Annotated in this window: 50 protein-coding genes and 1 pseudogene (2 of these 51 running past the window's edge); 21 read left to right on the forward strand and 30 right to left on the reverse strand. The window is 33.6% G+C overall.

The genetic code is table 11. From position 1 onward, the window contains the following. The 3 genes from QO190_RS01675 to QO190_RS01685 form a co-directional block, all read right to left on the reverse strand. Positions 1–1983, reverse strand: partial view of a S9 family peptidase gene (locus QO190_RS01675; protein WP_371461004.1) — the 5' portion only. It extends 69 nt beyond the left edge of the window; the window shows 1983 of its 2052 coding nt (coding positions 1–1983); its start codon is at positions 1981–1983; its stop codon lies beyond the left edge, outside the window. A 140-nt stretch (positions 1984–2123) separates the two neighbouring features. Further along, positions 2124–2867, reverse strand: a complete 744-nt coding sequence (locus QO190_RS01680) for a uroporphyrinogen-III synthase (RefSeq protein WP_371461005.1) — start codon at positions 2865–2867, stop codon at positions 2124–2126. Between the two features lie 21 nt (positions 2868–2888). After that, positions 2889–3533: a DUF4271 domain-containing protein gene (locus tag QO190_RS01685; protein ID WP_371461007.1), complete on the reverse strand. Its 645-nt coding sequence runs from the start codon at positions 3531–3533 to the stop codon at positions 2889–2891. Between the two features lie 113 nt (positions 3534–3646). On the opposite strand from QO190_RS01685, the gene QO190_RS01690 reads away from it, so the two are divergent. The 4 genes from QO190_RS01690 (at position 3647) to QO190_RS01705 (ending at position 7058) form a co-directional block, all read left to right on the forward strand. After that, entirely contained in the window at positions 3647–4363 is a 717-nt protein-coding gene (locus QO190_RS01690) for a polyprenol monophosphomannose synthase (RefSeq protein WP_104793148.1), read from the forward strand. Next, positions 4360–4731, forward strand: a complete 372-nt coding sequence (locus QO190_RS01695; protein ID WP_371461009.1) for a DUF4296 domain-containing protein — start codon at positions 4360–4362, stop codon at positions 4729–4731. The genes QO190_RS01690 and QO190_RS01695 overlap by 4 nt, the downstream gene beginning before the upstream one ends. Positions 4732–4757: 26 nt before the next feature. Next, the gene (gene tgt / locus QO190_RS01700; protein WP_371461010.1) at positions 4758–5891 is read left to right on the forward strand and encodes a tRNA guanosine(34) transglycosylase Tgt; all 1134 of its coding nucleotides are present in this window, start codon (positions 4758–4760) and stop codon (positions 5889–5891) included. A gap of 69 nt (positions 5892–5960) precedes the next feature. Then, a complete protein-coding gene (locus QO190_RS01705; RefSeq protein ID WP_371461012.1) occupies positions 5961–7058 on the forward strand; it encodes an LptF/LptG family permease in 1098 nt (365 codons plus the stop codon). Here QO190_RS01705 and QO190_RS01710 read toward each other — a convergent pair. Next, positions 7052–7762 carry a biotin--[acetyl-CoA-carboxylase] ligase gene (locus tag QO190_RS01710; protein WP_371461014.1) on the reverse strand — a complete coding sequence of 237 codons (711 nt, stop codon included), beginning with the start codon at positions 7760–7762 and terminating at the stop codon, positions 7052–7054. The genes QO190_RS01705 and QO190_RS01710 overlap by 7 nt on opposite strands. Before the next feature lie 79 nt (positions 7763–7841). On the opposite strand from QO190_RS01710, the gene rsfS reads away from it, so the two are divergent. From rsfS to QO190_RS01735, 5 genes are all read left to right on the forward strand, one after another. Further along, positions 7842–8204: a ribosome silencing factor gene (rsfS, locus tag QO190_RS01715; RefSeq protein WP_069800040.1), complete on the forward strand. Its 363-nt coding sequence runs from the start codon at positions 7842–7844 to the stop codon at positions 8202–8204. A 67-nt stretch (positions 8205–8271) separates the two neighbouring features. Beyond that, on the forward strand, positions 8272–10251 hold the full coding sequence (gene ftsH, locus QO190_RS01720; RefSeq protein ID WP_371461067.1) for an ATP-dependent zinc metalloprotease FtsH: 1980 nt from the start codon (positions 8272–8274) through the stop codon (positions 10249–10251). 134 nt (positions 10252–10385) lie between these two features. Further along, positions 10386–10967, forward strand: a complete 582-nt coding sequence (locus QO190_RS01725; RefSeq protein WP_371461016.1) for an LUD domain-containing protein — start codon at positions 10386–10388, stop codon at positions 10965–10967. A gap of 26 nt (positions 10968–10993) precedes the next feature. Next, complete coding sequence (locus QO190_RS01730) at positions 10994–11866, forward strand: phosphatidate cytidylyltransferase (protein WP_371461018.1); 873 nt, start codon at positions 10994–10996, stop codon at positions 11864–11866. Between the two features lie 25 nt (positions 11867–11891). After that, positions 11892–12545: a phosphatidylserine decarboxylase family protein gene (locus QO190_RS01735; RefSeq protein ID WP_371461019.1), complete on the forward strand. Its 654-nt coding sequence runs from the start codon at positions 11892–11894 to the stop codon at positions 12543–12545. Positions 12546–12715: 170 nt separating this feature from the next. Here QO190_RS01735 and QO190_RS01740 read toward each other — a convergent pair whose 3' ends face one another. Then, complete coding sequence (locus QO190_RS01740; RefSeq protein WP_371461020.1) at positions 12716–14548, reverse strand: ABC transporter ATP-binding protein; 1833 nt, start codon at positions 14546–14548, stop codon at positions 12716–12718. A gap of 136 nt (positions 14549–14684) precedes the next feature. Further along, on the reverse strand, positions 14685–15074 hold the full coding sequence (locus QO190_RS01745; RefSeq protein ID WP_371461021.1) for a DUF4293 domain-containing protein: 390 nt from the start codon (positions 15072–15074) through the stop codon (positions 14685–14687). Between the two features lie 145 nt (positions 15075–15219). On the opposite strand from QO190_RS01745, the gene rho reads away from it, so the two are divergent. Together rho and QO190_RS01755 are read left to right on the forward strand one after the other, a co-directional pair. Continuing rightward, entirely contained in the window at positions 15220–17022 is a 1803-nt protein-coding gene (gene rho, locus QO190_RS01750; RefSeq protein ID WP_371461022.1) for a transcription termination factor Rho, read from the forward strand. A 179-nt stretch (positions 17023–17201) separates the two neighbouring features. After that, a complete protein-coding gene (locus QO190_RS01755) occupies positions 17202–17801 on the forward strand; it encodes a superoxide dismutase (RefSeq protein WP_069800055.1) in 600 nt (199 codons plus the stop codon). Positions 17802–17870: 69 nt separating this feature from the next. On the opposite strand, the gene QO190_RS01760 is transcribed toward QO190_RS01755, so the two are convergent. Together QO190_RS01760 and QO190_RS01765 are read right to left on the reverse strand one after the other, a co-directional pair. Next, positions 17871–18290 (reverse strand): DUF6146 family protein, encoded by a 420-nt coding sequence (locus tag QO190_RS01760; protein WP_371461023.1) that lies wholly within the window; start codon positions 18288–18290, stop codon positions 17871–17873. A 96-nt stretch (positions 18291–18386) separates the two neighbouring features. After that, entirely contained in the window at positions 18387–19592 is a 1206-nt protein-coding gene (locus QO190_RS01765) for an endonuclease (RefSeq protein WP_371461024.1), read from the reverse strand. 252 nt (positions 19593–19844) lie between these two features. Here QO190_RS01765 and QO190_RS01770 point away from each other — a divergent pair, with 252 nt between their 5' ends. Both QO190_RS01770 and QO190_RS01775 read left to right on the forward strand, forming a co-directional pair. Then, on the forward strand, positions 19845–22682 hold the full coding sequence (locus QO190_RS01770) for a carboxypeptidase regulatory-like domain-containing protein (RefSeq protein ID WP_371461025.1): 2838 nt from the start codon (positions 19845–19847) through the stop codon (positions 22680–22682). 18 nt (positions 22683–22700) lie between these two features. Further along, the gene (locus tag QO190_RS01775; RefSeq protein WP_371461026.1) at positions 22701–24752 is read left to right on the forward strand and encodes a DUF5689 domain-containing protein; all 2052 of its coding nucleotides are present in this window, start codon (positions 22701–22703) and stop codon (positions 24750–24752) included. Positions 24753–24987: 235 nt separating this feature from the next. Here QO190_RS01775 and QO190_RS01780 read toward each other — a convergent pair whose 3' ends face one another. The 5 genes from QO190_RS01780 to QO190_RS01800 form a co-directional block, all read right to left on the reverse strand. Further along, positions 24988–25458, reverse strand: a complete 471-nt coding sequence (locus tag QO190_RS01780) for a DUF6702 family protein (protein ID WP_069800189.1) — start codon at positions 25456–25458, stop codon at positions 24988–24990. Between the two features lie 79 nt (positions 25459–25537). Further along, complete coding sequence (locus QO190_RS01785; protein ID WP_371461028.1) at positions 25538–26257, reverse strand: TIGR00730 family Rossman fold protein; 720 nt, start codon at positions 26255–26257, stop codon at positions 25538–25540. A 141-nt stretch (positions 26258–26398) separates the two neighbouring features. After that, the gene (locus QO190_RS01790; protein WP_371461030.1) at positions 26399–27118 is read right to left on the reverse strand and encodes an NDP-sugar synthase; all 720 of its coding nucleotides are present in this window, start codon (positions 27116–27118) and stop codon (positions 26399–26401) included. 30 nt (positions 27119–27148) lie between these two features. After that, positions 27149–27562 carry an ATP-binding protein gene (locus tag QO190_RS01795; protein ID WP_371461032.1) on the reverse strand — a complete coding sequence of 138 codons (414 nt, stop codon included), beginning with the start codon at positions 27560–27562 and terminating at the stop codon, positions 27149–27151. Next, positions 27552–28574 carry an aminoglycoside phosphotransferase family protein gene (locus tag QO190_RS01800; RefSeq protein ID WP_371461033.1) on the reverse strand — a complete coding sequence of 341 codons (1023 nt, stop codon included), beginning with the start codon at positions 28572–28574 and terminating at the stop codon, positions 27552–27554. The genes QO190_RS01795 and QO190_RS01800 overlap by 11 nt, the downstream gene beginning before the upstream one ends. Positions 28575–28629: 55 nt before the next feature. Between QO190_RS01800 and xrtF the strand changes: the two genes are divergently transcribed. Together xrtF and QO190_RS01810 are read left to right on the forward strand one after the other, a co-directional pair. Next, on the forward strand, positions 28630–29157 hold the full coding sequence (gene xrtF / locus QO190_RS01805) for an exosortase family protein XrtF (RefSeq protein ID WP_371461034.1): 528 nt from the start codon (positions 28630–28632) through the stop codon (positions 29155–29157). Next, entirely contained in the window at positions 29141–29575 is a 435-nt protein-coding gene (locus QO190_RS01810; protein ID WP_371461035.1) for an exosortase F system-associated protein, read from the forward strand. Before xrtF ends, QO190_RS01810 begins: the two co-directional genes overlap by 17 nt. Here the strand turns inward: QO190_RS01810 and QO190_RS01815 are convergent. The 9 genes and pseudogenes from QO190_RS01815 to QO190_RS01855 form a co-directional block, all read right to left on the reverse strand. Beyond that, the gene (locus QO190_RS01815; RefSeq protein WP_371461037.1) at positions 29572–30579 is read right to left on the reverse strand and encodes a cation diffusion facilitator family transporter; all 1008 of its coding nucleotides are present in this window, start codon (positions 30577–30579) and stop codon (positions 29572–29574) included. The genes QO190_RS01810 and QO190_RS01815 overlap by 4 nt on opposite strands. 62 nt (positions 30580–30641) lie before the next feature. Continuing rightward, complete coding sequence (locus QO190_RS01820; RefSeq protein WP_104793170.1) at positions 30642–31649, reverse strand: aspartate-semialdehyde dehydrogenase; 1008 nt, start codon at positions 31647–31649, stop codon at positions 30642–30644. Between the two features lie 194 nt (positions 31650–31843). Continuing rightward, positions 31844–32281, reverse strand: a complete 438-nt coding sequence (locus tag QO190_RS01825) for a hypothetical protein (protein ID WP_371461039.1) — start codon at positions 32279–32281, stop codon at positions 31844–31846. Positions 32282–32359: 78 nt separating this feature from the next. Then, positions 32360–35092, reverse strand: coding sequence for a TonB-dependent receptor (locus QO190_RS01830; protein ID WP_371461040.1), 2733 nt, complete (start codon positions 35090–35092; stop codon positions 32360–32362). A gap of 175 nt (positions 35093–35267) precedes the next feature. Continuing rightward, complete coding sequence (gene nadC, locus QO190_RS01835; RefSeq protein WP_371461041.1) at positions 35268–36140, reverse strand: carboxylating nicotinate-nucleotide diphosphorylase; 873 nt, start codon at positions 36138–36140, stop codon at positions 35268–35270. Between the two features lie 36 nt (positions 36141–36176). Then, positions 36177–37751, reverse strand: coding sequence for an L-aspartate oxidase (nadB, locus tag QO190_RS01840; protein ID WP_371461043.1), 1575 nt, complete (start codon positions 37749–37751; stop codon positions 36177–36179). Positions 37752–37867: 116 nt separating this feature from the next. After that, a complete protein-coding gene (gene rnhA / locus QO190_RS01845; protein ID WP_371461045.1) occupies positions 37868–38344 on the reverse strand; it encodes a ribonuclease HI in 477 nt (158 codons plus the stop codon). A gap of 87 nt (positions 38345–38431) precedes the next feature. Then, positions 38432–39997 (reverse strand): replicative DNA helicase, encoded by a 1566-nt coding sequence (gene dnaB / locus QO190_RS01850; protein ID WP_213190068.1) that lies wholly within the window; start codon positions 39995–39997, stop codon positions 38432–38434. Positions 39998–40161: 164 nt separating this feature from the next. Next, positions 40162–41396 (reverse strand): annotated as a pseudogene (locus QO190_RS01855) (MFS transporter). 59 nt (positions 41397–41455) lie between these two features. On the opposite strand from QO190_RS01855, the gene QO190_RS01860 reads away from it, so the two are divergent. Further along, on the forward strand, positions 41456–41791 hold the full coding sequence (locus QO190_RS01860) for a multidrug efflux SMR transporter (protein ID WP_371461046.1): 336 nt from the start codon (positions 41456–41458) through the stop codon (positions 41789–41791). On the opposite strand, the gene QO190_RS01865 is transcribed toward QO190_RS01860, so the two are convergent. After that, on the reverse strand, positions 41792–43294 hold the full coding sequence (locus tag QO190_RS01865; RefSeq protein ID WP_371461048.1) for a GH3 auxin-responsive promoter family protein: 1503 nt from the start codon (positions 43292–43294) through the stop codon (positions 41792–41794). Between the two features lie 136 nt (positions 43295–43430). Here QO190_RS01865 and mfd point away from each other — a divergent pair, with 136 nt between their 5' ends. Both mfd and pth read left to right on the forward strand, forming a co-directional pair. After that, positions 43431–46790 (forward strand): transcription-repair coupling factor, encoded by a 3360-nt coding sequence (gene mfd, locus QO190_RS01870; RefSeq protein ID WP_371461049.1) that lies wholly within the window; start codon positions 43431–43433, stop codon positions 46788–46790. Between the two features lie 53 nt (positions 46791–46843). Then, positions 46844–47407: an aminoacyl-tRNA hydrolase gene (gene pth / locus QO190_RS01875; protein WP_371461050.1), complete on the forward strand. Its 564-nt coding sequence runs from the start codon at positions 46844–46846 to the stop codon at positions 47405–47407. Here the strand turns inward: pth and QO190_RS01880 are convergent. The 7 genes from QO190_RS01880 to QO190_RS01910 all read right to left on the reverse strand — a co-directional run bounded on the left by QO190_RS01880 (position 47394) and on the right by QO190_RS01910 (position 53364). Continuing rightward, a complete protein-coding gene (locus QO190_RS01880) occupies positions 47394–47804 on the reverse strand; it encodes a hypothetical protein (RefSeq protein ID WP_371481238.1) in 411 nt (136 codons plus the stop codon). The genes pth and QO190_RS01880 overlap by 14 nt on opposite strands. Beyond that, complete coding sequence (locus QO190_RS01885) at positions 47801–48925, reverse strand: hypothetical protein (RefSeq protein ID WP_371461052.1); 1125 nt, start codon at positions 48923–48925, stop codon at positions 47801–47803. The genes QO190_RS01880 and QO190_RS01885 overlap by 4 nt, the downstream gene beginning before the upstream one ends. Next, positions 48909–49625, reverse strand: a complete 717-nt coding sequence (locus tag QO190_RS01890) for a phosphatase PAP2 family protein (protein ID WP_371461053.1) — start codon at positions 49623–49625, stop codon at positions 48909–48911. Before QO190_RS01890 ends, QO190_RS01885 begins: the two co-directional genes overlap by 17 nt. 280 nt (positions 49626–49905) lie before the next feature. Then, a complete protein-coding gene (locus QO190_RS01895) occupies positions 49906–50541 on the reverse strand; it encodes a carbonic anhydrase (RefSeq protein WP_213190059.1) in 636 nt (211 codons plus the stop codon). A gap of 101 nt (positions 50542–50642) precedes the next feature. Continuing rightward, positions 50643–52232: a SulP family inorganic anion transporter gene (locus QO190_RS01900; protein WP_371461054.1), complete on the reverse strand. Its 1590-nt coding sequence runs from the start codon at positions 52230–52232 to the stop codon at positions 50643–50645. A gap of 147 nt (positions 52233–52379) precedes the next feature. Continuing rightward, a complete protein-coding gene (locus tag QO190_RS01905; protein WP_371461055.1) occupies positions 52380–52673 on the reverse strand; it encodes a hypothetical protein in 294 nt (97 codons plus the stop codon). A gap of 13 nt (positions 52674–52686) precedes the next feature. After that, on the reverse strand, positions 52687–53364 hold the full coding sequence (locus QO190_RS01910) for a carbonic anhydrase (protein WP_371461057.1): 678 nt from the start codon (positions 53362–53364) through the stop codon (positions 52687–52689). A 332-nt stretch (positions 53365–53696) separates the two neighbouring features. Here QO190_RS01910 and rimP point away from each other — a divergent pair, with 332 nt between their 5' ends. The 3 genes in view from rimP to infB are tightly spaced (at most 60 nt apart) and all read left to right on the forward strand, a layout consistent with a single transcriptional unit that may run on beyond the window. Beyond that, positions 53697–54164, forward strand: coding sequence for a ribosome assembly cofactor RimP (rimP, locus tag QO190_RS01915; protein ID WP_371461068.1), 468 nt, complete (start codon positions 53697–53699; stop codon positions 54162–54164). A 57-nt stretch (positions 54165–54221) separates the two neighbouring features. Next, positions 54222–55457 carry a transcription termination factor NusA gene (gene nusA / locus QO190_RS01920; protein ID WP_069800161.1) on the forward strand — a complete coding sequence of 412 codons (1236 nt, stop codon included), beginning with the start codon at positions 54222–54224 and terminating at the stop codon, positions 55455–55457. A gap of 60 nt (positions 55458–55517) precedes the next feature. Next, a protein-coding gene (gene infB, locus QO190_RS01925; protein ID WP_371461059.1) for a translation initiation factor IF-2 crosses the window boundary here: on the forward strand, positions 55518–57671 show its 5' portion. Its footprint extends 717 nt past the window's final position; 2154 of the gene's 2871 nt are visible here — the first part of the coding sequence; the start codon lies at positions 55518–55520; the stop codon falls past the right edge of the window.

Consider the following 57671-nt stretch of genomic DNA (forward strand, 5'->3'; position numbering starts at 1 on the left):
AAATCTTCCAGAAGCGCCACCATGACCAGATTTCATATCGGTCTTGAAAATGAGGATATTATTGTCAGTTTTTAAATCACGCAACTTTGCAACCCATTTTGCAGGTTCCCAATATTGCACTTGGCTGTCGTGAAAACCAGTGGTGATTAATGTATTTGGGTAATTTTTTGCTTCTATATTATCGTAAGGAGAATAAGAAAGCATGTAATCGTAATATTTTTTCTTTTTCGGATTTCCCCATTCATCAAATTCTCCAGTTGTCAAAGGAATTGTTTCATCTAACATGGTAGTGACCACATCTACAAAAGGAACTTGCGCCACAATTCCGTTGAAAATTTCAGGTTCGTAATTCATAATCGCTCCCATTAAAAGTCCACCAGCAGAACCGCCCATCGCATAAAGATGTTTCGGAGAAGTATAATTTTCAGAAATGAGGAATTTAGCAGTGTCAATAAAATCGAAGAAAGTATTTTTCTTTTTCAGCATTTTTCCATTATCATACCATTCTCTTCCTAAATATTCGCCGCCACGAACGTGAGCAATCGCATAAATGAAGCCTCGGTCTAAAATTGATAATCTTACATTAGAAAAGCTAGCATCAATCGTGTGTCCGTAACTTCCGTAACCATATAAAAGAAGAGGAGTTTCGGCAGATTTTGGAGTGTCTTTATGATAGACTAAAGAAATCGGGATTTTTGCTTTTCCGTCTCGAGAATTTGCCCAAATTCTCTCCGAAATATATTTTTTAGAATCAAAAGTTCCGCCTAAAACTTCCTGTTGTTTCAAAAGTTTGGTTTCGCCCGTTTTCATATTATATTCGTAGGTAGAACTTGGCGTTGTGAGCGAAGTGTAACCATAACGCAAAACTTCTGTGTCAAAATCTAAATTCAGTCCTACATAAGCGGTGTAAGTTGGTTCGTCAAAAGGCAAATAATGAAAATTTCCCGTTGCGTTATCGATAATTTTCAGTTGAAGTAAACCTTCGGTTCTTTCTTCAATCACGAAATAATCTTTGAAAATTTCCAAACCTTCCAGTAAAGTTTCCTTTTTATGCGGAATTACTTCTTTCCAATGTTCTTTAGAAGGTTGATCTACCGAAGTTTTCATAATTTTGAAATTGGTAGCATCGCCTTCATTGGTGATGATATAAAAATCATTTTGATAATGTTCTACTGCGTATTCTAAATCGTCTTCACGTTTTTGAATGACTTTCCATTCTGCGAAAACGTTGTCAGAAGGAATAAACCAATGTTCATCTGAAATGGTAGAAGAACTTGCAATAAAAATATATTCTAAAGATTTTGATTTGTAAACGGTTACATCGAAAGTTTCATCTTCTTCGTGGAAAACCAAAATATCTTCTTCCTGAGAAGTACCAATTTTATGTCTGTAAATCTGGAAAGCGCGTAACGTTTCGTCTTTTCTGATGTAGAAAAAATGTTCATTATCTGCTGCCCAAACTGTTTTACCAGTTGTATTTTCAATTTTATCATTTAGAAATTCTCCCGTTTCTAAATTTTTGAGCAAAATGGTATAGATTCTTCTTCCAATAATGTCTTCAGAAAATGCAGCCAACTGATTATTCACCGAAACAGAGAAACTTCCTACATCGTAAAAATCTTTACCAGCTGCCATTTCGTTTACATCTAGCATGAGTTCTGCTTCGTTTTCCAAGCTTTTAAAATGTCTGTAGAACAGTGGATATTCTTTTCCTTTTTGAAATTTTACCACATACCAATATTCATTGAAAAAATAAGGCAAGCTCTCGTCATCTTCTTTGTAACGAGCTTTCATTTCTTGGAAAAGCTGTTCTTGCAATTCTTCGGTGTCTTTCATCACGAAGTCGCAATAAGCGTTTTCTTCTTCTAAATATTGTAAAACTTCGGGATTTTCTCTTTCATTGAGCCAAAAAAACGGGTCGTTTCTTTGGTGACCATGAATTTCTAGTGATTTATCTATTTTTTTTGCTTTGGGAGCGTTCATCGTTAAGTTCAATTTGAGTGGAGCAATAAGTAATTTTATTTCTCTAAATTTTAAATTTTTGCAAATATAGGTTTTCTAAAAAAGAAAAAAATCACCAAAAATATTTTGATGATTTTGATAATATCTATAATGTAGAATTTTTATTTATTATTGGCTCTGATGTATTTTTCTATAGCCATCGTCATAGATGGGTTTTCTTTAGTAGGAGCCATTACATCTATTTTTAAACCAGCTTCTTCTGCTGCGTTTTGTGTAGTGCTGCCGAAAACTGCAATTTTTCTATCTCCTTGTTCAAAATTTGGGAAATTATGGAAAAGAGATTTGATTCCTTGGTGAGAGAAAAACACTAACATGTCATATTCTTCAATTTTCACATCAGATAAATCACTTGCTACCGTTCTGTACATTACTGCTTTTGTCCAGTCAATTCCTGATTGGTCTAAGATTTTAGTTGTTTCTTCTGTCACTACATCAGAACATGGAAGAAGGTATTTCTCGTCATGGTGTTTTTTGAAAAGTGGCAATAAATCTGCCATTGATTTTTCACCAAAAGAAATTTTTCTTTTTCTGTAAATAATGTGTTTCTGAAGATAATTCGCAATAGCTTCTGATTGGCAAATGTATCTCATATTATCAGGAACAGAGAATCGCATTTCTTCTGCTAATCTGAAATAGTGATCTATTGCATTTTTACTGGTAAAAATAACACCTGTATAGTGAGAAAGGTCAATTTTTTGAGTTCTTAATTCCTTAGCATCTACACCTTCAACATGGATGAAAGGTCTGAAATCAATTTTAATTTTTTCACTTTTAGCCATCTCTAAATATGGTGAAGAATCACCTTGTGGAGCAGGCTGAGAAACCAAAATAGATTTTATTTTCATTCTTAAACTTTATAAAACGATTTATAAAAACCAAAATTTCCAAAGGACCAATATTGGTAGAATTTGGAGTGTGCAAATATACAAAAATTTATAATACCATTGTCTAGGCAAAATTTGCTGAGGATGAAACAGATAGATTAATATTTTGATAGTAAAGGCTATGAAAATCAAGCTGCTGTAGTAAACAAAGGCATTAGAAGTTTTGAAATTCAGGTAATAATGGAGGAAACTTATGACCAAAATCACTAACGAATACACCATAAAATATTTCTGCGCTACAAAAGAATATCTGCCGAATCGTTCTAATTGATTAATGCTTCCGTAGAATAAATAGACGAAAATATTTTTAATAAGGTGAAACAGAAGCAGTGAAACCAGAACAAAACCAAATTTGTTAAAAGTAATACCTGCTACAACTAAATTTTGGGTAATGAATTTTGGGACAATCGGAATGAATTGAGAAAATAACACCGAAAAACTTACCGAAAAAAGTATAGTAGTGAAAACCCAACTTAAAGTGTTATTGTTTGATTCTTCATAAGGTTGTGAAATAAATTCTATCAAGGTTACATCTCTGTGCAGGGTTTTAAATATGATAATATAAGACAGAATAATGCCTATAATACAGTAAATAACCCAGTCATGATGTTCTACAACTCTTATCAATTTATTAGATTTTTTGCAAAAGTAAGAATTTTAAGGAATACATTTTGATATAAGGCTATATTAAATAATTATTTAAAACCTTAAAAACATTATCTTTGCATTTTCTTATCTCTATGAAAAAATTAGTCATTATCCCAACCTACAACGAAAAAGAAAATATAGAAAACATTATTAAAGCTGTTTTTGCTTTAGAACAAGATTTTCATGTTTTGATTGTAGATGATTCATCACCAGATGGAACCGCAGAAATCGTAAAAAAAATGCAGCATGAATTTCCGCATTTGCTACATCTTACCATAAGAAAAGTAAAAGACGGATTAGGCAAAGCTTATATTCATGGTTTTAAATGGGCGCTAGAAAATGGTTATGACTACATCTTCGAGATGGATGCAGATTTTTCGCACAATCCTAATGATTTGCCAAAATTATTTGATGCCGCACAAAAAGGTGATATGAGTATCGGTTCTAGATATTGTAAAGGTGTAAATGTGGTGAACTGGCCTATGTCTAGAGTTTTATTGTCGTATTTCGCTTCTAAATATGTGAGATTCGTTTTAGGAATTCCTATTTTTGATACCACTGCTGGTTTTGTATGTTTTTCAAGAAAAGTTTTAGAAAATATCGGTCTAGACCAAGTGAAAATGACAGGGTATGGTTTCCAAGTAGAGATGAAATACAGAGCCTACAGAAAAGGTTTTAAAATAAACGAAGTTCCTATTATTTTCACAGATAGAACAGAAGGAGAAAGTAAAATGAGTGGCGGAATTATAAAAGAAGCCATTTTTGGAGTAATTAATTTGAAATTAAAATCTATCTTCGGTAAAATATGAGAAGACTCCTAGTTTTTTTTATACTATTTTCACTGTTTTCCTGCGAAAAAATTGTTGATAAGCCCAAAAATCTTATCGAAAAACAAGAAATGGCAGAAATAATAGCAGATTTTGCTATTTATGACCAAACGTATACGGTAAAACCAGATGCTAATATGGAATTGGTAAGCAGATTTGTTTTGAAAAAACATAAAATAGATGCTAAAACTTACCGAGACAGCTATAAATATTATATTTCTAATCCAGAGGAAATGGATGACATCTTTGCCGAAGCGAAAGAAATTATCTTAGACAAAGACCCAAAATTAGAAGATTACATAGAAAAAAAGAGAAAGGAGAATCCTAATCTCCCAGAATTTTTAAGATAAAGTACCAAACTTACTTTTATACAATAATGCAGAAATTTTTTGAAGTTGAAAAAAACACTTCCGGTAAAGCAAGAGCCGGAAAAATAACTACAGACCACGGCGAAATTCTTACTCCTATTTTTATGCCAGTAGGAACCGTAGCTTCTGTAAAAACAGTTCATCAGCATGAACTGAGAGAAGACATAAAAGCACAAATTATATTAGGCAATACCTATCATCTTTACTTAAGACCAGGCATGGAAATCATGCAAGAAGCAGGTGGTTTGCATCAATTTATGAATTGGGAAAAACCCATTCTTACAGATTCTGGTGGTTATCAGGTTTTTTCACTTTCTTCGAGCAGAAAAATGACAGAAGAAGGCGTGAAATTCAAGTCGCATATTGATGGAAGTTATCATTTCATTTCTCCAGAAAAATCTATGGAAATCCAGCGTCAGATTGGAGCAGATATTTTCATGGCTTTTGATGAATGTACACCTTATCCTTGCGAATACAATCAGGCAAAACTTTCAATGGAACTTACGCATCGTTGGTTAAAAAGATGTATTGATTGGACCAATGAAAATCAAGAAATTTACGGTCATAAACAGCATCTTTTCCCAATTGTTCAAGGTTCTACATATTCTGACTTGAGAAAAATTTCAGCAGAAGTAATTTCAGCAGCTGGAGCAGATGGAAATGCGATTGGTGGACTTTCGGTTGGTGAACCAGAAGAGGAAATGTACAGAATTACTGATGAAGTAACTGATATTTTGCCAAAAGATAAACCAAGATATTTAATGGGAGTAGGTACACCTTGGAACATTATCGAAAGCATTGGTCTGGGAATTGATATGATGGATTGTGTAATGCCTACCAGAAATGCTAGAAACGCGATGCTTTTCACTTGGCAAGGCGTAATGAATATGAAAAATAAAAAATGGGAAAAAGATTTTTCTCCATTAGATGAATTCGGGACCAGTTATGTAGATAGAGATTATTCTAAAGCATATGTTCGTCATTTATTTGTAGCCAAAGAATATTTAGCCAAACAAATTGCTTCTATTCATAATTTAGCATTTTATTTAGATTTGGTAAAAGTTGCTAGAGAGCATATTATTGCTGGAGACTTCTATGAGTGGAAAGAGCAAATCATTCCACAGTTGAAACAAAGACTTTAAAAATAATTAACTTTCAAGTGTTTTTAAAAACGATTTAGCATTTTTGCAAATCATCGATTTTACAGATTAATGAAAATTTTAGATAGATACATCCTTAAAAAATACTTAGGAACTCTTGCTTTCATGCTGGTGTTGCTTTCTGTGATCATTGTGGTAATAGATGTACAAGCAAAATCTCCCAGAATTGAGAGTAATGGTTTTACAGTAGGCTATTTTTTGATAAATTTCTACCCATTTTTGATGGTGTATTATCTGATTACATTCTTTTCAATCTTAGTTTTCATTTCGGTAATTTATTTTACTTCTAGAATTGCAAACAATACAGAAATTGTAGCCTACATAAGTAGTGGTGCGAGTTTTCACCGTTTTGCGAAACCGTATCTTATTGCTGCGCTCATTATTGCCACGGCAATTCTTGCAGTAAACCATTTTATTTTGCCTTGGTCTAATATCAAGAAAAATAAATTAGAAATCTACACCATGAACACCACGAATCGTGAAAAATTTACGGCAAATGCACAGATTTCTACTCAATTAAATCCTCAGGAATATATTTTTATCAATAGTTATAACCGCCAAATGAACCGAGGTTCTGGTTACCTGTATCAGAAATTTGATAAAAATAAAAAACTGCTTTATCAAATTAATGCTATGGAAATTTACTGGGACGAGAAAAAGAAAAACTTCGTTATCAGTAATTATTTAGAAAAAAGAATTGATAAAAACGACCACGAAATCTTGACGAATGGTGATTCCAAAACACAAGATTTTAAACATTCTCCCGAAGAATTATTCCCAAATGAATTATTGGGTCAAAATAAAACCACCCCAGATTTAATTAATTTCATCGAAAGAGAGAAGGAAAAAGGAAATAGCAATATCAATGCTTATCTCAATGAACTACATCAGCGAACTGCGATGCCAGTTTCTATTATTATTCTAACCTTTTTAGCGCTTTCGCTTTCTTCGCAGAAAAAAAGAGGAGGTCTGGGAATGAATTTAGCCATCGGAATTTCATTGGCATTCGTTTTTGTATTCTCATTTGAAGTGCTCAAAATTGTAGCATCTGGTAATAATTCTATTCCGCCACTTTTGGCGATGTGGTTGCCGAATATTGTTTTCGGAGCATTGGCATTTTACCTTTACATGAAGAGAGCGAATCAATAGAGCAATTCTATTTCTTTGTGGAAGAATTTTTGTAAACCTTCATTTTCTAAGTCAATCCAAATATAACCATTTTCGTCTACGTTTTGAATTATGCCATTTTGTCGCACCTCATTTTTTTCAAAAACAGAAACTTCATTTTTGCGATAAAGATGTAGATGATACAATTCTAAAACATCATTGGGAATTTCTTTTTGAACCAAATGCTCAAATAAATATTGATGAAGGCTTTCTGTAAAGGCTTTCAGCTCAAAAGACAGTCCGGTTTGGCTTAAAATAGAACCTGCTTTTGGCAGATTTTTAAAATTTTCTTGAAGAATATTAATGCCAATTCCTACCACATAATAATTTTTATTCTTCTCGAAAAGCATTCCGCATATTTTTTTGTTTTTGATAATCAAATCATTAGGCCATTTGATTTTAACCTCTGTTTTTGTCAAATTGGCAATAAAATCTCTCACAAGAATTGCGGTATAGAAATTGAAGCAAGTATCAGAAACATTTATGTTTTTGGTTTTTAGAGCAAATGAATAGGCGAGGTTTTCCTCGGGTAAATTTTCCCAAGAATTTCCGTACTGTCCTCTTCCTTTGGTTTGGTTAAAGGTATAAACCGCTAAAAAATCTTCAGAAAGATAATGCTGATTGAGAAAATCTATAAGCTCATCTTGCGTAGAAGCACAATTATTGAAGTAAATTAGACTGTTCATTTAACAAAACTTTAAGTAACCTTAATCACCAAAAACTGAATAAAAAACAATAAATTTGCAATTAAACATATATTTTTGAATGAGTAAAAATACAGAAAAAGAAGCATTAATCGCTAAAATTGTTGATGCAATACAAGACACAAAAGGTGAAGACATTAAAATACTAGACCTTACTAAAATAGAAAATTCTGTGGCAGATTATTTCGTGATTTGTAGTGGTAATTCTAATACACAAGTATCTTCTATCGCTGGAAATGTAGAAAAAAAAGTACGTAACGAACTCCAAGACAGACCTTGGCATGTAGAAGGAAGCGAAAACGCAATGTGGGTTTTAGTAGATTATATTTCAGTAGTCGTTCACGTTTTCCAAAAACATATCAGAGAATATTACGATATAGAAGAACTTTGGGGAGATGCCAAAGTAATCACCGTAGAAAATTAATATTAACCTAAAAATAATATCCTGATGAAATTTTATGAATTTCTATCAGGATTTTAATGATTATAAGATGAAAGAAAAAAGTAGTTTCAACTGGTTTTATCTGGTGGTTTTTGCAGTATTAGCCATCACCATTTATCCGTTGCTCAATCTTGATCCACCTCAGTCTATAAATGAGAACGGATTTTTCGCTTTGTTGAAAGAAAACAAAGTAGAAAAAGTAGTGGTATATACAGATACACCAAGAGCAGATGTGTTTCTTACCAAAGAAGCAAGAGCTGCAATGGTGAAAAATGCAAAAAAAGACACTCAGAATCTTTTGCCAGCAATGCAAGAGCAAAAACCAGATTTTGATTTCAATTACGGAAATTTACAATACTTCCAAGAGAAATTTGACAATTTGAAAAAAGAAAATCCTCAAGTTAAAACTCAATATGATTTTAAAACCGCAGGTTCTCCTTTTCAAGATATTTTAATCCAAGCTTTAATTTGGTTTGGAATCATGGCCGTTATTTATTACTTCCTTTTCAGAAAAATGGGAAGCGGAGGCGGACCTGGTGGACAAATTTTTAGCATCGGGAAATCTAGAGCTAAACTTTTTGACGAAAATGAAAAAGTTCAAGTTACGTTTAAAGATGTTGCCGGTCTAGAAGGCGCTAAAGAAGAAGTGCAAGAAGTAGTAGATTTCTTGAAAAATTCTGAAAAATACACAAAATTAGGAGGTAAAATCCCGAAAGGTGTTCTTTTAGTAGGTCCTCCAGGAACAGGTAAAACCTTATTGGCAAAAGCTGTAGCTGGTGAAGCAAAAGTTCCTTTCTTTTCACTTTCTGGTTCAGATTTCGTAGAAATGTTTGTGGGAGTTGGTGCTTCTAGAGTAAGAGATTTGTTTGCTCAAGCCAAAGCAAAATCTCCAGCTATTATTTTCATTGACGAGATTGATGCGATTGGTAGAGCTAGAGGAAGAGGCGGATTACAAGGTGGAAATGACGAGAGAGAAAATACGCTGAACCAATTGCTTACAGAAATGGATGGTTTCGGAACAGATACCAACGTTATTGTAATGGCGGCAACCAACAGAGCTGATATTTTAGATAAAGCCTTGATGAGAGCAGGACGTTTCGACCGTTCTATCTATGTAGATTTACCAGAAATGCACGAAAGAAGAGAGATTTTTGATGTGCATTTGGCTAAAATTAAATTAGCTCCAGATATTGATAGAGATTTCTTGGCAAAACAAACTCCAGGATTTTCGGGTGCAGATATTGCGAATGTTTGTAACGAAGCAGCGCTTATTGCAGCAAGAAACAATCATGAATTTGTTACAAAGCAAGATTTCTTAGATGCTGTAGACAGAATTATCGGTGGTTTAGAAAAGAAAAATAAAGCGATTAAGCCATCAGAAAAGAAAAGAGTGGCTTTCCACGAAGCGGGACATGCTACAATTTCTTGGTTGGTAGAACACGCAGCGCCTTTGTTAAAAGTAACAATTGTTCCAAGAGGAAGAAGTTTAGGTGCAGCTTGGTATTTACCAGAAGAACGCTCATTAACTACTACAGAACAAATGTTAGACGAGATGTGTGCTACTTTGGGAGGTAGAGCTGCAGAAGAAGTAGCGTTTGGAAATATTTCTACTGGTGCGCTTTCGGATTTAGAAAGAGTTACAAAACAAGCTCAAGCAATGGTAACGATTTATGGTTTGAGCGAAAACATCGGTAATATTTCTTACTATGACAGTTCTGGTCAGTCAGAATACAGTTTCGGGAAACCTTATTCAGAAGAAACGGCTAAGAAAATAGATGTAGAGATTAAAGATATCATCGAAAATCAGTATAAAAGAGCGGTAACTATTCTTCATGAGAATAGAGATAAGTTAGATGCTCTTGCTCAAAAGCTTTTAGAAAAAGAAGTCATCTTCAGAGAAGACTTAGAAGAGATTTTTGGCAAAAGAGCTTGGGATCCTGAATTAACAGAGCGTCCAGTTACTGAAGCGGTAGTAGAAAATACTCAAGAAAACACTTCTAGTGAAGAGCCGCAAGAGTCTCAAAATTAAGAATTTACATTCATTAATATAGAAGTTCCTAATATTTTTATTAGGAACTTTTTTATTTATACCTTTGATATATAGCTAGTTTCTAAATTATTTTATATTTTTGTTGTTGGCAAAGTTTAAAAATCTGAAGAAAATTGAGTTTATTTAAGAAAATTGTAAGTAAAATTCTTAATCAAGACGAGCAGCAAGATGATCCCAATGTTACAAAATTGGCAGATCAACTAAGAAATGCTGATCTTGATTATAAATTTGCGCAATTATTTACGGCTTCAGGTGGTTTTTTTAACTATTGTGGAGACGAAGCAGAAGCATTACAAGTTCTTAATCAGATTGTTAAAATTGAGGGGATTAAGAATGTTTTTTGTTGTGATGATGACTTGCAGAACTTTTTAAACGTTACCAAAACCAATTTCACCAAAAATCTAGATATTAATAATGATGCCGCTTTTATTACTTGCGAATTTTTAATCGCTTATGACGGAAGAGTTATGCTTTCTTACAATAATATTTTGCATTATCACTCTTCAAGATTACCAGGTAAAATCATCATTATGGCGACTGTTTCACAGATTGTAAGAGATTTAAATGAAGCCATGATGAAAATTAAGAGAAGAGGGAACGTAAGAAATCTTACTTCCATCAGTGGAAGCCAATCTAAGTTAGATGCTCCTACTCAAGATCAAACTAAACTTTTCTTAATTTTACTCGAAGACTAATTCTTTCTATTTTTAAATTTCACAAATTGGATAAAAATCTCATTCAGCGAGTTGGCTCTGGTCTAATCTACGGATTACTTACTTTTCTGTGCACTACAGAATACGGAGCAATACTCATCAATAAAATTTCGCCAGATTTAGTAAAACCTCATCAACTTTTTTATGGATTAATCACATTTTTCTTAGTTGTAGGAACTTATGAAGGCGTGAGAATTATGAAATTCCAAGGAAACTTATATCAATGGTTGGTTTTGCCTTTAGTTGCATTGGTTTATTATAAATTTACGACAAGATTCTTCGGTTTTGGATTTTATTACACCTTTGATTTATCCGAAATTTTAGCACTTTCATTAATCCTAATTGCTGCGATTACCTTATTTAAATTTCCTCAAGAATTATATCAAGACGAAGGGAAGCTCATTTTCATCGTTATTTATACGGTTTTACCATTTGGTTTTGCATTAGGTTTACCAAAATATTTCTTAAACGATAATGCTTTCACTTGGGAAGTTTTTCTTCTTTTTGTTTTGATATGGAGCAGTGATTCATTTGCTTATTTCACGGGAAGAATGTTCGGAAAACATAAAATGGCTCCGAAAATTTCACCGAAAAAAACTTGGGAAGGTTTTGCGGGAGGCGTTTTCTTTACCTTAATTTTAGGATATTTCATCGAGCAAAAATTCCCAGATTTACGTGGAAATTGGATTGTAGTGGGATTATTGGTCTCTATTTTTGCTCCACTTGGTGATTTGGTAGAAAGCCAACTGAAAAGAACATTCGGCGTAAAAGACAGCGGGAATATCATTCCAGGACATGGAGGCGTGCTTGATAGATTAGACAGTTTTATAATCGCAGCGCCTGTTGTATATTTGTACTTTATTCTAGAAAACATATTCTAAAAACATAACTTATTAACTCATAAAAATGAAACTACATAAAGAAAGTAAAGGAACCATTTTAGTTGCTACCATTGCAGTAGCTGTATTCGGTTTTTTAGCAGTATATTTTCTAGAAATTTGGTCATTAATTATCCTTATTCCGTTATTAATTTTATATGGATTGGTTTTTTGGTTCTTCAGAGTTCCCAATAGAGATATTGTAGACCATAAAGAAAACGTAATTGCGCCAGTAGACGGAAAAGTGGTGATGATAAAAGAAGTTTTCGAAGATGAGTTTTTAAAGGAAAAAGCCATTCAGGTTTCTATTTTTATGTCTCCGCTGAATGTTCACATTTGTAGATATCCAGTTTCTGGGAAAGTAATTTATAAAAAATATCACCCAGGAAAATATCTAGTAGCTTGGCACGAAAAATCTTCTACCGAAAACGAAAGAACTACTGTAGCTGTAGAAAGTTTAACCAATCATAAAGTGGTTTTTCGCCAGATTGCTGGTTATGTAGCACGTAGAATTGTTTTCTATTGTAATGAAGGTGATACATCTAAGGCTGGTCACGAATTTGGATTCATTAAATTCGGTTCTAGAATGGATGTTTTCTTACCGTTAGATACAGAAATTACTTGCAAAATTGGGGATAAAACCAAAGGCGGAGTAGATGTAATTGCGAAGATGAAAGAGTAAATTTCACGCAAAGAGCGCTAAGTTTTGAAACGCAAAACACGCCAATATTTTTAAAATAAAAAAGGTAAAGATTCTAAAATCTTTACCTTTTTTCATATTGAATATCAGAATTTTTTTAAAAAACTTTGCGCTCTTTGTGAAATTCTTTGCGCCTTTGCGTGGTAAAAACCCTACCCAAAATTCTGTAATTCTACTAGCTTTTTATAAACATTATTATTGGTAATCAATTCGTCATGAGTGCCTTGTTCTACGATGTTTCCGCGTTCCATTACTACAATGTGATCTGCTTTTTGAATCGTCGAAAGTCTGTGTGCAATTACGATAGAAGTTCGGTTTTCCATCATGTGATCTAGCGCGTCTTGAACCAAACGTTCAGATTCTGTATCGAGTGCAGAAGTTGCTTCGTCTAGAATCATAATTGGCGGATTTTTAAGCACTGCTCTTGCAATGGAAATCCTTTGTTTTTGTCCACCAGAAAGCTTGTTCCCGTCATCGCCAATATTGGTTTGGTATTTTTCTGGTAAGTTTTCTATGAATTGATGAGCATTGGCAATTTTTGCAGCTTGAATCACCTCTTCTTCCGATGCTTCGGTTTTTCCCATCCAAATGTTGTTGTAAACACTGTCATTAAACAATACCGATTCTTGAGTAACCATTCCCAGAAGTTTACGGTATTCGGTTAAATTTAAGTCTTTAATATTGGTGCCGTCGATTAAAATTTCACCATCTGTTACATCATAAAATCTAGCTAAAAGATTCGCAATCGTGGTTTTTCCGCTTCCTGATTGTCCTACCAAAGCCACTGTTTTTCCTCTCGGAATAGTTAAATTGAAATTTTTAAGAATTTGATTGTCTTTGTCGTAATAGAAAGAAATATTTTTGAATTCTATTTGATGATTGAGGTTTTTGATAGAAATAGGATTGGCAATTTCTTCTACCTTTAAATCGTAATCTAAAACTTCCAGAACTCTTTGCACTGCGGGAATTCCTCCTTGCATGTTAGAAATAGCGGCAGATAATCTTTTGGCAGGTTCTAGAATTTGGAAAAAGATAGCGATGAATCCTATGAAAGTTACCGCATCCATGGTTTGTTTTTCTAGAATTTGAATTCCTGCAAACCAAGTGATTAACAAAATGGTTACCGAACCTAGAAATTCTGAACTTGGAGATGCCAATTCTCTTCTTCGGCTCATGGCAATTGCATGATTTTTCCAGTTTTGTGTGGTTTTTTCAAAACGAGCGTTTAAAATGATATCAGCGTTGAAAATTTTAATGATTTTTGATGATTTCAAGGTTTCATCTACGATAGAAAAAAGATTCCCGAGTTCTTCTTGTGCTTTTTTAGACTTTCTTTTCAGACTTTTTCCTACCCAAGAAATGATTCCGCCCATTACAGGGAAAACCAATAGAGAGAACAAGGTTAGACTTGGTGATAACGCAAATAGCGTAATTAGAGAAGCTGTAATCATAAAAGGCGCATTAATTACGTCTACCAAACTTCCCATAATAGAATTTTCGATACTCCCGATGTCGTTTGAAATTCTACTCATCATGTCACCTTTTCTCTGTTCTGTGAAGAAAGAAACCGGTAATTTTAGAAATTTTTGATAAACTTTGCTTCTTAAATCTTTGGTAATACCTACTCTGTAGTTCACCAGCATGAATGAACCAAAATATCTAGAAATATTTCTAAACAAGAATGAAGTTGCGGTGATAATACACAGTGCTGCCAAAACTTTTATGGCGCCATATTCTGTGATGCTTTCTTGGATGTTGTAAAAAGCAGAAGTTTTGATGTAAGAAAAATATTCTGAAAACTTTCCGCTGTAAACAGGTTTGGTAATTTTTTCTTGGTCTACATTGAAAATCATTTGTAGCACAGGAAGCATGACCAAAACGGAAAAAATCTGAAAAACGGAATATAAAAGATTGAAAAATATACTTAAAAAAAGATATTTCTGATGAGGTTTTGCAAAAGCAAGTATTCTTTTTAGTGGACTCATTTATATTTAAAATAAAGTGCAAAATTACACTTTTTTAATTTGAAAATTTGAAAATGAAAGAATTTGAGGGTTGAAATAAAAAAAAACAGCTTCGTTTCCGAAACTGTTTTCACTCAAAATAAATCGTTGGTAAGATTTATCGAATTCTGTCTACAGATTTTACGAGTTTCTCATCTTTCTTGATATTGATGTTTGCCATAAACAAACCAAACAAAGAAATCAGAGGGAATGCTAACTCAATACCTTTCTCAGGAAAATCTATTCCTCCAGATAAATTTAGTAGCCAATACATCAATAAACCAGTCAACAAAGCGTTTATGAAAATGTTGATATTATTCAACAGAATCTGTCTCATTCTCTTTTTGTAACTGAAAATAGATAATAAAGCCAATAAAAATGATACTAAACTTAGGGTAGCAATAACATAAACACTGCCAAAAAGCGCTACATCTAACCCTGTAAAATGCAGTGCAACTTGCGCCAATACTACAATCAGTAAAAATATAGTTTGTATTCTCTGTATCATTTCAGTGCAAAAATAATTTATTTTTTTGTATTTGTCAAAAAAAGTGTAGATTTGCAAGTAACAAGTTCAGCAAAAAAGAAGAATCGCCTGATTCAACTTTCTTACTTACAATTACTTATATTATTACAACTTTTTCACATATTTTATGTTTAATATTGAAACGTTAAGGTCTAAGTCCTTATCGGAACTGACCAAAATCTCAAAAGATTTAGGCGTTAAAATTCCTAGAAATAGTACTGAAGAAACCATCGTCTTTGCTGTTTTAGATTTCCAAGCTTCTAATCCGAAAGTAACAAAGGAATATTTTAACGCTACCGAAAATACTATGGAAGAAAAACAAGAATCTCCAAAACCTAAAGCGAAAGCTCCTGCAAAAAAGAAAGTAGCGACTAAAACCGTAGAAAAACCTGCAGAACTCTTCGAAGAAACTACTCCGGAAGCGAAACCTGAAGAAGTAACAGAACCGAAAGTAGAAGTAGCAGAAAAACCTGCGGAAGCAAATACTTCTTCTAAAAAGCAAAGAAAAAGAATTGCTCCTAAAACAGAAGAAAAAGCTACAGAGCCAGAAGTTGCTGCAGAAACTACAGAAACTGCAGTAGTAGCAAAAACCGAAGAAGCGGAGCCAGAAATTCCACAAGCTGCTTCTCATCAAAATCAGCAGAAGCAACAGAATCAGCAAAAGCAAAAACAGCACCAACAGAATCAGCAAAATCAACAAAAAAATAAAAACCGTAATCAAAACGGAAACGGTGCTCAAAATAACCAAAATCAAAATCAATCTCACGGAAACCAAGAAAACACCGAAGAAAATCCACCTAAAAAAGATTTTAACTTTGACAATATTGTAACAGTAGAAGGTGTTTTAGAAATTTTACCAGACAACTACGGTTTCCTTCGTTCAGCAGACTTTTCTTACATTTCTTCACCAGATGATGTATTTGTTTCTACACAACAAATCAGAAATTATGGACTTAAAACGGGTGACTCGGTAAAAGGAATTGTAAGATTGCCTAAAGAAGGCGAAAAATATTTTTCTTTACAGAGAGCTTTAGAAGTAAATGGTAGAGATTTAGACTTTATAAAAGATAGAGTAGCGTTTGAATATTTAACGCCGCTTTTTCCACAAGAAAAATTTAATTTAGCAGGGAAAAATGCTACGATTTCTACTAGAATTGTAGACCTTTTTGCTCCGATTGGTAAAGGACAACGTGCCATGATTGTTGCTCAGCCAAAAACGGGTAAAACCATGCTATTGAAAGAGATTGCGAATTCTATTTCGGCGAACCATCCAGAAGCGTACATGATGATTCTTTTGATTGACGAAAGACCAGAAGAAGTTACAGATATGGAGCGCAGTGTAAATGCAGAAGTAATAGCTTCTACATTTGATGAATCTGCAGAAAAACACGTGAAAGTAGCGAATTTGGTTTTGGCAAAAGCGCAAAGAATGGTAGAATGCGGTCATGATGTGGTGATTTTATTAGATTCTATCACCAGATTGGCAAGAGCTTACAATACTGTAACGCCAGCTTCAGGAAAAGTGCTTTCTGGTGGGGTAGATGCAAATGCTATGCATAAACCAAAGAGATTTTTCGGGGCTGCTAGAAAAATAGAAAACGGCGGTTCACTTACCATTATTGCGACTGCACTTATTGATACAGGTTCTAAGATGGACGAAGTAATCTTCGAAGAATTTAAAGGAACGGGTAACATGGAACTCCAGTTGGATAGAAAAATTTCTAACAAGCGTATTTTCCCAGCTGTAGATTTAGTTGCTTCTTCTACCAGAAGAGACGACTTGTTGCATGATGATGTTACGCAACAAAGAATGTGGATTCTTAGAAAATATTTAGCAGATATGAATCCTCTAGAAGCAATGGAATTTGTACAAAAACAAATGCAAACCACTAGAAATAACGAAGAGTTCTTAATGTCTATGAATAAATAAAAAACTTTCAATATAAGATTTAGTTAAAAAAGTAAGAACACGCATTTTGCGTGTTCTTTTTTTGTGAGGAAGGTAATATTTGGTTTCATCTATGTTAAGTATAAAATTTTTAAAAAAAATTATAAATGAAAGTATGATGAGAATTTTTATCTTTGGAGAAATTTAAAAACATAAACATTATGTCATTCGAATTACCAAAATTAAATTATGCTTATGATGCTCTTGAACCAGTAATTGATGCAAGAACTATGGAAATTCACCATACAAAACATCATCAAGCTTACGTAGATAACCTAAACAATGCTATAAAAGGTACAGAGCACGAAGGAAAAACAATAGAAGAAATCTGTAAAACAGCTTCAGATGTTCCTGCAATTAGAAATAATGGTGGTGGTCACTTTAATCACACTCTTTTCTGGGAAATTCTTACTCCAGGAGGAAGCAAAGAGCCTGTAGGAAATGTAAAAGCTGCAATTGAAGCTTATGGTGGTTTTGAAAAATTCAAAGAAGATTTTTCTACTGCTGCTAAAACGAGATTCGGTTCTGGTTGGGCTTGGTTATGTAAAAAAGAAGATGGTAGCTTAGAAGTTTGTTCTTCGGCTAATCAAGATAATACTTTAATGCCAGGAGTGGGTTGCGGAAATCCTGCAATTCTAGGTTTAGACGTTTGGGAACATGCTTATTACTTGCATTACCAAAACAGAAGACCAGATTATGTTTCAGCATTTTTTGAAGTAATCAACTGGGATAAAGTAGAAGAAAATTATAATAAATTATAATCACTTTTAATTTCAATAAAAAAGGTTCAGAGTAATTCTGAACCTTTTTTGTTTTCTACATTTTAGAAATTATCTTACTTCTGTCATGCTTAAACCTTGTAGTTTTAGACCGTATTTCCATTGTACATAAGCGAAAACCTGGTAAAGTTTATACTCGAATTTTAAGCCATATTTTTCATTTGGGTCATAGTAAATAGAAGATTCTATGATGTTTCTATATCTTCCAGAATAGTAATAACTGTTCCATTCGTTTACAAGGAAAGTGTTTCTAGATTTCAAATATTCTTCGGAGTAAAAGCTCATTGGTTTTGCAATGGCGTTTAAGAAATAATCATATTGAGTATCAATTACGTCTAAATCCCATTCTCCATCATCATTTTTCTCTGGCTTCATTGCAGTCTGGTTATTGGCGTCTTTAGCAATATTTTGTGGGCTACTACAACTGATAATTAAAAATATTGTAGCAATAATTAGAATTAATTTTTTCATGATGAGGTGGTTTTATTTTAAAGTAAAGTTAATGATAAAAAACAAAAAAACCGCTCCAAAAGAATTGAAGCGGTCTAATTTTTATTTATTTACAGCTTATTGAGCTGGTGTAAATTCTTTTTGTAAAACTACTAAAGAAGGGAAGTGGTCACTGTAACCTCCTGTAAAAGTATCTCCAGCCCAAGAACGGTAAGGATAACCTTTGTATTGTCCATCTGGAGTAATCAAATAAGACGGAGCGTATACTTCAGCTTTATAAACACTGTAATTTTTTTGAAGTGTATCAGATAAAGCGTTTTTAGATACGATAATTTGGTCAAATAAGTTCGGAGCGTCTCTGTAACCTAATGATGCTACACCGCTTTTGAACATTTTATACATTAAATTATAGTAAGGTCTTTCTTCTGATAATTCTTTTTTGTCACCTACAGCTCCTAAATGTTTTGTTAAACTCACATTTACAGGGTCATCATTAAAGTCGCCCATTGCAAAAAGAAGTCTATCTGGTTCTTCGGCTCTTATTTTATCCATTTCTGCTTTTAAAACTGCAGCAGCGGCATTTCTTCTTGGTGCAGATGCAGCTTCGCCACCACTTCTACTTGGCCAGTGATTCATGAAAACCGCTACTTTTTCTCCATCTAATAAACCTTTTACCACCATCACATCTCTGGTGTAGCTTCTTTTTCCTTCGTCATTATAATTTACCACTTCTTTTTTGTAAGAATCTGTTACAGTAAATCTTTTCTTTTGGTAAATTATGGCAACATCTATTCCTCTCGCGTCATAAGAATTGTAATGTACAATTCCCCATTCTACTTTGTTAAGCGCAGGTTGTTTAATTAAGTCCTGAACAACTTGTCTGTTTTCTACTTCTATTAAACCTACAATTGCGGGTAAAGTTTTGGTGTATTGGTATCCTAGTTCAGAGATTACTTTTGACTCATTCGCAAGTTTAGTTTGGTAAACTTTAGAATTATAGTTTTTAGCACTTTTTGGAGTAAAATCATCTGCTAAGTTCTGGTATCTGATTACTTTTTTTCCGATAAGTAATTCGTCACTCCATTGTCCTTTATATTCTTCTGTTACAGGTAAAAATTTAAGAGAATCAATAGGTACGCTTCTATGGAAAGCAGGATTATTAATTGGTAAGGTTCCATCAATGTAATCAGCAGATGGAATGGTGTCCCAAAGGTTTTCTACATTTAGGAAAGCAATAGTAGCTCTTTTAACCTGAACTTGTGGTTTTTGAGCAAATCCTATAAAGAAAATCGCTATTGCAATAAGGCTAAAATATTTTCTCATTTTATAAAATTAAAAAGTGGGTTACAAATTTAAATCATTTAGTTCGAATAACGCATATAATTATTTGCAAATATATATCCAAAAAAATGCCAGATTAGCATGATATTAAACATTATTAAAAAAAATATGACAATTATTAGGTTTGATTTTTGTGAAAAAAAGATTAAAAAAAGTTAAAGTAAAGGAAATTTCACATAAATTTGTAGGTTCAATAGTTCACTATTGTAAAGAAGGAAAAAAATAAAATAAGTTATGATTAAGAAATTATCAATTATCTCAATATTTGGGATACTTTCTTTCTCAGCACTACAAGCGCAAACTACAGTTTATGCCTATCTAAAAGATGCACAAGGCAAACCAGTAGAGAATGCTGAAGTTGATTTGAGAGATTCAGACAATGATGTTACGGCTGATAAAATTGGCTACTTCCAATTGGTGGATATGAAACCGGGACATTATTCCATTACAATTTCGAAGCCGGGCTTTGAACACAAAATTATTGAATTTGATGTTTATGCAAATGAGAAGAAAAAAGATTTAGGTTCTATTTCTCTTGCTCCTTCGCTAGATATGGCAGATTTAGGAGTTATTACCATTGATGATTCTGACACTCAAGATTCTGACAATGGTAGTACTCAACCTACAGTAGGTTTGTTAAGCTCAGGTAGAGATGCTTTTGCTAATGTAGCGGCATTTGAACTAGGAGCATATTGGTTTAGACCAAGAGGTGTAGATAACCGTTTTGAAGATATTTTATTCAACGGTGTTTCTATGTCTAAAAATGATGACGGTAGAGTAGATTTCAGTAACTGGGGAGGGCTTAATGATATGACAAGATATCCCCAAGAAAATGTAGAAAATCTTACTCCTTCAGAATTCACGTTTGGTAACTTAGGTGGTGTAACATATTACAATACTAGAGCTTCTTCTTATAGAAAAGGAACTTCATTAGCATATTCTTTTACTAATAGAAGTTATTTCCACAGAGCGATGGCTACTTATAACAGTGGACTTAATAAAAAAGGATGGGCTTATTCTTTCTCTGCAAGTAGAAGATGGGCAGAAGAAGGAGTGATAGAAGGAACTTATCAAGATGCATACGCTTATTTCTTATCAGTAGAAAAAAGATTAGGAGAAAGACATGCTCTTAACTTTACAGCATTTGGTTCACCAACTTACAGAGGTTCTAACAGTCCAAATACACAAGAAGTATATGATTTAGCTGGTAAAAACTACAACTCTTATTGGGGATGGCAAGATGGAGAGAAAAGAAATTCTAGAATTAGAAACGTTTTCGAACCAGTTTTCCAAATGGCGCACTATTGGAAAATCGGAAAATCATCTAATTTAAATTCTACTTTCTCTTATCAACAAGGCGAAGATGCTAGAAGTAGATTAGATTGGTTCCACGGTGCGGATCCAAATCCAACTTATTATAGAAAATTGCCAAGCTACATTTTTGCTCCAACAACTTATGATACTAGTGATGGTGGATATAATATAACAGCAGCAGAATTTAATGCATATTTACCACTTTATGCTAAAGGAATCTATGATTGGAGACAAAATAAAGCAGGACAACAAATTGACTGGGACTTTTTATATGAAGCAAACAGAAACAACCTTGAAAGAGGAGCTGTTTACACCATGGTAGAAGATGTAAATAGAGATAAAACCATTAATTTTGTTTCTCACTTTGACACCAGATTAAAAGACAATTGGAAATTAAATGTTAACTTTAACTACCAAAATCTAAGATCAGATAACTTTAGAAGAATTAAAGATTTGTTAGGTGCAGCGTATGCTAATAATCTAGATGCATTCGGTGGTGATAAGCCGTTTAATGTAGATGGAGCAAGCACTAGGGTTTACGAAGGCGATAGAACACAATATTCTTATCTTCTTAATAGAGATGTAGCAGCATTAAATATTTCTACAGAATTAGATTTAAAAAGATGGAATGTGGTATTATCTGGTTTCTCTTCATATTCAGAGTCATTTAGAGAAGGATATTTTAGAAATCATTTTTATCTAAATAATTCTAAAGGAAAAAGTGATGTTTACGATTCTCAAGACTATGGGGTAAAAGGTAAACTTACTTATAAAATTAATGGTAGAAATTTCTTAGTGGCAAACGGAGCTTATTTCACATTAGCACCTACATTGAACGAGATTTTCATTAACCCAAGAGTAAACGATTTTGTAACTCCAAACTTGCAAAACCAAGAAATCACTTCTTCTGATTTCAGTTACATTACAAGAGGTCAAGTTCTTAAATTAAGATTAACGGGTTACTATACCTCAATCAAAAATTCTACAGAAATTTCTAGATATTTTGCAGAAGGTATTCAGTTAGGTACAGATGCAACTGCACAAGATGCTTTCGTGGCAGAAATTTTATCAGGAATTGATAAAAAATATATGGGAGCAGAATTTGCTGCAGATGTAAAAATTACCCCTACTTTAACATCAGTTTTAGTAGTAAGCTACGGTGATTATACTATTAGCAATAATCCTACTGCGTATGTTTCAATTGATTCAGATTTATATCCTAATGGTTATGACGAAATTGGAACAGCAAAACTTAAAGGTTATAAAATTGCTGGAACTCCGCAAAAAGCAGCTTCATTAAGCTTCAGATATAACTCACCTAAATATTGGTGGTTTGGTATGTCTGCAAATTATTTAATGGATCAATATTTAGATTTCTCTGCATTAAACAGAACTCCAAACTTCTACACAGATCCTACTACTGGTGATAATTACATTCACCCAGTTACAGGACAAGTAGTAACTCAGAGTGATGTAGATGCATTAAACAAACAAAAGAAATTTGATGACCAATTCATGCTTAATGCAAATATTGGTAAGTCTTTCTTATTTGGTAAATATAGAGTAGGAGCTAGTTTAAGTGTAAACAATATCCTAAACAATAGAGATTATGTAACAGGTGGTTTTGAACAAGGTAGAAAATCTAACTTCACAGAATCATATGTAGATAATGTAATTTCGCCAGTTTCATTATTTGGTCCGAAATTATGGTATGACAGAGGAACTACTTTCTTTGCTAATGTTTATTTAAGATTTTAATTTCATTAATATTAAAACATGAAAAAATATTTTTCAATTATAAGAATTTTCATTTTGTCACTTACGGTTTTTTTAACCAGTTGTGTACAAGATGATGAGTATTCGACACCAGATTTACAAGGTAAGTGTCAGACTTTAACGCCTACGAAAACTATAGCAGAGGTAAAAACAGCTTATGCGAATAACACTGCTACCATTACAGATGATATCATTATAGAAGGATATGTTTCTTCTTCTGATGAATCTGGAAACGTTTATAAAACGATTTATTTACAAGACGCGCCAGAAAACCCTACTCAAGGTTTAGTAGTAAGTGTAGATGCTGTAAGTACTTATACTTCTTTCCCACAAGGTTCTAAAGTATACATCAAACTAAAAGGCTTAGCTTTTGGTAGATATGGTAACGTTTTACAAGTTGGCTATAATAATATTGATCCCATTACCAATACTCCTACTTTTGGAAGAATTCCAGAAAAATTAGTAGCAAATCATTTGGTAAGATCTTGTGCTTCTAAAGTGAAGATAGTTCCTAAAGTAATAACTTTAGCAAGTTTAACGAATACTTCTACTGTTGATCCTCTAATTGGTGCTTTAGTACAAATAAATAATGCAGAATTTCCAATCAATTTACTTTGTAATATTTATGCACCAAATGGAACTACTGTAAATAGACAAATTGTAGACCCTACCATGACTACTCCAATAAATTCTAGAGTAGTAAGAAACAGTGGTTATGCTTCTTTTGCTGCAGACCAATTACCTTCTGGAAATGGTACTTTTATAGGTATTTTAAGTAAATTTAATTCTGATTATCAATTTTTTATTAATAGAGTTTCAGATCTTAACATGAAAGGGGCAAGATTAGACGGTACTACTCCTTCTTGTACTTTCAACACTACAGGTAAAACAATGAAAACTGTTGCAGAAGTAAAAGCTTATTTCACAGGTGCTTTAGCTCAAATTCCTGATAATGCATACCTTAAAGCTCAAGTAACGGCTAACGATAAAACAGGAAACTTATTTAAATACATTTATGTAGAAGATAAGACGGGTGGTATTAGAGTAAACATAGATATGGCTTCTCTTTATGCAGACCCTAGATTCTTTGTAGGAAAACAAGTGTTAATTAATCTTAAGGATTTATATGTAGGATCTGTAAAGGGTGAAGTACAATTAGGAGGCTTATTTAGTGGAAATGTAGGTAGAGTTCTTGCGAATGATGTTTATAAACATTTCTTCCCAACTACAGATTTTACAGAAGTGGTGGCTACAGAAAAAACAATCGCGGGTCTTACTGATGGAGATGTAGGAAGATGGATTAAAATTAAAGACCTTCAATTCATTAATGATGATTTAGGAGAAACTTATGCAGGAGCATCTAATACTACTAGAACATTAGAAGATTGTTCAGGAGCTAAAATTTCTCTTACTACAAGTAGCTTTGCAAATTTTGCAAGCAGACAAATTGATAGCGGAAAAGGAGACCTTTATGGTGTTTTAACTAAGGCTAATGGTAAGTACGAAGTTTGGATTACTAATCCACTTGGAGCAGACTTTGATGGAAATAGATGTGATGGCTCTCCAGCACCAGTATTTGAAAGCATTTTTAATGAAGATTTCTCTGGAGCATTAACCAATAACTGGACTGCTGTAAATGTATTGGGAACTGCTGTTTGGAATATCCAACAGTTTGGTAATCCAAAACCATGTGTTGTAATGAGCGGAAATGGCAATGAAGACTGGTTAATTTCTAAACCAATTACGCTTGCAGGATATAAAAATTACTACTTAAGTTTTGAAACTGATGGTAGAGCTAGTGTTCAATCAGATCAGTTAGAAGTTTATGTAACAGATAACTATACAGGTAGTTTAGATCCTAAAAATTGGACTAAACTTAACCCAACTTTAGACTCAGATATGAGTAAGTTTGCACCATTTGTAAACTCAGGTAAATTAGATATTTCTAATTTTGCAGGTAAAAATGTAGTAGTAGCATTTAAATATACTTCTACGGATACAGCTTCTGCAACTTGGGAGCTTGATAATGTAAAAGTAAGAGGTAGAAAATAAATCTAACTTCGCATATATATTCATAAAACAGCTTCAGAAATGAAGCTGTTTTTTTGGTAAATATTGATGATGAAATCTCAAATAATTTGTTCTATTCTGTGAAAAAGAAAGGTGTTTTTAGCCTAAAGATTTTGCTCCAAAAGCTAATAACTATGATAAAATATTTCGTACAATTATAGTCGTAAAAAAAGCCTTACAAAATCTGTAAGGCTTACTTTTATCTTTAAAATTTTTGTTAGAAAGAAACTTCGTTTACTTCTTTACCTCGCATAAAGGTCATGTTTTTTTGTGAACCTTTATAAGCAATATTTACCAAGTTGAGTTGTTTAGGATAAGCTTCTAATAAAAGATTATTTTTAATTTTTAAGCTAGAAATATCAGAAACGCCATTCGCTTCGAAATATACCCAAACACTTTCTCCATTTACTTGACTTCCTGTAAACGTAAGCGCTTTGTTTTGACCGTTTACATATACATCAAAATGGTCATTTACATATCTTTTCACTTCTGCTTCAAAAGCAGTAGTATTAGGATTAATTTTTAAAACTTCTGCAATGTGTCCAGAGTTTAATTTTGTAGTGAATTTAAGCGTTTTACTGCCTTCTACATAATCTACCTTGGTCATAGAAGAATAAAAATCTGAGAGTGTAAAACTCATCAGCATTGTGATTAAACCTATTGCAATTATTCCTATAAATTTTTTCATTTTTTTCTTATTTAATACTTTTTTCAAAGTTGTATTTTTTTCAAATGTATATAAAAAATGTCAAATCTTGTGCCAAATTCTAGAAATTTACACTGACAGAGTATTTATCGTAGAAAGCTTTAATATGAGCTACTGCTTCATCTGCTGTATCTACCACTCGGAAAAGACTTAAATCTTCTTCTTTGATTAAATGATTTTTAAGTAAAGTTCCGGTAAACCAATCCAGAAGTCCGCTCCAAAATTCTGTTCCCACCAAAACAATTGGGAATCTGCCAATTTTATGCGTCTGAATTAATGTTAACGCTTCCGAAAGTTCATCGAGCGTTCCAAAACCTCCCGGTAAAACGATGAAGCCTTGAGAATACTTCACAAACATCACTTTTCTTACGAAAAAGTAATCGAAATTAATCGAGTAAGGTTTATCTATAAAAGCATTAAAATTCTGTTCAAATGGCAATTCTATGTTTAATCCAATGGATTTTCCGTTGCCTTCTCTCGCTCCTTTGTTTCCCGCTTCCATAATTCCAGGGCCACCTCCAGTAATGACTCCGAAGCCGATTTCTGTAATTTTTCTGGCAATATCTACCGCCATTTTATAATAAGGATCTTCTGGTTTTAACCTTGCAGAACCGAAAATAGAAACACAAGGTCCTATTTTGGCTAATTTTTCGTAGCCATCTACAAATTCAGACATCACTTTGAAAACCATCCAAGAATCTTTGGTTACGGTTTCGTCCCAAGTTTTTTGTCTTAAACTTTCTTGTAATCTTTTATCTTCTGATGCGTTATCGTCTAGCATTTTTTTAAAAATTTAGTTTTATTTTACCATTAAGTTCTTATTAAGGAATTAAGAAAATTAAGTTGAGAGTGAAAATCCTCTTAATGCACTTAATTTCTTAACGATTTTCAAAATTTATTTGAAAACTTAATGGTTTAAAAATTATGTAAAATATTTTTCTGCTTCTATCACAGATTCTGGTCTTCCTACATCTATTAATCTGGCTTCGTGCTGAAATCCTAAGATGTTATTTTCAAACATTAAATCCAAATATTCTTCCATGATAGAAAATTTTCCTCTTCTTTTTATTTTGTCAAAGATAGAAGAATTAATACAATGTATTCCGCTGAAAGCCAATTCTTTAAAATTATTATTGAATTCTGCCATTTTGGTTTCTCCAGAATTCTTGTTCATCCAACCTTTTAAAACCATTTCTGAATTGAAGAAAAGTTTTCGGGAAGAATTTCTGTCTGAAACCGCTAAAGTAGCTAATGGAAGATGCGTTTCGTGGAATTTTACCAATTCATGAATGTTCAAATCAGTAAGAATATCAGCATTCATAATCAGGAAGTTTTCTTCGTTTTCCAGATATTTTTGAGCAAAAAGCAAGCCACCTCCTGTTTCTAAAAGTTCATCTTTTTCATCAGAAATATCAATTTTGGCTCCAAAATGATTGTTTTTTTCTAAGAATTCTACAATTTGTTCCCCGAAATGATGCACATTAATCACAAATTCTTTAACTCCAAAACTTTCCAGATATTTTATATTTCTTTCCAGCAAAGGAACATCATTCACCAGTGCCAAAGCTTTAGGATGGCTATCTGTAAAAGGTTTTAACCGAGTTCCTTTTCCTGCTGCGAAAATGAGAGCTTTCTTAATCATGTAGAATGAATATTGCAGATTTTACAATTGTTAATTAAGTTGAGGTTGTTCGTTATGCGTTACTGCAACATTTACCAATTCTGGATATTTTTCCTGCAAAAATTCGCCGAGTTTTATGGCGCAATACACGCTTCTGTGTTGGCCGCCTGTACAACCAAAAGCTATTTGCAAATGGTCAAAACCACGAGCGATGTAATCATTGATGGTAATGCTTACTAATTTTTTGATGAGGTCTATAAATTGAGGCATTTCAGTTTTGGTTTCTAGAAATTCTTGAACGCCTTTGTCATTACCAGTTTGAGGTTTATATTCTTCAATTCTTCCTGGATTGAGAATTCCTCTACAATCGAATACAAAACCGCCGCCATTTCCGCTGTTGTCTACTGGTATTCCACCTTTTTTATAAGAAAAACTGTAAATGTCTATGGTTAGTTTATTGTCCATCAATTAATTTTTGAATTTTATTTTTAGTTTCTGTTGTGTTCAGTTGTAGAATTAAATTTTTTAGTTCTGGATATTCATTCATTTCGAGTTCCGTTTTGGTGAATTCTACTAAATTTTGAATTCCCTGTTCTAAACTAGCGATAAAATGCGGTTTTCTCTGAATAATTCCTCTAAAACCATAGGCTCCTAAAACCTGAATAAAACGAATCATTTTACAATATTTCAAAGATTTTTCTAATTCATTTCTTTGTTCTAAAGGATGAAAAGAGAAGTAATATTCCAGCATTTCATTTTTGAAATTTTCAGAAAAATTGGCTTTAGCTTGGAAGAGAAAAGAAACCACATCATAAAGAGCAGGTCCTTCCATTGCCGCTTGATAATCGATGAAAAAAACTTCGTCTTTATCATTGACCAAAATATTTCTTGCCTGAAAATCTCTTATCATCAATGATTTTGAAGCCGAATTTTCTATTTTTTCTACAATTTTTTTGAACTCTTTCAGTAAAGTAGATTTGTGATAAGGCAACTCTAGAATGTCTATCAAATAATTTTTGAAGTAGTATAAATCATGCGTAATGGGCAGTTCGTCATACTTTTCGTACTCGAAAGTCTTAGAAAAATCTATTGAATTTTGGGTCTTTTCTTGAAGTTCAAATAAATGTTTTAATGTTTGTTTGACCAAAGATTTTACTCTTTCAGATTCGCCTTCTTGAGTGATGATTTCAGAAAGTGTTTTTTCGCCTAAAAATTCCTGAATGTATAGTTTTCTTTCTTCGTTGATTTTTAAAATCTGAGGCGTGTTCAACTTTAAATCTGAAAAAACTTGTGTGAAATAGAAAAACGCTTCGTTTTCTAGAAGATTTTCGTTGTAAGTAATCACATAAGTTTCATTCGAGGATTTTCCTATGAAATTCATTCGCGCAGAACCACTTTGAGGCAATGCCAAAAATGCGGTTGCCTTTTCGCCTAAAAATTCTTCGAAAAAAAGTTGTGCTATTTCTTGATTTTTCATTACCAAGCAAATATAATAATTTGAAAAGGGATTTTTTGTGTATTTTTGTTATAATATGAAAGATTTCAAAGAAATACTGTGGGTTTTGCTTAGATTTTTGGGGATTTGGCTATTGCTATTTCTCCTGTATCAATGGTATTTGAACCAATTTTCTGGAAATATTGACGGCTTCACCAAAATTATTTCTGACCAAAGCGCTTTCTTACTGAATTTAACAGGTTATGAAACGATAACCAAAGATTTTCCAACTCATGAAACTATTCTCTTCTATATTAATGGAAAGTCTGCAACTAGAATGATAGAAGGTTGTAATGCTGTTTCGGTGATGATCATGTTCTTGGCGTTTGTCTTTGCTTTTTATAAAGGCGTAAAAACGTTTTATTTCGCTTTTTCAGGAATTGTTTTGCTCTATATTTTAAATCTTTTTAGAATTTATGTGCTGAATGTGATTGTGGTAGATTTTCCTGCTTTAACTAAACCTGCGCATGATTATTTCTTTCCTGCGATTATTTATGGAGGAGTAGTGGTTTTATGGTTAATTTGGATTAATAAATTTGTCATTACCGATGAGAAAAATTCTTAATTGGCTGTTTGTTTTCGTAGGGATTTTAGGATTAATTTCTGTGCGTTTTTTAGAAGATAAAATTTTCTACGACCCATTTTTAGCTTTTTTCAAAGGAGATTATAAAGTATCGACAATTCCAGATTTTGATTCGGTGAAATTAATTACAAGTCATTTGTTAAGATTTTTGTTGAATTTATTTTTCTCGGCAGTTGTAGTTCATTTTATGTTTTTAAATAAAAAATGGACTTTGCAAGCTGTTGCTTTAATGACGATAGCGTTTTTACTTTTCTTCCCGATTTATCTTTGGTGTTTGTATTCAAAAATGGAAGTAGGTTATCTTTTCACGTTTTCAGTGAGAAGATTTGTCATTCAACCAGTAATTTTACTGTTGATTATTCCTATTTTTTATTACAGAAAAAAACTTGAAAAAAATTAAGGATTGTTTTCTAGACAATGTTTCGAAACTTGGGAAACGCTTTCAGGAGTCCATTCTATTTTCTTTTTAAAAGTATGAATTCTGTGCGCACATTCTAGTTGACAAATTTCGCAAGAATGTGGTTTACAATCATCCATGTGAAAATTAAATTCAACATGTCTTTCTGTTTCTGATGCTAAAGTTTTGATGATGTTTTCCATTTCTTGATGAGATTCTCTAAGCGTATCATACCATGGAAGCGTAATGTGAGCGTCGATATGTAAACCACTCCCGTATTGTTGGATTTTCATGTTATGAATGTCAATCCATTCTTTTTTTCGGTTTTTGGCGAGAACTTCTACTACAGCTTTCAATAAATTTGGGTCTGCTTCGTCCATAATTCCACTGAGTGATTTTCTTACAATTTTGTACCCTACAATGATAATATAAGAACCAAAAACCAAAGCTACGGCAGCATCTATCCAATAAATTTTAGTAAAGTACACTAGAACTAAACTGATCACTACGCCCAAAGTTGTCCAAGTGTCTGATTGAAGATGTTTTCCTGAAGAAATAAGAACCACTGAATTTTCTCTTTCTCCTTTTTTGATGGAGAAGTATCCCATCAAATAATTGATAATGGCAGTTGCTAAGACAATGAGAATTCCATAATCTAATTTTTTTAAAGTATTGCCATGAAGCAAACTGTCCACAGCTTCTACAATAATCATAATTCCTGCAAAAATAATCAGCGAACCTTCCACACCAGAAGTCACAAACTCTACTTTTCCGTGACCATAAGGATGGTTTTCGTCTTTTGGTTGAGCTGCCAAATACAAAGAATATAACCCCATGAAAGCCGAAATAATATTTACAATACTTTCCATTGCATCTGAAAAAACAGCATCAGAATTGGTAAGATGCCATGCAATCAGTTTTCCTATGAATAAAATGACACCTATTATGGCTACATTTCTCTGGAAAGTAAATTTTTGTTTGTTTTTATTGATGGTAGCGACTTCCATGTATTTAATTTTAAAAGTTTGAAGGTTCTAACAAAAAATCCCGCTTTTCGCGGGATGTTATTTTATGCTAATTGGTTTGCAATGAGATATTCTGCGATTTGTACCGCGTTCGTTGCGGCGCCTTTTCTCAGATTGTCTGCTACAATCCAGCAGTTCAGAGTGTTTGGCTGAGAAAGGTCTCTTCTGATTCTTCCTACGAAAACTTCGTCTTTTCCTTCAGAGTAGAAACACATAGGATAAACTTTATTTTCTACATCATCTTGAAGAACAACTCCTGGAGTATTGGCTAGAATATTTTTAACTTCTTCTAAGTCAAAATCATTTTCAAATTCTATGTTTACGCTTTCTGAGTGACCTCCTTGTACAGGAATTCTCACCGCAGTTGCTGTAATTTTAATAGAATCATCACCCATGATTTTTTTAGGTTCCTTGATGAGTTTAAGCTCTTCTTTGGTGTAATCATCTGCATCAAAAACGTCACACTGTGGTAAAGCATTTTTGAAAATTTGGTAAGGATAAACAGCGTTTACTTCTACAGAACCAGGATTTACAGCATTTGCAATTTCTGCGTTCAATTGATCTACAGCTGCTTTTCCTGTTCCTGAAACCGATTGGTAAGTAGAAACGATTACTCTTTTTACTTTGTATTTTAAATGAAGAGGATTAAGAACCATCACCATTTGAATGGTAGAGCAATTAGGGTTTGCGATGATTTTATCTTCTTTGGTTAAAACGTGAGCGTTAATTTCTGGAACTACTAATTTTTTAGTAGGGTCCATTCTCCAAGCAGAAGAGTTGTCTATCACAGTGCAACCTACTTCAGCAAATTTAGGAGCGTATTCTAGTGAAGTAGAACCTCCTGCAGAGAAAATAGCAATTTCAGGTTTCATAGAAATCGCAGTTTCCATAGAAACGATGTCATACTGTTTACTCTTGAAAGTGATTTTCTTTCCTACAGATTTTTCTGATGCTACAGGAATTAATTCTGTAATAGGAAGATTTCTTTCTTCCAAAACTTTCAACATAACTTGGCCTACCATTCCGGTTGCGCCTACTACTGCGATTTTCATAATTGAAATTGTTTTAAATTTTTTAAAAAGTTAAAGGTGTAAAATGTTGTTTAAATCTAATATTTAATAAAATTCGTTATAAATAATCCTTTTGAAAATTGTTTAATGGAAAATTTATCTAAATTTTTTACAAAGATAGTAAAAATTATCTTTTGCGATAAAATGATTTAAATCAATTTTACACCTTTCCTTTTTTATGCTCCGAAAACTTTAGCCCAAGGGAAAGCGTAGCCAAATAATAGCAATGCCAGAACTCCCATGAAAACTACTTTTAGTGCTAAGGTTTCGTTCTTTTTTAAATATTTGTTGATAATGGTTAATAAAATAGCAGCCACTAACATAGAAAAAGGATGCTCTACGAAAGTTACTCTATTGTAAGAATCGCTCATTAATGTTCCGCTATCTAATGCTGCTTTTAATCCTGGAGAAAAAACAAGCATAGCAATCCCGATTAAGAATTGTAGGTGAAACAAAATCATGGTAAAAAGGGTAGATTTTTTTAATAGCTTGCTGATTTTACCAGAATAACCAAACATAGCCATCAATAATGCTACGATGAAAACTAATGCTGCTACTAAAATTAAATAACCGAAACCTTTGTGAGCTTCTCTAATAATGTTAAATGTATCCATATTTTTTATTTGTTACAAATATAAAAAATCCCGGCAAATATAGCCGGGATTCGTGATTTATAAAATCTAAAATTGTTTTTAGAAGTTGAATGAGAATGTTGCAGCCCAAGTTCTACCAAATCCAAAGAAAACTTGGTTTTGTTGAGAAACACCGTTCCATTCTCCTGCTTGTACATAGCTTGTGTAAGAAGGAGCAGAAGAACCATAAGCTGCGTAATCAGCTGCAGAAAGGTTGCTCTGGTAGTTAGTGTTAGATTCTGCAATGTAAACTTTATCAAAAACGTTATAAACGTTTGCTCTTAGAGTAAAGTATTGCTTAGCATTAAGGTTTACCTTGTAAGATGCACCTAAATCAAAAAGTCCAAAACTAGGAAGTTTAAGAGCTCCTAAGTTTCCGGCAGCTTGACTTTGGAAGTTGATAGGGTTTACGTTAGCGTATAGATTGTTAACATATCTGTATGTTCCATCTAATTTGAAGTTTTTAGCAGGTTCAAGAACGAAACCTGCAGCATAAGTATTCTGAGCAGATCCTCCTACTTTTACTTTGTCTAAGTAAAGTGTGGTTCCAGCAAAGCTAGTTCCAGCGATTTCTTCATTTGTTTCAGTAAAGTAAGTACCAGTTGCGTTTCCTTCATAATACCAATCCCCTACAGAAACCATACCTGTGAAAGATAAATATTGGTTTACTTTTACGCTACCATCTACTTCTACACCTCTGTGAATTTCAGTAATTCCAGCAATGTTAGCATATGCGTTAGTAAATGTTACTCCTGGGTTGTTTGGATCTGGAATATTTAAATTACCTCTTCTTAAGAATCTATCTTTCCAAGAAGTTCTATAAACGTTCACGTTAAGGTTTACAGCAGATGAACGGAAACCGTATCCTAATTCAGCACCAAAAATCTTTTCATTGGTAAGATTTGGGTTTAAGAAGTTTTTATTGTTAGGATAAACAGCGTTTAAGAAAGGTTGCTTAGAATAGTAACCGATGTTTCCAAAAACGTTATGGTGATCATTAATATTATAGTTGATTCCCCCTTTAATATTGTAACCAACTAAATTTTTGAAACCAGTTTTAGTATTAAGTGCTGGGTTTTTAGCAGTAGGTTGGTTAGTTGGAGATGCTAATGTTCCGTTTAATAAAGAAACTCCATCTACGATAAAGTGGTCAATTCTTTGGAAACCTTGGTTAGAAACTGCACCTTGTACAAATGCTGATAAATTATCATTAGAATATTCTAACTGACCGAAACCACCATACCAAAGTACTTCTCCATCATTCCAGTAAGAAATCATATCTGCTTCTGGATCAATTTTTCCTCCAAAAGGATTCCAAGTAGGAGTAGCATCATGAGAATTTACGATAATTCTTTGACCAGTTGGGTTACTTGTAGAAATAGCATTTTTGTTAGTAGTATCTCTGAAACCAATAGCACCTAAGAAGTCACTTACTACTTGATAGTGGTAACCATAATAATATCTACCATCAATACCTGCAGTAAGTTTTAAGTTATCATTAATTTTTTGGTTAAAACTAGAAATAATACCAAACCAGTTATGAGAATTAATAGATGACCTTCTTATTATGCCGTCTGTAACAGTGTAAGTTTTTCCATTTGCAGGATTCGTTACAGTTCTAGGATTTCCCGCGATGTTGCTACCAGTACCAGGTCCGAAATCAGCAACTGCACCACCATTATTGTATGTAGCAATATCATCAAATCTTATTAAACCATCTGTTGTTCTAGGTAAATTAGAAGCTGTAATAGTAGTGGGAGAGCCATTACTTCCAAATTTCCCATTCCAAAAACTTCCTGAATCTCCAGTGCCACCACCTCTACCAAAAGAAGCGTATACTACTGTATTAAGTTTAGAAGCAGAAGAAATGTTCCAGTCCCAGTTTAAAGACATTACTGGTTTGTGGTAGTAGTTTCTTCTCATAGAGTATTCCTCTCCATTTAGAAGTCCCCAATCTGCGTTATATTTTCTGTTTGGATCACCACCATTTACACCACCATATTTAATATAGTTAGCGATAGTAATGAAAGATGATCTTTGGTTGTGCCATTGTGGAGCACCAGTAATGGTAAATTGGAAATCATGTTTACCGTTTTGGTAACCTAATGCCCAATAATAATTATATCCTTCGAATTCTGTACCATTAGCATACATGTTACCAGCAGTTCTACTTAATAGGAAAGAAGTAGACCATCCTGTAGACATTTTACCGCTATTGTAAGCAAATAGAGTTTTTAAGTAATCGTCATTAGCAACACCTAAAGAAACAATTCCTCCTTGTTTTTTGTCAGCAGCTCTAGTTACTACGTTAATAGTACCACCTACAGAAGCAATAGCTAATTTAGATGAACCTAGACCTCTCTGTACTTGCATAGCAGAAGTTACATCTGATAGACCAGCCCAGTTTGACCAATATACAGCTCCGTTTTCCATGTCGTTTACAGGAACCCCATTGATCATTACCGCTACGTTTTCTTGAGCAAAACCTCTAATGTTAATTTTAGAGTCTCCAAAACCTCCACCAGATTTAGTTGCATACACAGAAGGAGTAGTGTTTAGGACTTCTGGGAATTCTTGGTTACCCAATTTCTCTACAATTTGTGCTTCTTTAATAGTAGAAACAGCAACTGGAGTTTTTCTGTCCTTTGCGATATCTGCCACCCCAGTAAGAACAACTTGTTCGATGTCTTTAGAGTTGATAGAATCTCTAGTTTTTTGCGCAAATGCTACACTAGCAGCACTTAATACAATAACCACAGAAAGTCTTGACTTTCCTAAATAGTTGATTTTCATAAAGTTATATTATTTCAAACATTGTTTTATCGGGATGCAAAATACATTATTTTTTTTTAACTAAAATTAACATAGTGTTAAAATTTTATGAAATCCATAATTTTTTATCCACAATGAAGTTTTTGATTTTCAATTTGATACAAAAAAACACGCTATTAGCGTGTTTTTATTATTTTTAATTTTTTATGGCTTTTAAACTTAAATCTATATTTTCTGCGGAATGGGTAAGTGCTCCTGCCGAAATATAAGTGACACCTGTTCTGGCGATTTCGTTTAGTTGGTCTCTTGAAATTCCTCCTGAAGCTTCGGTTTCGCATTTTCCTGCAATAATTTTCACTGCTTCTGTCATGGTTTTTACATCCATATTATCTAGCATAATTCTATCAATTCCTTTTCCAGCAAGTTTTGCAGCTTCTTCTACTTCGGCTAGATTTCTGGTTTCTACTTCTACTTTTAGTTTTAATTTATTTTTTTTGAGGTAGTCTTGCGTCATTTTCACTGCATTGGTAATGCTTCCGTTGTAATCTATGTGATTGTCTTTTAGCATAATCATATCATACAAACCATATCTGTGATTGGTTCCGCCGCCAATTGCTACTGCCCATTTTTCACAAATTCTGAAATTTGGAGTAGTTTTTCTCGTGTCAAGCAATTTGGTTTTGGTTCCTAGAAGTCTAGAGTCCCACTCATGAGTTAAAGTAGCAATTCCGCTCATTCTTTGCATGCAATTTAGCACTAATCTTTCTGTAGAAAGGATAGAACGCGCACTTCCAGTAACGATGAAAGCAATGTCGCCAACTTTAGCATTTTCTCCATCTTTAATAAAAACCTCTACTTTTAAATCTTTGTCAAAAGTTTTAAAAATAATTTCCGCCAATTCTACTCCAGCCAAAATACAGTCTTCTTTTACCAAAAGTTTTGCACATTGTACCAATTCTTTAGGAATAGTTGAAAGAGTAGAGTGGTCACCGCTTTGAATATCTTCTTCTAAAGCAGATTTTATAAATTGTTTTAAGGCTTTATCGGTTACGTAATGTGGACGTTTCATAGATGTAAATTTCAAGTTTTTATCTGTGATGAATCTTTAAGCAAAATCTTTATTGTAAAAAGCACCTTTGTTTTCTTTCATCGCCAAAGAATGCTTAATAATAAGGTAAGAAACATTCACCAGATTTCTTAATTCTGATAATTCTGGCGAAATTACTGAATAATTATACAATTCTGTAACCGCTTCGTAGATTTCTCTTTGTTTTTTTTGAGCAAGTTGCAATCTTTCGTTGCTTCTTACGATGCTTACCAAATCACTCATCATTTCTTGAAGTTGTTTTCTGAGATAAGTGATGAGCACTTTTTCTTCCATTACTTTCATGCCTTCTTCATTCCATTCTGGTACATTTTCGAGGTCGAAGTAATTAAATTCGTCCTTGTGAAGCAATTCTACAGATTTCATTGCAGCATTATGACCATAAACTAAACCTTCCAAAAGTGAATTAGAAGCGAGTCGATTCGCACCGTGCAATCCAGAGTTGGTACATTCTCCCACAGCGAAAAGATTTTTGATAGAAGATTGTCCGTCTTTATCTACCACGATTCCACCCATTAAATAATGACTTGCAGGAACCACAGGAATCAGTTGTTTAAATGGATCAATTCCTTCATCCATGCATTTTTGATAAATATTAGGAAAATGTTCTATGAACTTTTTTTTATCCATTTCTCTACAATCCAAGCCTACATATTCATCACCAGAAATTTTCATTTCGTTGTCAATGGCTCTTGCTACAATATCTCGCGAAGCTAATTCTTCTCGCTCATCATATTTATGCATGAATTTCTCACCATTTTTGGTTCTGAGTTTTGCGCCATCACCGCGTACTGCTTCCGAAATGAGAAATAGCATTCCGTCTCGTTTAGAATACATTGCAGTAGGGTGAAACTGAATGTATTGCATGTTAGAAACTTTACCGCGAGCTCTGTGAACAAAAGCGATTCCGTCTCCTGTGGCAATTTTTGGATTAGTGGTGTTTTTATAAACGTGACCAGCTCCTCCTGTTGCTACCATGGTTACTTTTGCAGTAATTTTCTTTATTTTTTTATTTTTTTGGTCTAGAACATAAGCTCCATAACAAGAAATATTTTCTAAATCAAAGTTTTTATTGGGAATGTGGTGTTGAGTGATTAAATCAATAACGTAATGATAATCAAGAATTTCTATATTCGGAGATTTGTTGCAATATTCTAAAAGTGCCCGTTCTATTTCGGCACCTGTAATATCTTTATGGTGAACAATTCTAAATTCGGTGTGACCACCTTCTCTTCCGAGTTTAAACTCGCCATCTTCTTTTTTGTCAAAATTTACGCCCCATTCTACAATCTCACGGAAACGGTCTGGTCCTTCTTTGATAACCATTTCTACCACTTCTCTATTGTTTTCGTAATCTCCAGCGCGCATCGTGTCATCTATATGTTTCTGGAAATTATCAGTGTCTAAATCCATTACTACTGCTAAACCACCTTGAGCATATTTGGTATTGGTTTCGTCTTCCTCAGCTTTGGTGACGATGGTGATTTTAGCATCTGGTAATTTTTCAGAAATTTTAATGGCGTAAGAAAGTCCCGAAATTCCTGAGCCAATTACCAATACATCTGTTTTTATCATTTTAAAAATTGAGATTTGAAATTAGAAAGTCTGTAAAACTACATTTCAAATGTAAGGATTTTGAAAAGAATAGGCAGAATTCTGCTAAAGAAATTGACTATAATCTTTATTCAGATTTAAAACAATCCGCCCTCTTTTTGATTTTCAAAAAAAGCATCTATTTTTAAATTCGATGATTGAGAAGCTTTTACAGCGAGTTGGTCGCAGATTTCATTTTCAGGATGACCAGCATGACCTTTTATCCAATGAAATTCTATTTTATGTTTCCTAAAAAGCGGAATAAATCTTTGCCACAAATCAGGATTTTTCACATTTTTGAAGCCTTTTTTTATCCATCCGAAAATCCAATTTTGGTTGATGGCATCAGCTACATATTTAGAATCGGTGAAAACATGAACGTTTTCCTCGGGATTTTTTAACTTTTCAAGTGCTTCAATCACCGCGAGAAGTTCCATTCTATTATTGGTGGTCAAACGGAAACCTTCGGAAAAAGTTTTTTGATATTTTTTTTCAGGAACACGCATGAGAATTCCATAGCCACCCTTTCCAGGATTGCCACTACAAGCGCCGTCTGTGTAAATTTCGATTTTCATGTAAGTAAATTCGTGAAACTGAAAATTCGTAAAATCGTGAGCAAAAATATACTTTTACAATTTTACGAATCTTCGATTTTCCATTTTTTAGAACGGCATTTCAGCATCATCGTCATCGTCATTCATGGCAGAACCAGAAATATTTCCGTTATCTGGTAAGCCAAATGCTGCACCTGGATCTATGGAAACTCGCAATTTATCAAAACCGCTTGGTTCATCCTGTTGCGCAAAACCAGAAGAATGATAGCTTCCGAAAACGTCTAAATCTGAGAATTTGGCTAAGCTTCCGTGGAAACTTAATCTTACATCTGCAATAGAACCGTTTCTGTGCTTCGCAATGATAAGTTCTGCTTGGTTCGCAGAAGGAGTTTCGTCTTCCCAAGTGTCAATTTTATAATATTCTGGTCTGTAGATGAAAGAAACGATATCTGCATCTTGCTCAATTGCTCCAGATTCTCTCAAATCCGAAAGTTGAGGTCTCTTATTTGGACGGGTTTCTACGGTTCTGGATAATTGAGAAAGTGCAATAACAGGAACGTTTAATTCTTTTGCAATCGCTTTTAATGAACGAGAAATCGTTGCAATTTCTTGCTCTCTGTTTCCGCCACCTTTTCCTCCGGAATTTGCGGTCATCAACTGTAAATAATCCACCATGATGATTCTTACGCCATGTTGCATTACCAGTCTTCTGCATTTTGCACGGAAATCAAATACTGAAAGTGCAGGTGTTTCGTCTATATAAAGTGGAGCGTTTTCAAGAGCGGCTACGTTTGAGAATAGTCTTTGCCATTCTTCTTCAGACATTTGTCCTTTTCTCAATTTTTCAGAAGAAATTCCCGTTTCTGAGGCAATCATCCTTGTGATAAGTTGTACAGATGCCATCTCCAGAGAGAATAGCGCCATCGGAATATTGTGTTCTACAGTGATGTTTCTCGCCATAGAAAGTAGAAATGCGGTTTTTCCCATTGCAGGACGTGCCGCGATGATGATTAAGTCAGAACTTTGCCATCCTCCTGTTTCTTTGTCTACATCTCTAAATCCTGATGGAATACCAGACAGTCCTTCTTTGTCTTTTAAAGACTTAATTTTATCAATCGCTTCTTTTACCAAGGAATTTGCGGTGTCAAAACCTTTTTTGATGGTTCCATTGGTAATTTCGAAAAAAGATTGTTCTGCTTTGTCCAGCAATTCAAAAACGTCTGTAGATTCCTTATAAGAACTGTCGATTACATTCGCAGAAACATTAATCAAACTTCTGAGAATGAATTTTTCTAGAATTACACGAACGTGATATTCTATGTGAGCGCTCGAAGAAACGCCCATGGTAAGGTCTATAATGTAATGGTCACCTCCAGCAAAACCTAGTTTTTCTTCTTTTTTGAGCTCTTGGATTACGGTCATTAAATCTACAGGCTCGTTTTTTTCGTACAATTTTAAAATTGCAGAAAAAATAACTTGATGTCTCGGGTCGTAAAAAACCTCGGGAGTTAATAAGTCTATAGAATAATCTAATCCTTTTTTGTCAATCAAAAAAGTTCCAATAACCAATTTCTCGAATTCAACTGCATTAGGCGGCATTTTGCCTGCTGAAATAGAAAGTTCCTTCGCGAAATTACCATGTGTTAAACTTGATAATGTTTCCTTCTGTGCCATTGCACAAAGATAGAATTTTTAAAATTTTTTTGAGGTTAAATCTTCTTTTTGCGGATAATAATCTGCAAATGCTTTGTTAATGGAAGATGAGACGAAATTCCGAATGTTGATAAGTTTTTGACTTATTGATATTTAAACTTTTTAAAAAATAATGCTAGGCTTTTTTAATATTCCATTTTTCTCAATTTTGGAACAAATTTCCCTACAAAAAGTGCAATAAGAACGGTCATGGTTCCTCCAAAAACGACTGATCTTATCACGCCTAAAAGTTTCGCAGCAACACCGCTTTCAAATTGTCCCATTTCGTTGCTAGACATAATGAAGATAGAATTTGCACTCATCACCCTTCCTCGGATATGATCTGGAGTTTTCAACTGTACGATGGTTCCTCTAATCACGACAGAAATTCCGTCAAAAATTCCGCTCAACATAAGGAATAAGAAAGACAACCAGTAGAGTTTTGACAAGCCGAAACCAATGATGCACAAACCAAATCCAGCCACTACACCGATTAAAATTTTGCCCTGATTTTTTCTTAACGGAATGAAAGAAAGCGTTACAATAATCATCATAGAACCAATATCTGATGCAGCGTTGAGAAGCCCGAAACCATCAGCTCCTACTTTTAAAATATCACTTGCGAAAACAGGAATCATGGCAACTGCACCGCCAAAAAGAACGGCAAACATATCTAAACAAAGCGCTCCTAAAATTTCTTTCGTTCTATAAATGTAAGTGATTCCTTCTTTCATAGAAGCCCAAACTTGCAACTCATTTTTATGATATTCTGACTGTTGTTTTTTGATTTGAAAGAAAAATAAGGATGCCAATAAAATCAAAAATAAAATGACTACCAAAGTCCATTTTATCGTGATGAGCGCGATGAGAAATCCGCCAATAGCATGCCCTGAAACGGATGCGGTAAGAAAAGTCGCTTGGTTTAAGGTAATGGCGTTTGCTAATTTTTCTTGTCCCACAATTTTGGGAATCATTACCGGAACAATCGGGCCGATGAAAGCCCTACAAATTCCTGTGAAAAATATAATTCCGTAGATGTAATACGTGATTTCGTGACCTGTAAAAAGAAGATTAGATGCGTAAAATGCAGGAATTAATAACAACGCAATCAGCACAAAATATCCCGAAGTACACAAGAGAAGCATTCTTTTTTTCTCGTTCATGTCGATAACATGACCAGCGTACAAAGCTGTAGAAACTGCAGGAATAACTTCCGAAAGTCCTATCAAACCAATTGAAAATGGATCTTTGGTGAGCTGATAAACCCACCATCCTAATAACGTGGCGAGCATTCTAAACGCTAGAATTAGAAAAAATCTTCCGGTAAGTAAGTTTCGGAACTCTTTTTTTTTTGAGTTTTAATGGGCTCAAGAGAAATCATTGAGCAAATATAAAAGAAATAGAAATATTTTTTTAATAGTTAAAGTCTATATTTGTGCAATGAATTGGTTAATACTCATCATCGCAGGATTATTCGAAACTGCATTTGCATTTTGTTTAGGAAAAGCACAAGAAACCACAGGTAAAGAAAACCTCTATTGGTGGTCTGGATTTGCAGTTTGCCTTTTTCTTTCAATGTTTCTGATGTACAAAGCTATTTCTGGCGAAAATGGTTTGCCAATCGGTACAGCTTACGCAGTTTGGACAGGAATTGGAGCGGTAGGAAGCGTTTTGATGGGAATCTTTTTCTTTAACGAACCAGCCACATTTTGGCGCATCTTTTTTGTGTCAACTTTAATTATTTCAATTGTAGGATTGAAGTTTGTGAGTGAGTAATTAGATTTTAAAATTCTTTAAAAACTCACCAATTTTTCTATCATTCGCCAAACGAGGAATCTTATTTTGTCCGCCCAGTTTTCCTTCAGATTTTGCATATTCTTGGAAGGCATTTTTCTGCAATTTGGTGATTTTCAAAGCTTGCAAAATATTTCCAGAAATCAAATCATCATAATACGTGTTTCTTTTGCGCATTTCTCCATCTAGGTTTTGACGGAAAATTTCTATATTTTCTGGTTCTTTTTCAAATTCTATAAACCATTCGTGATAAGGCAATTCTCCATTTTCGGGATTTACTTTTGGCGCGAGATGAAACTCCGTAATTTGCGCTGGGAATTTTTCTACGGTTGCTTTCATTGCTTCTTCCACTTCAAAAGCAATTACGTGTTCCCCAAAAGCTGAGGTGAAATGTTTGGTTCTTCCAGAAACTAAAATTCTATGTGGATTTTTAGAAATAAAACGTACCACATCACCAATAGAATAAGCCCAAAGTCCAGAATTTGTCGTCAAAATCAACGCATAATCTTTATTGAGTTCTACCTCTTTCAAGGTTAATCTTGGTGCATCTGGTTTACCATACAACTCTAGCGGAATAAATTCGTAGAAAATTCCGTGATTCGATTGTAGTAAAAGTCCTTCTTTTTCATAATCATCTTGAAAAGCAAAAAATCCTTCACTTGCAGGGAATGTTTGGATAATATCTACTTTTCCGCCCAATAATTCTTCCATTTTCTCACGGTAAGGTTCGTAGTTTACACCGCCAGTTACAATGAGCTGAAGATTCGGGAACAATTGTTTTATTTTTTTGCCATTTCTTTCGATGAGCTTTTCAAAATACATGATTAACCAAGGCGGAATTCCCGAAATCAAAGTCATGTTCTCCTTTTCGGTTTCTTCTACAATTTTATCTACTTTGGTTTCCCAATCTTCTATGCAATTGGTTTCGTAGCTCGGCAATCTGTTTTTTTGCAAATATTTTGGGATGTGATGCGCTACAATTCCTGAAAGTCGGCCCGTTTTTATATCGTTAATATCTTCCAGTTCTGGCGAACCTTGCAAGAAAATCATTTTTCCGTTTACAAAATCGGCATTATTTTTTTGCGCAATATAATGGAAAAGTGCAGATTGCGCCGCTTTCACTTGGTAGTCCATTCCTTCTTTGGTCAAAGGAATATATTTCGTTCCAGAAGTGGTTCCAGAAGTTTTCGCGAAATATTCTGGTTTTTCTGGCCAAAGAATATTTTTGTCGCCGTGTTTTACTTTTTCTACAAAAGGTTTTAGGTCTTCGTAGTCAGATATTTTCACGTTTTTCTGAAAATCTTCTACCGATTTAATTTCCGAAAAGTTATGCTGAAGTCCGAAAAGTGTTTTTTCGGATTTTTTGACCAAGTCTAATAACAATTTTTCCTGAAGAACTTCGGCGTTATTTTTGAAGTCTTTTGTTTTGGCAACATGGTTTTTCGCCCAAATTTTGGCGATGCTTTTCTTTAAGAAATTTATCATTTGCCAAAGTTAAAAATAAGTTTTGAAAAAACTATCTTTGCACCGTCAAACGATTTCGGAGCAACCCGAAATCGCTTTTGTCGTTTTATCAATTTTTGAAAAATGATGAAAAAAATTACAATTTTATGATATTACAATGCTAAAAAATATTAGCCAAACGCTTATTCCTGAGTTTTTAAGAAAGAATTTTGGAAAAGAACTTTTTGAGAATTTAGACCAAAACCAACATATTTCTGTGAAAGGTTTTGCAGGTTCTGTTCCATCTATTTTGGTGGCAGAATTATTTCTTACGCAGAAAAAAGATGTTCTTTTTATTATTGACGATAAAGAATCTTCCAATTATATTACTTCGGAATTAGAGGAAATGATAGGCGAAGAAAACGTTTTGTATTTTCCTGAAACGCATTTAGAACCTTATCAAGTTGAGAAAACTCAAAATGCAAACATCGTTTTACGAACCGAAGTGCTCAATCGTTTGAATTTTGATAAAAAGAAAAAAATTATCGTTGCCACCGCTTCTTCGCTTTCAGAAAAAGTGTTGAAAAAGGAAGATTTCAAAGCGATTTCTCACACGATAAAAGTTGGCGACCAACTGGATTTTGATTTTACGGAAGAATTACTCAATCAATTTAATTTTAATTATACCGATTTCGTTTCTGAACCTGGAGAATTTTCGGTTCGTGGCGGAATTGTAGATGTTTTTTCTTACGCTTACGAAAAACCGTTTAGGATTACCTTTTTCGGGAATGAAGTAGAAAGTATTAAGGAATTTGACATCGAGACTCAACTTTCCACAGGAAAAGTCAATGACTTTGAATTGGTTTCTAATATGAATTTTGCGGTTTCGGGAAGCAAGGTTTCTCTATTGGATTTATTGCCAAAAGATAGTTTCATTGTGACTAAAAATGCTTATCTCACCGAAAAAAAACTCAAAGATTTCTACGAGAAAGCAGAGCAGAAATTTGAAACGCTAAGCAAAGAAATCAAGCACCAAAAACCAGAAATTCTTTTCGTTTCTGATGAAATATTTTTGGAAGATTTCCAAAAATTTAAAACGATTGATTTCACTTCTCAATCTCTACAACTCTACGACTCTACCATTCTCCAACTTAATCAAACTTCACAACCCACTTTCCACAAAAATTTTGAGCTTCTTGCCGAAGATTTAAAAGAAAAAAAAGAGGAAGGTTATGAAACATGGATTTCTTTTTCAGGGGAAAAACAAAAGGAAAGATTAGAGAGTATTTTTGAGGAACTGAATCACGATTTACCGTTTAAATCTTTCAAATCTGAGCTTCATGAAGGCTTTGTAGATTACGAACTAAAAGTTTCGGTGTATACAGATCATCAGATTTTTGACCGTTACCAAAGATATAAAGCCAAGAATTCTTTTGCCAAATCTGAGCAATTAACGCTAAAAGATTTAATGTCTCTGAAAGTAGGCGATTACATCACGCATATTGACCACGGAATTGGGAAATTTATGGGTTTGGTGAAGGTTACCAATGATGGGAAAACGCAGGAATGTTTCAAATTGACGTATAAAAACAACGATTTGCTCTACGTTTCTATCCATTCACTTCATAAAATTTCAAAATATAACGGTCCAGATGGAAGAGAAATCGTTCTCAATAAACTTGGTTCTCCAACTTGGAAAACTTTAAAGCAAAAAACCAAAGCAAAAGTTAAACAAATTGCATTTGATCTCATCAAATTATATGCTCAGAGAAAAACAGCAAAAGGTTTTTCGTTTTCGCCAGATTCTTATTTGCAGAACGAATTAGAGGCGAGTTTCATTTACGAAGACACTCCAGATCAGGAAAAAGCAACGCAAGATGTAAAAAATGACATGGAAAATGATGGTGTAATGGATCGATTGATTTGTGGAGATGTAGGTTTCGGAAAAACGGAAGTGGCAATTCGTGCAGCGTTCAAAGCGGCAACCGATGGAAAGCAAGTCGCAGTTTTAGTTCCTACCACGATTTTGGCGTTTCAACATTACAGAAGTTTCAAAGAAAGATTGAAAGATTTTCCTGTCAGCATTTCTTATTTGAACCGTTTCCGTTCTGCCAAACAGAAAAATGAAACCAAAGAAGGACTCAAAAATGGTAAAATTGATATCGTCATCGGAACGCATCAATTGGTAGGAAAAGATATAGAATTCAAAGATTTAGGTCTTTTAATTATTGATGAAGAGCATAAATTCGGGGTAAATGTAAAAGATAAACTCAAAACGTTAAAAGCCAATATTGACACCTTGACTTTAACAGCAACACCAATTCCAAGAACGCTTCAGTTTTCTTTGATGGCTGCAAGAGATTTATCGGTGATAAAAACGCCACCGCCAAATCGTCAACCAGTTGATACACAAATTATTGGATTTAATGAAGAGATTCTAAGAGATGCGATTTCTTATGAAATTCAAAGAGACGGACAAGTTTATTTCATCAATAATAGAATTGAAAATCTGAAAGATATTGCAGGTTTAATTCAGCGTTTGGTTCCAGATGCGAGAGTCATTACAGGCCACGGACAAATGGACGGAAAAGAATTGGAAGCCAGAATTCTCGATTTTATGGAAGGAAAATATGATGTTTTGGTTTCTACCACGATTGTAGAATCTGGAGTAGACGTTCCGAATGCGAACACGATTTTCATTAATGATGCGCAGAAATTTGGGATGGCAGATTTGCACCAAATGCGAGGTAGAGTTGGACGAAGCAATCGAAAAGCGTTTTGTTATCTGATTACGCCACCGTTTGATATGATGACTTCGGATGCCAGAAAACGTTTGGAAGCGATAGAGCAATTTTCGGATTTGGGAAGCGGTTTCCAAATTGCGATGAAAGATTTGGAAATTAGAGGAGCTGGAGATTTATTGGGAGCGGAACAAAGTGGTTTTATCAATGAAATGGGCTTTGAAACTTATCAAAAATTGATGCAGGAAGCCTTGGAAGAATTGCAAAATGAAGATGATTTCCAAGATTTATTTGAGAATGAAGAAGACCGTAAAAAATTATTCAAATCTCAGAAAGAAGTTAATATTGACACTGATTTTGAGTTGATGTTGCCAGATTCTTACGTGAATTCTACGGAAGAAAGACTTTCATTATACCAAAAATTAGCAGAAATTCAATCTAAAGATGAATTGCAAAAATTTGAAAATGAATTGATTGATAGATTTGGGAATCTACCAAAAGAAGCAATAAATTTGTTAAAATCTGTTGAGTTAAAATGGCTCGCAGCGGAAATAGGTTTTGATAAAATCGTCATGAAAAACGGAATTTTCCTCGGGTATTTCCCAGATAATCCTCAAGATAAATTTTACCAAAGCGAAAAATTCAGAAATATTATCGCTTATTTAAGTCAAAATCCTAAAGAAGCTCAACTGAAAGAAAAATCTGGTAAAGAAGGCAATCAGCTCATGATGAGAAAAGATGGTGTAAAAAATGTAGATGAGGTGAATGTTCTTTTACACAGAATTTTATCTCATTAAAAATTAAAAAATTAAATTTGCGCTCAACGAGCATTAATTAATATTCAAAAAACGTGAAATACTTAATCGTAGGTTTAGGAAACAAAGGTGAAGAATACGCAGAAACGCGTCATAATATTGGTTTTAAAGTAGCCGAAAAAATTGCACAAACTTTAGAAGCTCCTTTTAAATCTGCCAATTTTGGTTGGATTTCTGAAGGTAAATACAAAGGCAGAAAAGTTTTTGTTCTTAAACCAGATACCTACATGAATCTTTCTGGGAATGCGGTAAGATTTTGGATGCAAAAAGAAAATATTCCGTTGGAAAATGTATTGGTGATTACGGATGATTTGGCACTTCCTTTCGGAACTTTGAGATTAAGAAAAAAAGGTTCAGACGCTGGTCATAACGGTTTGAAGAACATTCAAGAGGTTTTACAAACACAAAATTACGCAAGATTGCGTTTCGGGATTTCTGCAGATTTTTCCGAAGGAAAACAAGTAGATTATGTTCTTGGGAAATGGAATGAAGAAGAACTCAAAACTTTGCAAGACAGAATAGATGTTTTCGCAAAAGCGTGTCTATCATTCGTTTTCGCCGGAATGAATAATACGATGAATACTTTTAATGGGAAGTAGATTTATTCAAATATTTGTAATACAGAATACCTAAAATAATATTCGGAATAAATGATTGAAAAAGAGGAATTTGCCATAAATCTTTTTCATCAAGAGTGCTCCAACATGAGACTCTAACAATAAAAATTTCATAATTTACAAGAAAACTACATGCAATTGTTGTTAATGTTAATGAAAGAAAAATAATATTTTTATTGATTCTCAATAAATCAAACAATTTAAAAAGTACAATATTTAGAAGACTTAGATAAATAAAATATTTTCCAAATTGTTCTAGAAAAATAGAATCATCTGCGTTATTGCAAGATGTATTTAATAAAGTTGTATTCATTGAAACTATTGCTTGTATAATCACAAACAAACTGCTAAGAGCTATAATTTTTAAATACATTTTCATAATTTCTTCCTAAAAATACAATACTCTTTATATAGGTTAAAACCTTCTAATTTCTCAATTTCGCCACGCATTTTCAGGTTGTCTTTCATAATGAGATGAGAATCTACTTTTTTGAATCCTAATTTCAAGGCAGAACCGAAAAGCATGGTTGCTAAAACCGCATCCAGACCTTTGTTTTGATAATTCGGATGAATGGCGCCCAACAAAAGTTGAAGCCTTTTTGAAGTTTTCATTGCCCATAAAATTCTTGCCCAACCAAAAGGTAAAATTCTTCCGAGTGAATTTTTTATCGCTTCGCTTAAATCTGCCATTGCAATGATGAAAGCGAGCAATTCGCCGTTTTCATCGGTAATCATTTTGATGAGTTTTGGATTAAGAAGTGGCAAAAAACGTTCGGCAAATTCCGTCATTTCGTCTTCGGTAAGTTTTGTGAAGCCGTAAATTTCGGTGTAGGTTTTGTTGATGAGGTCAAAAACAGGTTTTACATAAGGTTTCACCGCTTTTGTTGAGGTAAATTCTACCGTTTTTATCTTTAAATTTTTAGAAACTCTTTCGTTGAAATTTTTATAACGATTCAGTATTTGTGAAGTAATCGGAACGTCATATTGTACTAAATCTACAAAGTTTTCGTAGTGATTTTCCTTGATGAAATCTACCATAAACGGAAAACTGTGATTGGTGACGAGCATTGCTTTTTCTTCGAAACCTTTGGTGAGAAAACCTTGCGGTTCTTTGTCTGAAAAAGCCATTGGTCCGATGATTTCTGTACAATTTTTAGATTTTGCCCAAGTTTCCACTGCAGTAATTAAAGCATTGAAAACTTCTTTATTTTCAAAACATTCAAAAAAAGAAAATCTAGCGTCATTTTTCCCGAGAAATTTATTGTAATCGGTAGGAATTATACCCATAATTCTGCCAACAGCTTTTCCGTTTTCGTATGCAAGGAAAAGTGTCGCGTCATTGTGCTTAAAGAGTGAATTTTTGTCTTTGTCAAAGAATTTTTCATCATCCATATACAAAGGATGAAGCCAATTTTTATGGTTTTTATGAATTTTTTCGGGAAGATAAATAAACGTTTTTAAGTCTTCTCTGGTCTTGACTTCTTTAACTGAAACGGACATCCAATTTATGGTTTAAAAATTTGTAAAACTTAAAGGTAAGAAAAAATACAATCGGCGCAGAAATAAATCCAGCAACTACATCTACAGAATAATGCGCCTTAATGTAAACTGTAGAAAACATCAATAGAACAACAAAGGGAATGAAATATTTTACTGATTTCTTGAAATTTTGATACAACCAAAAAATAACTATCCAAGAAATCCCTACATGTGAACTTGGGAATGCGGCAGTGGGAACTTCGCCATTTTTTTGAATGAGTTTGACCATATTTCCGAAAATTCCTTTGGCTTCAATCGTGTTTTCTGGAAATGGAAAATAAAATTGTGGACCTTCTGCTGGAATTAATATAAAAGTGAAATAATACAGTAAAAATGAAGTGATTAAAATGAAGCTAAATTCTTCTATCTTTTGTGGAATTTTGAGATAAATAATCAAAAAAGCAGCTAATGGTAAAAGGTAATATGAAAAATATCCGAAGTAAAATAGTTCGTTTAAAAACAATGAATTAAAGTGTTTTGAAAATTCGATGGAAGGCTGAAAACCGAATATTTTTTGGTCTAAATGAGATAGAAAGCCGTCAACTTTTGGAAAAATTAAAGTATTTAAAACAGCAGTTTCTTTGTATAGAAAAGTCATCAAAGCATAAATTGTAATTCCTTCGGCTAAGTAAAAAATTTTGGAAGAAATTTTATTTTTCAAAAAGAGAAATGCTAAAAAAATAATTAAAAATAAAAGTCGGACTCCAAAAAAATTGAGGTCTAGAAAAAGGCTTGGTTGTGTAAAAAGTACTACCAATTCTATTCCGCAGAAATAGAAAAGAATGGGCAACCAAATTATAGATATGTTTTTCAAGAGGGTGAAAATTTCATCAAAAGTACAAAAAAAGCCCCTAATTAAGGGGCTATAGCGAGAAAGTGTTAATTAAAAATCAAAGTTATATGAAGAAATTCTCGCTTGTGTTATATGTTAGTCGCAAAAACTAGAGCCATGTTACAACTCCAGTTTCCACATCGTAATTTGCACCTACAATTTTTATCTTTCCTTCTTTCTCTAAATTTCTTAAAGTAGAACTTTGGTGACGAATATCTTCGATGGTTTTTTTGATATTACAAAGCGTTAATCTATCTAATAAATCATCATTTTTAGAAGAACGTTCTTCTCCTTCTTTGATGATTTCGTGGATGCAAGATTCGAAATGATAGATAAGGTGATTAAGATTATCCATTCCAAGTCCTTCGATTTGAGGAGCATCTAATCCACCTTTTAGAGCGCCACATTTGGTATGTCCTAAAACCACTACCAATTTAGAACCTGCTACATTACAAGCAAATTCCATAGAGCCTAAAATATCTTGATTGGCAAAATTTCCTGCAATTCTGATGCTGAAAATATCTCCCAAACCTTGGTCGAAAATAAGTTCTGCGGAAGTTCTACTGTCGATACAACTGAGTACCGTTGCAAAAGGCCATTGTCCTTCTCTAGTATCATTTACTTGCTCTAGAAGGTTTCTGTTTACTTTAAGATTGTTTACAAATCTTTGGTTCCCTTCTTGTAAAAAAAGAAGTGCTTTTTCTGGGGTAATCGTAGATTGAGTTTCTGAAGTATGTGCTTTCATAATTTTTTCTTTTAATTTTTTTAAAAACCTTTTCGGAACACTGAAATTTGGCTCCGAAAAGGACACAATGTTAATTTAATAGGTATGAAGTTATGATATTTTTAAATTACTCTTCTGTGTGAGATGGTAATGTGTGAATGTTGGTCGTTTTCATATTCTTTGTAAGAAGTTTTAAATCCTTCTAGAACCACTTCTATATCTTCTTCTCTGGCTCTTACATTGGCAAAATCCGAGATTAAGTCGATAATATCATCAGAGACATAAGAAGTTTTCTTAGCATTTATAATCACTCTAGAGTTGGGTTTAATATTTTTAAGCGTTTTTTTGATGGCTGCTTTATTTAAGAATGAAACTTCTTCTGCCAAATCTATGGTGATTTCATCAGCGCTTTCTAGATCTTCTCTACTCAAATAATAAGCGCGTTTCATGTTTCCAAGTAGCAAGAAAAGAATACTGATGGCTAAACCAATTCCTACTCCTTTTAATAAATCTAATGCTACCACCGCAATAATAGTAGCGATGAAAGGGATAAATTGATATTTTCCTTTGCTCCAGAAATGGCTAAGTTTTGCAGGACTTGCTAATTTATAACCTACCATTAATAAAACTGCTGCTAAAGTCGCCAAAGGAATTTTGTTCAATAAAAATGGAATAGATAAAACAGATACTAACAATAAAATACCATGAACAATAGCCGAAATTTTACTTGTTGCACCAGCATTAGCATTTGCAGAAGTTCTCACTACCACCGAAGTCATAGGTAAACCTCCAATAAAAGAAGAAACTAAGTTGCCAATACCTTGTGCTTTCAACTCTAAGTTAGTATCTGTTATTCTTTTGTGTACGTCCATTCTATCTGCAGCTTCTATACATAATAATGTTTCTATGGAAGCTACTACTGCGATAGTTGCACCAATAATCCAAACTTGAGGATTCAGAAATCCTGAAAAATCTGGAAAAGTGATTAAGTTTTTAAAATCATCTACCGATTGCGGAACCGGAAGCGTAACCAAATGTTCACTAGAAATTTCTAGAGCGCTTCCTCTAAAAACTTCATTGAATAAAATCCCAACAATTACCGCTACTAAAGCTCCCGGTAAAAGTTTTATTTTTTTGAGGAAATTTACTCTTTCCCAAGTAATAAGAATAGCTAATGAAATAATCGTTACCAAAACCGCTCCTGGTGTGATGGCGTTTGCTAATCCTGATAAATATTCAGATAAATTAAAGCCGTCAAAAATTTGTTGATTGCCTTCAAAATCTTTGTCGTAACCTAAAGCGTGAGGAATTTGTTTTAAAATAATAATGACTCCAATTCCGGCTAACATTCCTTCGATAACGTTATTGGGGAAATAGTTAGAAATACTTCCTGCTCTTAGAAAACCAAGTGCCAATTGTATAAAACCTGCAATTAAACCTGCAGTTAAAAACAATTCGAAGCTTCCTAAATCAGTGATGGCTCCTAAAACGATGGCTGCTAAACCTGCAGCTGGTCCAGAAACGGAAATAGGAGAATTGCTGATGAATCCTATTACGATTCCACCTACAATTCCTGCTAAAATTCCAGAAAGTGGTGGTGCACCAGATGCTAATGCAATACCTAAACAGAGTGGTAATGCTACGAGAAATACTACAATTCCCGAAGGAATATTTTCTTTTATTCCGCCGAATAAAGTGTTTGTTTTTTTCATTGTATGAATATCGATATGTGTTTACAATCAATTACTTAGATGTAAGTAATCAATTCTAATGTTTGAAAATTTAATTTGTTAAAAAGCGTCAAGGAATAGCCCATTTTTTTGAAAAAAAGGCATAATTTTCCTATGAAATTTTAGAAATTAAACTTCTGGTGGCGGAGAAAATATCGATTTGAAAGGACTTAGGTGAATAGAATCGTCCTTAAGAATGTATTTGCTGATTTTTTTATCAGAAAAGAAAACTCCCATAAAATCTTTGAAATTGTAAGGTTTTGGGGGAAACTTTTCGTTATAATTGGCGAGATTATTCTTAACCTCTTCTTCTGAAATATTATTATTGAGCGTAGGAATTTCCCAATCAAATATCACAGCGATACTTGGTAAAGCTGTAAAATTGATGAAAACTGCCAGAACAAAAATGCTCAAATACTTCATATCGTAAACTTTCTTAGAAGTTTTTATTATTTTTTCTGCTCATCACCCAATCAGAATTGGTTAGGTCATAAACTTTTTGAATATTTTTCAATATTTCTTCGAAATCTATATTTAAGTCAATTAATTTCCCTGTTTTGAGGTCGAAAACCCAACCGTGAACAATAGGATAGTGGTCTAAAATATATCTTTCTTGTACGCAAGCCATTTTAATAACGTTGATGCATTGCTCTTGAACATTCAGTTCAATCAATCTATCATAGCGTAATTGCTCGTCTTTTATCGCGTCTAATTCTTCTTGGTGCAATCTGTAAACATCTCTGATGGTTCTTAGCCAAGGATTCATTAATCCAAAATCTTGAGGCGTCATCGCTGCTTTTACACCACCGCAACCATAATGGCCACACACAATAATGTGTTTTACTTTTAAATGTTGTACTGCATACTGAATGACAGCAGTAGAACTCATATCTAGGGTATTCACTAAGTTGGCAATATTTCTATGCACAAAAACTTCGCCGGGTTTCATGCCCATTAATTCTTCGGCGGTTGCACGACTGTCGCTGCAACCTATGTAAAGATATTCTGGACTTTGACCTTCTGCTAATTTTTTAAAAAAATCAGCATCTTGACCTAGTTTTTCTTCAACCCATTTTCTATTATTTTCGAAAATAGTTTCGTAGCTTTTACCCATAATTTTTCATTTACAAATGTAGAATAAAAAATTTCTAAATACATCTAAATTCCGATAGATAGCATCAATTTTTATTCCAAAATAATGACTTTAAGACTTTTTAACACTTTTAATGTTAATTTTTTTGAGTAATCTTCAAGTTTACTCCTGGAGATTTAAACGGCACAAAGTTAATGAATTTTTGAGTTCTAAGGTAAATTCTTAATGTTTTGAAAACCAACAATCTTTGTAAAATTGAAAATTATTATGTATATTTGCCACGGATTAACGGAAAAGAAATGAGAAGGCTTCGAAAGAAAGCCTTTTTTCGTAGCGTAACCTCAAATGTGATTATGGATTTTAGAGCAAAAGTAGAACAACTCGTTCATGAGTTTTTAGAAACTAGAAAAGACCTGTATCTCGTTGATTTAAAGATTTCTGCAGGAGATGATATTACGGTAATTTTAGATGGAGATGAAGGTTTGAGTCTTCAGGATTGTCTAGATGCGAGTAGAGCAATAGAATTTAATCTTGACAGAGAAGAGCATGATTTTTCTTTACAAGTGATGAGTCCGGGATTAAGCGAGCCATTGAAGCTTCCTCGTCAGTTTAAGAAAAACATGGGCAGAGAGATAGAAGTACTTCTGAATTCTGATGAGAAAATACAAGGTGAAGTAGTAGCGGTAGATGAAGATAAAGTAACCATTGTGTTAAGATACAGAAGGCCTAAATTAATAGGAAAAGGAAAAGAAGATGTAGTAGAGAACAAAGAAATTCCTTATGCTGAGATAAAAAAGGCTCTTGTAGTCATTAAATTTTAGTCTTTTTAGGGCTAAAAATGGTTTAAATAACATTAAAATTAATATAAAAAAATTAAAATGGACAATTTAGCGTTGATTGAATCCTTTGGTGATTTTAAAGACGAAAAAGGGATTAGTAAGATTGATTTAATGGCCATCATTGAAGATTCATTGAAAACTCTTTTGAGAAAAAGATATGATTCTGATGACCATTTTGACGTAATTGTAAACCCTGATAAAGGAGATTTTCAGATATTTCTAAATAAAACAATTGTGGAAGATGAAATGTCAGAAGATGATGATTTAGAAATAGAAATTTCAGAAGCGAAAAAAATAGACCCTACTTTCGAAGTAGGTGAAGAATATACTCAAGAAATTCCTGTAGCACAACTGGGAAGAAGAAATATTTTAACCCTTAAACAAATTCTAGCAACTAAATTGCAAGAGCATAACAATGCAATGCTTTATGAGCAATTTAAAGATAGAATTGGTGAATTGGCCATTGGTGAAGTGCACCATATTCGTCATAAACATGTAATTTTGCTAGATGACGAAGGTAATGAATACATTTTACCAAAAGAAAACCAAATTCCTTCTGACTTTTTCAGAAAAGGAGATAATGTAAGAGCGGTAATCGAAACTGTGGATTTCAAAGGTTCTAAGCCTCAAATTATCGTTTCTAGAACTGCTCCTAAATTCCTAGAAAAGTTATTAGAACTTGAGATTCCAGAAATTCAAGATGGGACTATTATTTTGAAAAAAGTAGTGAGAATTCCTGGTGAAAAAGCGAAAATCGCGGTAGATGCTTATGATGATAGAATAGACCCAGTTGGAGCTTGCGTTGGGGTGAAAGGTTCTAGAATTCATGGTGTAGTAAGAGAATTGAGAAATGAAAATATAGACGTTATTCAATGGTCTAAAAATTCTGAAATTCTTGTGAAGAGAGCACTTGGTAATGTAACGATTAATAAAGTAGAAATCAATGAAGATGAAAACTACGCATTAGTTTACACGCCAGTAGAAGAAATTTCTAAAGTAATCGGTAAACAAGGTCAAAACATTAGATTGGCATCTTGGTTATCTGGTTTTGAAATAGATGTTTACAGAGAAAAACAAGCAGATGATGATGTGGAATTAACAGAATTTGACGATGAAATCGAAGCTTGGATTATTGCTGAGTTTAAGAAAGTAGGTTTAGAAACTGCGAAAAGTGTATTAGATAAAGATACAGAAGCGCTAGTAAACATGACAGACTTAGAGGAAGAAACGATAGAAGAAGTAAAAAGAATTCTAAAAGCAGAATTCGAAGATTAATATCTTTAATTTTATAAAAAAAATAATTTGGCTTAATAGCCTAAAAGCAATTTACAATCAATGCCAAAAATTAGATTAAATAAAGCGGTAAAGGAATTTAATATCTCGATGTCTAGATTAGTAGAATTTCTACAATCAAGAGGCTTCGAAGTAGAAAGCAATCCAAACGCTCAATTAGAAGAAGCGGCATATGCAGCATTAGAAGCGGAGTTTGCTAGAGATAGCGAACAGCGTAAAGCTTCTCATGAGGTAGTAATTTCTAAGGTTCCAGAAGAAAAATTAGAAATTGAACCTAAAAAACCAGAAGTGATCAAAGCGAAAGCTCCATCTATCGGTGAAGCTAGAGTTTTGGGTAAAATAGAATTAGAAAAACCTAAGGCAGAAGTTCCTGCTGTAGAGCCAGTAATCGCTCCAGAGGAACCGAAAAAGGAAGAAATTAAAAAAGAAGAGCCTAAAAAAGAGGAACCTGTGGAACTTAAAGTTTTGGATAAAATTGATTTAAGTAAAATAGAATCTAATAAACCAAAACCTTCTCCTAAAAAAGAAGAAAAACCTAAACAAGAGGCTCCAAAATTTGAGAAAAAAGAACTTCCAAAGCCAGAAGTGAAAAAAGAGCAACCTAAAGCTCCAGTAAAAGAAGAAACCACCTCTGTGAAATTTGATGAGCCTGAAAAAATTAAAACGGTTTATCAAAAACTAGATGGACCAAAAATTGTCTCTACAGAAAAAATAGACCTTTCTCAGTTCCAAACGAGACCTTCTAAACCAGACCCAAATAAGAAGAAACAGAGAAAGAGGATTAATAATGGTCCGGCTCCTACACAAGGTCAAAATCAACAAGGCCAAGGTGGTAACAACCAACAAGGAGGTGATAAAAAACCTTTTAACAGAGATAATAACAATCGTCCGAACCAAGGTGGAGGAAACAACAACCAAGGTGGTGCGAACAGAAACAGACCTCATAGCCCTAATTATAAAGGAGGAGGTGCTCATAAAGGCAGAGAAAAAGTAATGCCTGTAGAACTTTCTGATGAGCAAATTAAAAACCAAATCAAAGAAACTTTAGAAAAACTTACCAATAAAGGAGGTAAATCTAAAGGTTCTAAATATAGAAAAGAAAAGAGAACCTACCGTAGAGAGCAGGATGAATTGCAGCAAGAGCTAGAAGCAGCGGACAGAACACTTCGTGTTACTGAATTTATCACTGTTTCAGAGTTGGCATCTTTAATGGATGTAAGTGCTACAGAAGTAATTTCTGCATGTTTCTCTTTAGGGGTAATGGTTACCATGAACCAAAGATTAGAAGCAGATACACTTACTTTAGTGGCTGATGAATTTGGTTACAAAATAGAATTTGCAGATGCAGATTTAGAAGCAGAATCTGAAGAAGAAGTTCAAGATACTGAAGAAGATTTATTACCAAGAGCTCCTATTGTTACGGTAATGGGACATGTAGACCACGGTAAAACTTCATTATTAGACTACATCAGAAAAACCAATGTAATTGCTGGTGAATCTGGAGGTATTACACAGCATATCGGTGCATACAATGTGAAATTAGAAAACGGTCAAAGAATTACGTTCTTAGATACCCCTGGTCACGAAGCCTTTACCGCGATGAGAGCAAGAGGTGCACAAGTTACCGACATCGTAATTATTGTAGTAGCTGCGGATGATGATGTAATGCCGCAAACCAAAGAAGCGATTGCTCACGCACAAGCGGCAGGTGTTCCTATGATTATTGCCATCAATAAAGTAGATAAACCAAACGCTAATCCAGACAATATTCGTCAACAACTTTCAGGAATGAATATTCTAGTAGAAGAATGGGGAGGAAATGTACAAGCACAAGAAATCTCTGCGAAATTTGGTAATAATGTAGACTTATTATTAGAAAAAGTATTGCTTCAAGCAGAAATGCTAGAACTGAAAGCTAATCCTAATAAACTTGCAACTGGTGCAATCATTGAAGCATCTTTAGATAAAGGAAGAGGTTATGTTTCTACCGTATTGGTACAAGCTGGTACGCTTAGAGTAGGAGATTATGTAGTAGCGGGTAAAAACCATGGTAAGATTAAAGCTATGCTAGATGAAAGAGGAAGACAGCTTACTGAAGCTGGTCCTTCTATTCCTGTAACGATTCTAGGTTTAGATGGAGCGCCAACTGCTGGTGATAAATTTAAAGTTTACGAAGACGAAAGAGAAGCAAAATCT

It is taken from the genome of Cloacibacterium sp. Arc13 (assembly GCF_041431305.1).
Classification (GTDB): Bacteria; Bacteroidota; Bacteroidia; order Flavobacteriales; family Weeksellaceae; genus Cloacibacterium; species Cloacibacterium caeni_B.

Coding starts and splice junctions, on each gene's coding strand:
- QO190_RS01785 (WP_371461028.1), bottom strand. CDS start 26,257: ATGCTAGACGATAACGCATCAGAAGATAAAAGATTACAAGAAAGTTTA.
- QO190_RS01905 (WP_371461055.1), bottom strand. CDS start 52,673: ATGAAGTATTTGAGCATTTTTGTTCTGGCAGTTTTCATCAATTTTACA.
- QO190_RS01760 (WP_371461023.1), bottom strand. CDS start 18,290: ATGAAAAAATTAATTCTAATTATTGCTACAATATTTTTAATTATCAGT.
- QO190_RS01910 (WP_371461057.1), bottom strand. CDS start 53,364: ATGGGTAAAAGCTACGAAACTATTTTCGAAAATAATAGAAAATGGGTT.
- QO190_RS01790 (WP_371461030.1), bottom strand. CDS start 27,118: ATGATTAAGAAAGCTCTCATTTTCGCAGCAGGAAAAGGAACTCGGTTA.
- QO190_RS01895 (WP_213190059.1), bottom strand. CDS start 50,541: ATGAAAGCACATACTTCAGAAACTCAATCTACGATTACCCCAGAAAAA.
- nadC (WP_371461041.1), bottom strand. CDS start 36,140: ATGAAACGTCCACATTACGTAACCGATAAAGCCTTAAAACAATTTATA.
- QO190_RS01900 (WP_371461054.1), bottom strand. CDS start 52,232: ATGAAAAAAACAAACACTTTATTCGGCGGAATAAAAGAAAATATTCCT.
- QO190_RS01755 (WP_069800055.1), top strand. CDS start 17,202: ATGTCATTCGAATTACCAAAATTAAATTATGCTTATGATGCTCTTGAA.
- QO190_RS01780 (WP_069800189.1), bottom strand. CDS start 25,458: ATGAAAAAATTTATAGGAATAATTGCAATAGGTTTAATCACAATGCTG.
- QO190_RS01820 (WP_104793170.1), bottom strand. CDS start 31,649: ATGAAAATCGCAGTAGTAGGCGCAACCGGAATGGTAGGCCAAGTTATG.
- QO190_RS01765 (WP_371461024.1), bottom strand. CDS start 19,592: ATGAGAAAATATTTTAGCCTTATTGCAATAGCGATTTTCTTTATAGGA.
- QO190_RS01810 (WP_371461035.1), top strand. CDS start 29,141: ATGAGAAAAATTCTTAATTGGCTGTTTGTTTTCGTAGGGATTTTAGGA.
- QO190_RS01815 (WP_371461037.1), bottom strand. CDS start 30,579: ATGGAAGTCGCTACCATCAATAAAAACAAACAAAAATTTACTTTCCAG.
- QO190_RS01885 (WP_371461052.1), bottom strand. CDS start 48,925: ATGTCCGTTTCAGTTAAAGAAGTCAAGACCAGAGAAGACTTAAAAACG.
- QO190_RS01690 (WP_104793148.1), top strand. CDS start 3,647: ATGAAAAAATTAGTCATTATCCCAACCTACAACGAAAAAGAAAATATA.
- rsfS (WP_069800040.1), top strand. CDS start 7,842: ATGAGTAAAAATACAGAAAAAGAAGCATTAATCGCTAAAATTGTTGAT.
- QO190_RS01740 (WP_371461020.1), bottom strand. CDS start 14,548: ATGAGTCCACTAAAAAGAATACTTGCTTTTGCAAAACCTCATCAGAAA.
- mfd (WP_371461049.1), top strand. CDS start 43,431: ATGCTAAAAAATATTAGCCAAACGCTTATTCCTGAGTTTTTAAGAAAG.
- dnaB (WP_213190068.1), bottom strand. CDS start 39,997: ATGGCACAGAAGGAAACATTATCAAGTTTAACACATGGTAATTTCGCG.
- QO190_RS01880 (WP_371481238.1), bottom strand. CDS start 47,804: ATGAAAATGTATTTAAAAATTATAGCTCTTAGCAGTTTGTTTGTGATT.
- QO190_RS01795 (WP_371461032.1), bottom strand. CDS start 27,562: ATGGACAATAAACTAACCATAGACATTTACAGTTTTTCTTATAAAAAA.
- ftsH (WP_371461067.1), top strand. CDS start 8,272: ATGAAAGAAAAAAGTAGTTTCAACTGGTTTTATCTGGTGGTTTTTGCA.
- nadB (WP_371461043.1), bottom strand. CDS start 37,751: ATGATAAAAACAGATGTATTGGTAATTGGCTCAGGAATTTCGGGACTT.
- tgt (WP_371461010.1), top strand. CDS start 4,758: ATGCAGAAATTTTTTGAAGTTGAAAAAAACACTTCCGGTAAAGCAAGA.
- QO190_RS01775 (WP_371461026.1), top strand. CDS start 22,701: ATGAAAAAATATTTTTCAATTATAAGAATTTTCATTTTGTCACTTACG.
- QO190_RS01830 (WP_371461040.1), bottom strand. CDS start 35,092: ATGAAAATCAACTATTTAGGAAAGTCAAGACTTTCTGTGGTTATTGTA.
- QO190_RS01695 (WP_371461009.1), top strand. CDS start 4,360: ATGAGAAGACTCCTAGTTTTTTTTATACTATTTTCACTGTTTTCCTGC.
- QO190_RS01770 (WP_371461025.1), top strand. CDS start 19,845: ATGATTAAGAAATTATCAATTATCTCAATATTTGGGATACTTTCTTTC.
- rho (WP_371461022.1), top strand. CDS start 15,220: ATGTTTAATATTGAAACGTTAAGGTCTAAGTCCTTATCGGAACTGACC.
- QO190_RS01735 (WP_371461019.1), top strand. CDS start 11,892: ATGAAACTACATAAAGAAAGTAAAGGAACCATTTTAGTTGCTACCATT.
- rnhA (WP_371461045.1), bottom strand. CDS start 38,344: ATGAAAATCGAAATTTACACAGACGGCGCTTGTAGTGGCAATCCTGGA.
- QO190_RS01800 (WP_371461033.1), bottom strand. CDS start 28,574: ATGAAAAATCAAGAAATAGCACAACTTTTTTTCGAAGAATTTTTAGGC.
- QO190_RS01825 (WP_371461039.1), bottom strand. CDS start 32,281: ATGGATACATTTAACATTATTAGAGAAGCTCACAAAGGTTTCGGTTAT.
- nusA (WP_069800161.1), top strand. CDS start 54,222: ATGGACAATTTAGCGTTGATTGAATCCTTTGGTGATTTTAAAGACGAA.
- QO190_RS01680 (WP_371461005.1), bottom strand. CDS start 2,867: ATGAAAATAAAATCTATTTTGGTTTCTCAGCCTGCTCCACAAGGTGAT.
- QO190_RS01705 (WP_371461012.1), top strand. CDS start 5,961: ATGAAAATTTTAGATAGATACATCCTTAAAAAATACTTAGGAACTCTT.
- QO190_RS01865 (WP_371461048.1), bottom strand. CDS start 43,294: ATGATAAATTTCTTAAAGAAAAGCATCGCCAAAATTTGGGCGAAAAAC.
- QO190_RS01745 (WP_371461021.1), bottom strand. CDS start 15,074: ATGATACAGAGAATACAAACTATATTTTTACTGATTGTAGTATTGGCG.
- rimP (WP_371461068.1), top strand. CDS start 53,697: ATGGATTTTAGAGCAAAAGTAGAACAACTCGTTCATGAGTTTTTAGAA.
- xrtF (WP_371461034.1), top strand. CDS start 28,630: ATGAAAGATTTCAAAGAAATACTGTGGGTTTTGCTTAGATTTTTGGGG.
- QO190_RS01710 (WP_371461014.1), bottom strand. CDS start 7,762: ATGAACAGTCTAATTTACTTCAATAATTGTGCTTCTACGCAAGATGAG.
- QO190_RS01860 (WP_371461046.1), top strand. CDS start 41,456: ATGAATTGGTTAATACTCATCATCGCAGGATTATTCGAAACTGCATTT.